General features: G+C 73.0%; 44 protein-coding genes and 1 pseudogene. 27 read left to right on the forward strand and 18 right to left on the reverse strand.

Going from position 1 to position 50,788, the window contains the following annotated elements; all coding sequences use genetic code 11:
* Positions 1-217 precede the first annotated feature (217 nt).
* From AB0J69_RS26945 to AB0J69_RS26980, 8 genes are all read left to right on the forward strand, one after another.
* Positions 218-1,282, forward strand: a complete 1,065-nt coding sequence (locus AB0J69_RS26945; protein ID WP_364122551.1) for an LLM class flavin-dependent oxidoreductase — start codon at positions 218-220, stop codon at positions 1,280-1,282.
* Positions 1,283-1,380: 98 nt separating this feature from the next.
* Positions 1,381-1,635: an NAD(P)-binding domain-containing protein gene (locus AB0J69_RS26950; RefSeq protein ID WP_364122553.1), complete on the forward strand. Its 255-nt coding sequence runs from the start codon at positions 1,381-1,383 to the stop codon at positions 1,633-1,635.
* 128 nt (positions 1,636-1,763) lie between these two features.
* A complete protein-coding gene (locus tag AB0J69_RS26955; protein WP_364122555.1) occupies positions 1,764-2,462 on the forward strand; it encodes an SDR family oxidoreductase in 699 nt (232 codons plus the stop codon).
* Between the two features lie 364 nt (positions 2,463-2,826).
* Entirely contained in the window at positions 2,827-3,456 is a 630-nt protein-coding gene (locus tag AB0J69_RS26960; RefSeq protein WP_364122557.1) for an isochorismatase family cysteine hydrolase, read from the forward strand.
* A 133-nt stretch (positions 3,457-3,589) separates the two neighbouring features.
* A complete protein-coding gene (locus tag AB0J69_RS26965) occupies positions 3,590-4,207 on the forward strand; it encodes a VOC family protein (RefSeq protein ID WP_364122559.1) in 618 nt (205 codons plus the stop codon).
* A 52-nt stretch (positions 4,208-4,259) separates the two neighbouring features.
* A complete protein-coding gene (locus AB0J69_RS26970) occupies positions 4,260-5,066 on the forward strand; it encodes an MBL fold metallo-hydrolase (RefSeq protein ID WP_364122561.1) in 807 nt (268 codons plus the stop codon).
* Positions 5,067-5,269: 203 nt separating this feature from the next.
* Entirely contained in the window at positions 5,270-8,998 is a 3,729-nt protein-coding gene (locus tag AB0J69_RS26975; protein ID WP_364122563.1) for a S8 family serine peptidase, read from the forward strand.
* Between the two features lie 282 nt (positions 8,999-9,280).
* Positions 9,281-10,693 (forward strand): HAMP domain-containing sensor histidine kinase, encoded by a 1,413-nt coding sequence (locus AB0J69_RS26980; RefSeq protein ID WP_364122565.1) that lies wholly within the window; start codon positions 9,281-9,283, stop codon positions 10,691-10,693.
* Positions 10,694-10,730: 37 nt separating this feature from the next.
* On the opposite strand, the gene AB0J69_RS26985 is transcribed toward AB0J69_RS26980, so the two are convergent.
* Complete coding sequence (locus AB0J69_RS26985; protein ID WP_364122567.1) at positions 10,731-11,300, reverse strand: TetR/AcrR family transcriptional regulator; 570 nt, start codon at positions 11,298-11,300, stop codon at positions 10,731-10,733.
* A gap of 106 nt (positions 11,301-11,406) precedes the next feature.
* On the opposite strand from AB0J69_RS26985, the gene AB0J69_RS26990 reads away from it, so the two are divergent.
* The 3 genes and pseudogenes from AB0J69_RS26990 (at position 11,407) to AB0J69_RS27000 (ending at position 13,249) form a co-directional block, all read left to right on the forward strand.
* Complete coding sequence (locus AB0J69_RS26990) at positions 11,407-12,273, forward strand: NmrA/HSCARG family protein (protein WP_364122569.1); 867 nt, start codon at positions 11,407-11,409, stop codon at positions 12,271-12,273.
* Positions 12,274-12,434: 161 nt separating this feature from the next.
* Positions 12,435-12,548: pseudogene (locus AB0J69_RS26995) on the forward strand (hypothetical protein); the annotation flags it as partial.
* 569 nt (positions 12,549-13,117) lie between these two features.
* A complete protein-coding gene (locus AB0J69_RS27000) occupies positions 13,118-13,249 on the forward strand; it encodes a hypothetical protein (RefSeq protein WP_364122638.1) in 132 nt (43 codons plus the stop codon).
* 84 nt (positions 13,250-13,333) lie between these two features.
* Here AB0J69_RS27000 and AB0J69_RS27005 read toward each other — a convergent pair whose 3' ends face one another.
* Complete coding sequence (locus AB0J69_RS27005; RefSeq protein ID WP_364122571.1) at positions 13,334-13,678, reverse strand: peptidase inhibitor family I36 protein; 345 nt, start codon at positions 13,676-13,678, stop codon at positions 13,334-13,336.
* A gap of 313 nt (positions 13,679-13,991) precedes the next feature.
* Between AB0J69_RS27005 and map the strand changes: the two genes are divergently transcribed.
* Complete coding sequence (map, locus tag AB0J69_RS27010) at positions 13,992-14,855, forward strand: type I methionyl aminopeptidase (protein ID WP_364122573.1); 864 nt, start codon at positions 13,992-13,994, stop codon at positions 14,853-14,855.
* Between the two features lie 567 nt (positions 14,856-15,422).
* On the opposite strand, the gene AB0J69_RS27015 is transcribed toward map, so the two are convergent.
* The gene (locus AB0J69_RS27015) at positions 15,423-16,235 is read right to left on the reverse strand and encodes an N-acetylmuramoyl-L-alanine amidase (protein ID WP_364122575.1); all 813 of its coding nucleotides are present in this window, start codon (positions 16,233-16,235) and stop codon (positions 15,423-15,425) included.
* Positions 16,236-16,451: 216 nt separating this feature from the next.
* Between AB0J69_RS27015 and AB0J69_RS27020 the strand changes: the two genes are divergently transcribed.
* Positions 16,452-16,901 carry a hypothetical protein gene (locus AB0J69_RS27020; protein WP_364122577.1) on the forward strand — a complete coding sequence of 150 codons (450 nt, stop codon included), beginning with the start codon at positions 16,452-16,454 and terminating at the stop codon, positions 16,899-16,901.
* A gap of 27 nt (positions 16,902-16,928) precedes the next feature.
* Here AB0J69_RS27020 and AB0J69_RS27025 read toward each other — a convergent pair whose 3' ends face one another.
* From AB0J69_RS27025 to AB0J69_RS27035, 3 genes are all read right to left on the reverse strand, one after another.
* On the reverse strand, positions 16,929-17,285 hold the full coding sequence (locus AB0J69_RS27025; protein ID WP_364122579.1) for an ArsR family transcriptional regulator: 357 nt from the start codon (positions 17,283-17,285) through the stop codon (positions 16,929-16,931).
* Between the two features lie 95 nt (positions 17,286-17,380).
* Entirely contained in the window at positions 17,381-18,427 is a 1,047-nt protein-coding gene (locus AB0J69_RS27030) for an NlpC/P60 family protein (protein WP_364122581.1), read from the reverse strand.
* A gap of 98 nt (positions 18,428-18,525) precedes the next feature.
* Positions 18,526-19,815, reverse strand: a complete 1,290-nt coding sequence (locus AB0J69_RS27035) for a cytochrome P450 (protein ID WP_364122583.1) — start codon at positions 19,813-19,815, stop codon at positions 18,526-18,528.
* Positions 19,816-19,924: 109 nt separating this feature from the next.
* Between AB0J69_RS27035 and AB0J69_RS27040 the strand changes: the two genes are divergently transcribed.
* Entirely contained in the window at positions 19,925-20,578 is a 654-nt protein-coding gene (locus AB0J69_RS27040) for a TetR/AcrR family transcriptional regulator (protein ID WP_364122585.1), read from the forward strand.
* 30 nt (positions 20,579-20,608) lie between these two features.
* Positions 20,609-23,086: a beta-galactosidase gene (locus AB0J69_RS27045; protein ID WP_364122587.1), complete on the forward strand. Its 2,478-nt coding sequence runs from the start codon at positions 20,609-20,611 to the stop codon at positions 23,084-23,086.
* Here AB0J69_RS27045 and AB0J69_RS27050 read toward each other — a convergent pair.
* Positions 23,002-23,796, reverse strand: a complete 795-nt coding sequence (locus tag AB0J69_RS27050; RefSeq protein WP_364122589.1) for a FadR/GntR family transcriptional regulator — start codon at positions 23,794-23,796, stop codon at positions 23,002-23,004. The two genes, AB0J69_RS27045 and AB0J69_RS27050, sit on opposite strands and share 85 nt — an antisense overlap.
* Before the next feature lie 140 nt (positions 23,797-23,936).
* On the opposite strand from AB0J69_RS27050, the gene AB0J69_RS27055 reads away from it, so the two are divergent.
* Positions 23,937-24,713, forward strand: coding sequence for an SDR family oxidoreductase (locus tag AB0J69_RS27055; protein WP_364122591.1), 777 nt, complete (start codon positions 23,937-23,939; stop codon positions 24,711-24,713).
* Between the two features lie 15 nt (positions 24,714-24,728).
* Positions 24,729-25,874 carry a galactonate dehydratase gene (dgoD, locus tag AB0J69_RS27060; protein WP_364122593.1) on the forward strand — a complete coding sequence of 382 codons (1,146 nt, stop codon included), beginning with the start codon at positions 24,729-24,731 and terminating at the stop codon, positions 25,872-25,874.
* A 16-nt stretch (positions 25,875-25,890) separates the two neighbouring features.
* Here the strand turns inward: dgoD and AB0J69_RS27065 are convergent, their stop codons facing one another.
* A complete protein-coding gene (locus tag AB0J69_RS27065) occupies positions 25,891-26,970 on the reverse strand; it encodes a LacI family DNA-binding transcriptional regulator (RefSeq protein ID WP_364122595.1) in 1,080 nt (359 codons plus the stop codon).
* A gap of 427 nt (positions 26,971-27,397) precedes the next feature.
* On the opposite strand from AB0J69_RS27065, the gene AB0J69_RS27070 reads away from it, so the two are divergent.
* The 4 genes from AB0J69_RS27070 to AB0J69_RS27085 are packed head-to-tail and all read left to right on the forward strand — an operon-like array spanning position 27,398 to position 32,429.
* The gene (locus AB0J69_RS27070; RefSeq protein ID WP_364122640.1) at positions 27,398-28,216 is read left to right on the forward strand and encodes a sugar ABC transporter permease; all 819 of its coding nucleotides are present in this window, start codon (positions 27,398-27,400) and stop codon (positions 28,214-28,216) included.
* Entirely contained in the window at positions 28,206-29,057 is an 852-nt protein-coding gene (locus AB0J69_RS27075) for a carbohydrate ABC transporter permease (RefSeq protein WP_364122597.1), read from the forward strand. Before AB0J69_RS27070 ends, AB0J69_RS27075 begins: the two co-directional genes overlap by 11 nt.
* A gap of 37 nt (positions 29,058-29,094) precedes the next feature.
* Complete coding sequence (locus AB0J69_RS27080; protein ID WP_364122599.1) at positions 29,095-30,381, forward strand: extracellular solute-binding protein; 1,287 nt, start codon at positions 29,095-29,097, stop codon at positions 30,379-30,381.
* Positions 30,378-32,429, forward strand: a complete 2,052-nt coding sequence (locus tag AB0J69_RS27085) for a hypothetical protein (RefSeq protein ID WP_364122601.1) — start codon at positions 30,378-30,380, stop codon at positions 32,427-32,429. The genes AB0J69_RS27080 and AB0J69_RS27085 overlap by 4 nt, the downstream gene beginning before the upstream one ends.
* Here AB0J69_RS27085 and AB0J69_RS27090 read toward each other — a convergent pair.
* The 6 genes from AB0J69_RS27090 to AB0J69_RS27115 form a co-directional block, all read right to left on the reverse strand.
* On the reverse strand, positions 32,426-33,817 hold the full coding sequence (locus AB0J69_RS27090; protein ID WP_364122603.1) for a hypothetical protein: 1,392 nt from the start codon (positions 33,815-33,817) through the stop codon (positions 32,426-32,428). The two genes, AB0J69_RS27085 and AB0J69_RS27090, sit on opposite strands and share 4 nt — an antisense overlap.
* On the reverse strand, positions 33,814-34,560 hold the full coding sequence (locus AB0J69_RS27095; protein WP_364122605.1) for an alpha/beta hydrolase: 747 nt from the start codon (positions 34,558-34,560) through the stop codon (positions 33,814-33,816). Before AB0J69_RS27095 ends, AB0J69_RS27090 begins: the two co-directional genes overlap by 4 nt.
* 59 nt (positions 34,561-34,619) lie before the next feature.
* Entirely contained in the window at positions 34,620-35,516 is an 897-nt protein-coding gene (locus tag AB0J69_RS27100; RefSeq protein ID WP_364122607.1) for an aldo/keto reductase, read from the reverse strand.
* A gap of 85 nt (positions 35,517-35,601) precedes the next feature.
* Positions 35,602-36,846, reverse strand: coding sequence for a PP2C family protein-serine/threonine phosphatase (locus AB0J69_RS27105; RefSeq protein ID WP_364122609.1), 1,245 nt, complete (start codon positions 36,844-36,846; stop codon positions 35,602-35,604).
* Between the two features lie 251 nt (positions 36,847-37,097).
* Positions 37,098-38,054 (reverse strand): nitronate monooxygenase, encoded by a 957-nt coding sequence (locus AB0J69_RS27110; protein WP_364122611.1) that lies wholly within the window; start codon positions 38,052-38,054, stop codon positions 37,098-37,100.
* Between the two features lie 236 nt (positions 38,055-38,290).
* Complete coding sequence (locus AB0J69_RS27115) at positions 38,291-39,484, reverse strand: aminotransferase class I/II-fold pyridoxal phosphate-dependent enzyme (RefSeq protein WP_364122613.1); 1,194 nt, start codon at positions 39,482-39,484, stop codon at positions 38,291-38,293.
* Between the two features lie 204 nt (positions 39,485-39,688).
* Between AB0J69_RS27115 and AB0J69_RS27120 the strand changes: the two genes are divergently transcribed.
* From AB0J69_RS27120 to AB0J69_RS27135, 4 genes are read left to right on the forward strand one after another with little or no spacing between them, the layout of a single operon-like run.
* Complete coding sequence (locus AB0J69_RS27120; protein ID WP_364122615.1) at positions 39,689-39,937, forward strand: acyl carrier protein; 249 nt, start codon at positions 39,689-39,691, stop codon at positions 39,935-39,937.
* Entirely contained in the window at positions 39,937-41,157 is a 1,221-nt protein-coding gene (locus AB0J69_RS27125; RefSeq protein ID WP_364122617.1) for a beta-ketoacyl-[acyl-carrier-protein] synthase family protein, read from the forward strand. The genes AB0J69_RS27120 and AB0J69_RS27125 overlap by 1 nt, the downstream gene beginning before the upstream one ends.
* Positions 41,123-42,289 carry a hypothetical protein gene (locus tag AB0J69_RS27130; protein WP_364122619.1) on the forward strand — a complete coding sequence of 389 codons (1,167 nt, stop codon included), beginning with the start codon at positions 41,123-41,125 and terminating at the stop codon, positions 42,287-42,289. The genes AB0J69_RS27125 and AB0J69_RS27130 overlap by 35 nt, the downstream gene beginning before the upstream one ends.
* Positions 42,286-43,416, forward strand: coding sequence for an NAD(P)-dependent oxidoreductase (locus tag AB0J69_RS27135; protein ID WP_364122621.1), 1,131 nt, complete (start codon positions 42,286-42,288; stop codon positions 43,414-43,416). Before AB0J69_RS27130 ends, AB0J69_RS27135 begins: the two co-directional genes overlap by 4 nt.
* Here AB0J69_RS27135 and AB0J69_RS27140 read toward each other — a convergent pair.
* On the reverse strand, positions 43,358-44,215 hold the full coding sequence (locus AB0J69_RS27140) for a phosphatase PAP2 family protein (protein WP_364122623.1): 858 nt from the start codon (positions 44,213-44,215) through the stop codon (positions 43,358-43,360). The two genes, AB0J69_RS27135 and AB0J69_RS27140, sit on opposite strands and share 59 nt — an antisense overlap.
* A 223-nt stretch (positions 44,216-44,438) precedes the next feature.
* Between AB0J69_RS27140 and AB0J69_RS27145 the strand changes: the two genes are divergently transcribed.
* Positions 44,439-45,911 (forward strand): wax ester/triacylglycerol synthase domain-containing protein, encoded by a 1,473-nt coding sequence (locus AB0J69_RS27145; RefSeq protein ID WP_364122625.1) that lies wholly within the window; start codon positions 44,439-44,441, stop codon positions 45,909-45,911.
* Here the strand turns inward: AB0J69_RS27145 and AB0J69_RS27150 are convergent.
* The 3 genes from AB0J69_RS27150 to AB0J69_RS27160 all read right to left on the reverse strand — a co-directional run bounded on the left by AB0J69_RS27150 (position 45,880) and on the right by AB0J69_RS27160 (position 50,043).
* Positions 45,880-47,889, reverse strand: coding sequence for an MMPL family transporter (locus AB0J69_RS27150; protein WP_364122626.1), 2,010 nt, complete (start codon positions 47,887-47,889; stop codon positions 45,880-45,882). The two genes, AB0J69_RS27145 and AB0J69_RS27150, sit on opposite strands and share 32 nt — an antisense overlap.
* Positions 47,890-48,079: 190 nt before the next feature.
* Entirely contained in the window at positions 48,080-48,883 is an 804-nt protein-coding gene (locus tag AB0J69_RS27155) for an SAM-dependent methyltransferase (protein WP_364122628.1), read from the reverse strand.
* 170 nt (positions 48,884-49,053) lie between these two features.
* Positions 49,054-50,043: an endonuclease/exonuclease/phosphatase family protein gene (locus tag AB0J69_RS27160; RefSeq protein WP_364122630.1), complete on the reverse strand. Its 990-nt coding sequence runs from the start codon at positions 50,041-50,043 to the stop codon at positions 49,054-49,056.
* 428 nt (positions 50,044-50,471) lie between these two features.
* On the opposite strand from AB0J69_RS27160, the gene AB0J69_RS27165 reads away from it, so the two are divergent.
* The coding region (locus tag AB0J69_RS27165; protein WP_364122632.1) for a hypothetical protein at positions 50,472-50,788 on the forward strand (317 nt) is incomplete at its 3' end.

The raw sequence follows: 50,788 nt of genomic DNA on the forward strand, positions 1-50,788 counted from the left end.
CCCACCCCCACCCGCCCGTCCGGGGGCGGCCGCGGCCGCCGGCCCCCGCCCCCGCCCCCCGCGGGCCGCTGCCCCCCCAGCGGGCGGGGCACTCCCCCCACACACACCCCGGCCGGCACGGCACCACCGCCCGCGGAGATCCGGTGCACCCGGCATCCCACCGCGACGCCCGCGCTGGGCGTCGATCACCTTGGAACACCACAGAGCAGGAGGAACCGTGAGCGTCGGCAGGGTCGAACACCCACATTTCGAGCTGGGGCTCAACTCGTTCGGCGAGGTCGCGACGGACGGCGGGCGCGTGCTCAGCGACGCCGAGACCCTGCGCCTGATCGTGGAGGAGGCCCGGCTGGCCGAGGCGGTGGGGCTGGACGTGTTCAGCGTGGGCGAGCACTACCGAGAGGGGCACAACGACTCCGCCACCCCGGTGCTCCTCGCCGCGATCGCCACCGCCACGGAGCGCATCAGGCTCGGCACGTCGGTGACCGTGCTGAGCACGAACGACCCGGTCCGGCTGTACCAGGAGTTCTCCACCCTCGACGCGGTGTCCGGCGGCCGCGCTCAGATCGTGCTCGGCCGCGCCTCCGCGACGGAGTCGTTCCCGCTGTTCGGCTATGACCTGGCCGACTACGAGCGGCTGTTCGAGGAGAAGCTCGATCTGTTCCTGCGGCTCGAACGGGAGGAGGAGGTGACCTGGTCGGGGACGGTCAGGACCCCCCTCACCCGGCAGCGGCTGCACCCGCGCATGCGCCCGGGCGGCATCCCCACCTGGATCGGCGTGGGCGGCAGCCCCGACTCGGTGATGCGCGCCGCCCGCCACGGCCTGCCCCTCATGATGGCCATCATCGGCGGACAGCCCCTGCGCTTCGCGAGGAACGTCGCGCTCTACCTCAAGGCGCTCGAGCGCTTCGGCCATCCCGAGCTGCCGATCGGACAGCACTCGCTCGGCCTCGTCGCCGACACCGACGAGGAGGCCGTCGAGACCTGGTGGTCGTCCTGGCAGCCGGTCGTCGCGGCGCTCGCGGCCGAGCGCGGCTTCTACGCGCCAAGCCGGGAGCGGTACGAGGCCGAGCTAGAGCACGGCGCCCTCTTCGTCGGATCGCCGGAGACGGTCGCCCGCAAGATCGTCCGGATGGTCCGCGACCTCCACCTGAGCCGCTTCGACCTCAAGTACGACATCATGCACCTTCCTCGCGACGCCCGTGCCCGCACGATCGAGCTGCTCGGCCGCGAGGTCGCCCCGCGCGTACGCGAGCTGCTCGCCGCGGACACGGTCGGCTCCTGACGCCCGATCCCGCACGACACCTCGAACAAGGCACCCAGATGAGCGGCTTCACCTCCGGGCAGGACGATGACGCCACCCGACAGCGACCTGGAGCGACCATGAAACCCGGCGACGTTCGCACCATCGGCATCCTCGGCGCCGGCAAGGTCGGCACCGTCCTGGCCCGCCTCGCGGTCGCGGCCGGCTACCACGTCCTGATCGCGGGCTCCGGCGAGGCGGTTCGGCGCGAACGTCGGCGCAGCCGAGCTGCGCGCCATGCTCGACCGCTTCCCCGAGTCGTCGCGCGGGCGCGAGGTGCTTCGCGCGCGGCGGGGAACGTCCTCGTGCGGTGGGGCGTTGGCATCCGAGCCTGAGTTGAAAATATAAACTCAGGCGTTAGGATGGCGCCTCAGAAGCGTCGATGCCGTTCGGAACGGCCCGGGGAAGCCCAAGCCGGCCCGCACGGCATGCGGGCATGACAAGCGCACGATGAGGAAGAACCATGCGAATCAAGGGATCGGTCGCCCTGGTCACGGGCGGAAACCGCGGAATCGGCCGCGCGTTCGCCCGCGCGCTCATCGACCACGGTGCGGCGAAGGTCTACGTCGGCGTCCGCGACCCGGCGAGCGTGCCGGATGCCGACGTCGTTCCCGTGCGCCTGGACGTCACCGACGAGGAGAGCGTCGCGGCTGCCGCGGCTGCCGCGGGCGACGTCTCCATCGTGATCAACAACGCGGGGATCGGCGGTGCGAGCACCAAGCTGATGGAGGGCGCCTTCGACGGCGCGCGCCAGGCGATGGAGGTCAACTATTTCGGCACCTGGGCGGTGTCCCGCGCATTCGCTCCCATCCTGGCCAGGAACGGGGGCGGAGCCCTGGTCAACATGCTCTCGGTGGCGTCCTGGGTCGGTCAGCCGCAGTTCGCCGGGTATGCCGCTTCGAAGGCCGCGCAGTGGTCGCTGACGGACGCCCTGCGCAAGGCGCTGGGCGAGCAGGGAACCCTGGTGGTCGGGGTGCATGCGGGTTTCGTGGACACGGATCTCAGCGCCTGGACCGATGCCCCGAAGATCAGCGCCGGCACCGTGGCCGAGCTGACCATGGACGCCCTGATCCATGACCAGTTCGAGGTTCTGGCCGACGAGCAGAGCCGGAGCGTCAAGGCCGCACTGTCGGACCCGGTCGGCCGGCCGTCCGGTCCCTGATCCGTCGCCTCGGCCGGCCGTCCGGTCCCTGATCCGTCGCCTCGGCCCGCCGCACCGACCAGGGCGCTGAGGGTGAGCATCGCCTCGGCCCGTGAGGCCGGCCCGCGGATTCTGATCGCTCTTTCGCGTGGCCCGCTCCACCGTCGCCGAGCCCTCGGCGAGCGCGGCGGGCCGCGGCCTGGTGAGGCCGGCCTCCGCGGGTCGCCGCCAGCGGCGCAGTGGAATCACCGGGCAACCGGATGGCCGTGAGCATCGTCCACATCTGCGCAAAGTGGTATTTGACCAGGGCTTTCTTGATTCCGCGGATGATGAGAATGATCCTTGGGCTGGATGTTTCTGTCGCCCAGAGCGAGGAGCAGGAGCCATGCCCCAGGCGTACGACCCACGCCACACGGCCGTGCTGCTGGTCGACCCCTACAACGACTTCCTGTCCGAGGGCGGCAAGATCTGGCCGCGCGTGGCGTCCGTGGCGCAGCAGGTCGGACTGCTGGACCACCTGCGCTCCGTGATCGCTTCCGCCCGGGAGGCAGGCGTACGGGTGATGATCGTTCCGCACCGTCGCTGGGAGCCGGGCGACTACGAGACATGGGATCACCCCAACCCCACCCAGCGCGCCATCATGGAGCGGCACAGCTTCGCCCGCGGAACCTGGGGCGGGGAGTTCCACCCCGACTTCCAGCCGCAGCCCGGCGACGTCGTGGCCCGGGAGCACTGGGCACAGAGCGGGTTCGCCAACACCGACCTCGACTTCCAGCTCAAGCAGCACGGCATCACCCATGTCGTGCTCGTCGGCCTGCTGGCGAACACCTGCATCGAGTCCACCGGCCGATTCGCCATGGAACTCGGCTACCACGTCACGCTGGTGCGCGACGCCACCGCGGCGTTCCTCCCCGAGATGATGCACGCCGCCCACGAGCTGAACGGCCCCACCTTCGCCCACGCCATCACCACCACCGGGGAGCTCACCGCCGCATTCGCGGGGGCGCACGCATGAAGCCGGCGCTCCACCGGCTTCCGCGACGCATGCTGACCTTGGGTGACCAGGGAGTTTTCCTTGGATCACCCGGGGGCAGACTGCACGAATCCCGTCGTCCCGGCGTTGGGCACGAGCGCAGGAGGCGCAGGTCATGGACATGAAACTCGAAGTCGTCGTGGTGCCGGTCGCGGACGTCGACCGGGCCAAGGACTTCTACACGGCGCTGGGCTGGCGACTCGACGCCGACCTCGCCACCGGCGGGGACTTCCGGGTGGTGCAGGTGACCCCGCCCGGCTCGCCGGCGTCGGTCATCTTCGGCACGTCGGTGACGTCCCAGGCGCCGGGCTCGGCGCAGGGCCTGCACCTGATCGTCGACGACATCGCCGCCGCCCACGACGAGCTCGAGCGGCTCGGCGCCGGACCCAGCGAGGTCTTCCACGACGCCGGCGGCGTCTTCCACCACGCCGGGACCGACGCCCGGGTGCCCGGCCCGGATCCGCAGCGCAGTAGCTACGGCTCGTTCCTGTCGTTCAGCGATCCGGACGGCAACGGCTGGGTCCTGCAGGAGGTCACCACCCGGCTCCCGGGACGGGTGGACCCGTCGGCCACCACGTACGCCTCCGCCTCGGACCTGGCGAACGCGCTGCGCCGTGCCGCGGCCGCGCACGGCGAGCACGAGGCCCGCACCGGCGCCGAAGACCCCGACTGGCCGGACTGGTACGCCGACTACCTGGTACGCGAGCAGGCCGGGGGAGAGCTCCCGTCGTGAGCGCGCGTGCCCACCGTGCCGTCACCGGCCCGCGACCGTTCGAGCTGATCGGATGACCACGACCAGGCTGTCCCGGCAGGAATGTGCGATCACCGTCCTGGGCGGGCCGACGGCTGTCATCGACATCGGGGGCCTGCGCATCGTCAGCGACCCGACCTTCGACGAGGCCGGGCCGCATGGATACCTGACGAAAACGGCGGGTCCCGCCGTCGCCGAGGACGCCCTGGGCGCGATCGACCTGGTACTGGTCAGCCACGACGGCCACCCGGACAACTTCGACGAGCGGGGACGCGTGTTCGCCAGAACCGCCCCGCTGGTCATCACCGGCCCGCTCTCCGCGGCGCGACTCGGTCCCCCCGCGATCGGCCTCGCCGGCTGGAACAGCTACCAGGTGCTCCGCGGCGACGGCGCGGGCCATCTCACCGTCCAGGCGGTCCCCGCCGTCCACGGCCCCGAAGACGGCGATCGCGATGCCGACGGCAACGTCAACTGCGAGGTCACCGGGTTCGTCCTGTCCGGCGCGGGACTCCCCACGATCTACATCAGCGGCGACAACGCCTCCATCCGTACCGTGGCGGAGATTTCCCGCCGCCTGCCGGACATCGACGTAGCCCTGCTCCACGCCGGAGCGGCCCGCGTACCCGCGAAGTTCGGCGGGCGCCCCCTGACGTTCGACAGCCGGCGGGCCGCGGCCGCCGCTGCCGTCCTGGACCCGGATCTGGTGATTCCGGCCCACTACGACGGCTGGGCCCACTTCTCCGAGGGACTGGCCGACCTGGAACTGGCCTTCCACGAAGCCGGCCTGTCCGCGCTTCTGCGGGCGGCACCGCACGGCACCTGGACACCTTTGCACCGCTGACGCCGCTGACGCCGCTGACGCCGCTGACGCCGCTGACGCCGCTGACGCCGCTGACGCCGCTGACGCGTCACCCGATCACCCGGCAAGATCGCTATCTGTTGCGTATGTGATACGGCTTTGGGATTTACAGCGCCTGGTCAAGATCGCTTTCGCTTCCCTAAAATTTCCTCCGGTTCTATCCCTTCCGTACCATAGAGGCACATTTGTCACTCTCATCCCGGCACAAGCACGTGCTGGCAGCATCGATCATCATCCTGGCCGCGTTCGCGGCCGTTCCGCCCGCCGGCGCCGCCTCGACCGCCACCCCGGCGTTATCCCCCTCCACCGCCGCCGCTCCCGCGCGTACGGTCACCCTGATCACCGGTGACAAGGTGACCGTCACGACCGCGCCGGACGGTGGCGTGACCCGCACGGTGCTGAACCCGGACGGGCGCCCCGTGGACGCCGTCACGCACGCGGAAGGTGGCGAGACGTACGTCTACCCCCGGTCCGCCCTGAAGTACCTGGCGGCCGGTCTGCTGGACCGGGACCTGTTCAACGTCACCCGGCTGCTGGCCGACGGATACGACGACGCGCGGCGTGACCGCCTTCCGCTCATCGTCGCCTACACCGACGCCGCCGCCCGCGCCCGGACCTCGGCCCTGCCCCAGGGCGCCCGGCAGGTGCGCGCCCTGTCCAGCATCCAGGGCGCCGCCGTGGACGCCGACCGCTCGGCCGGGTTCTGGGCCGCGCTCACGAAGGACGCCCGCGTCCCCGACGCCTCCGGCCGCACGAGCGCCGAGCCGGCGCTCTCGGGCGGCATCGCCAAGGTCTGGCTCGACGGCAAGGTACGGGCGGAGCTCGCCGAGAGCACCGCCCAGATCGGCGCGCCCCAGGTGTGGGCGGGCGGCAACACCGGCGAAGGGGTGGACGTCGCCGTCCTGGACTCGGGCGTCGACACCGCTCACCCCGACCTGGCCGGACGCGTGGCGCGGGCCGAGACCTTCGTCCCCGACCAGACGGTCGAGGACGGCCAGGGGCACGGCACCCATGTCGCCTCCACCATCGCCGGCACCGGCGCCGCCTCCGGAGGCAAGGAGCTCGGCGTCGCCCCGGGCGCCCGTCTGCACGTCGGCAAGGTTCTGGACAACGCCGGCGAGGGCCAGGAGTCCTGGGTGCTGGCCGGCATGGAATGGGCCGCCCGCACCGAGCGCGCCAAGATCATCAGCATGAGCCTCGGTGCCGGACCCACCAACGGCACGGACCCGCTCAGCACGGCCGTCAACCAGCTCAGCGCCGAAACGGGCGCCCTGTTCGTGATCGCCGCCGGCAACTCCGGCCCCACCGGCTTCACGGTCGGCGCGCCCGCCGCGGCCGACGCGGCCCTCGCCGTCGGCGCGGTGGACGGCGCGGACCGCCTGGCCGACTTCTCCAGCCGGGGCCCGCGCGCGGGCGACCGCGGACTCAAGCCGGAAATCACCGCTCCCGGCGTCGACATCCTCGCGGCGCGCTCGCAGTACGCCGCGGAGGGCGAAGGCCACTACCAGACGATGAGCGGCACCTCCATGGCCACGCCGCACGTCGCGGGCGCGGCGGCACTGCTGGCGGCACGGCATCCGGACTGGACGGGCGGCCAGTTGAAGGACGCCCTCGTCAGCACCGCCAAGCCCACCCCTGGCTACACCGCCGCCGAGGCCGGCAGCGGGCGCCTGGACATCGCCGCCACCAGCGCGGCCACGGTCTTCGCGACAGCGAGCGCGTTCGCGGGCTACCACGCCTACCCCATCGAACCGGGCGCCACGAGTACGAAGGACGTGACCTACACCAACATCGGGGACACTCCGGTCACCTTCGATCTCACCACCCGCGTGACGGGCGCGCCGCAGGACGCGTTCACGCTGTCGCAGCGGCAGATCACCGTCCCGGCGCACGGCACGGCCACCGTACGCGTCACGGCGCACTACGACGAGGTGCCGGCCGACACCACGGTCACCGGTACGGTCGAGGCCACGGACGCCTCCGGCACACCGCGGGCCCGCACCCTCATCGGCGCCGCGGAGGAGGGGGCACGTCATGTCCTCACCCTCACCGCCAAGGACCGCGCCGGCCGGCCGCTGGGCGGCGAGCTCATCCTGACGGGCAAGAAGTTCTTCGCCCCGCTCTACCTGGACGAGTCCGGCACCGGCAGCGTGCGCATCCCCGAAGGCACCTACACCACCTGGCTGGACGCCGACGTGGAGGGCGCGCACGGTCCCCACTCACGCGGCTTCGGCCTGCTCACGGTGACCGACATCCCACTCGACCGGGATCGCACCGTCGTCATCGACGCGCGCAAGGCACGGCGCCTGACCGCGGTCACCCCCAAGCCCAGCTCCCTGGACGGCATGCGGGTCGACGTCTACCGGGGCGTCGCCGACGACGACTACACCGCCAGCAGCCGATGGCCGGACGCGTCGTACGACAGCGTCTGGACGCTGCCGACGGGCGGCAAGGTGGGCGTGGGCGAGTTCGAGGTCGGCGGGCACTGGCGGTTGAACCAGCCGGCCCTGACCGTCTCCACCTCGGATCACGTCTTCGACGACGCGCTGGTGCACCGCGGCGCGGCCCCGCTGCCCAAGGGCCGCCACACACTCGAGGCGATCTTCGCCGGCGACGGGGACGCCGCCGCCTACCCGGCCAAGGGTGCCGCGGGCAAGGCCGTGGTCGTCCGGAACAACGGCACGGTCGGCCGCGAGGAGCAGGCCGCCGCGGCGGCGGCAGCGGGAGCGAAACTGCTGCTGGTCGTCAACGACGGACCCGGCCGCATCACCCCCTGGAACGACCCGCTCTACGGAGCGCCCAACCTGGCGCCGCTGGCGGTGGCCTCGCTGGGCCTCGACGAGGGCGAGCAGCTGATCGCGCAGATCCAGCGCGGGCGGCGCACGCTGCTCGACGTGACGTCGAACCCGACCACCGAGTACGTCTACGACCTGGTCCACTATTTCGAGGACGCCGTGCCCGCGGACCCGACGTACCGGCCCAGGGCCAAGGACCTGGCCCGGGTGGACGTCTCGTTCCGTAACTACCGGCAGTCCAGGGTGATCGAGGCCCGCCACGACTACTGGCGTTTCGGGTACACCTCCGCCACGAACCTGGCCGGTTCGGAGGCGCCGGCCATCGGCGAGCGCACCGACTGGGTCACGGCCGGCGTGCGCTGGCACGAGAGGGCGGCGATCAGCCGCGAGGTCGGCCAGCAGAGCGATCGTCCCGTGACGTACCGGGCGGGCACCAGCACGGACCTGCACTGGTTCGGCCCCGTCCACCGGCCGCGCTCGGAGCCCGGGACGTCGCCGCTGCGCCTGGACGACACCCTGCAGGTGGTCCTGCCCGGCTGGGGCGACTCGGGAGCCGGCCACATCGGGGACACCTTCCTCAACAGCATGGTGTCCAACTCGCTGAAGCTGTACCAGGGTGACGGCCTGCTCGGCGAGGCGCCCTACGACCAGCTGGTCGTCGGCGGCCTGCGGCCGGAACGGCTGCCGTACCGCCTGGTGTCGGAGAACTCCCGCGGCACCTGGGCGAACCCCTACTCCACCGCCACCCGCACCGAGTGGGGCTTCACCTCCGAGGCGGGTGCCTCCGGCGCGGTGGAGCGGCTGCCGCTGATCCAGCTCGACTACGCCGTGGACACCGACGTGGCCGGCAAGGCGCGCCGCCGCGCCGACCTCACCGTCGTCCCGTCCCACCTCGACGGCGTGGCGGGGGCGGGCGACCTCCGCACCCTCACCCTGGAGGTCTCCTACGACGACGGGACGACCTGGCACCAGGCCCGCCTCGACCGGGGCAGGGACGGCTGGCGGACCCGCCTCGACGCCCCCGCCGGAGCCTCGTTCGTCACGCTCCGCACCGCCGCCGGCGACACCCGGGGCAACACCGTCACCCAGACCATCACCCGAGCGTTCGGTCTGAAGTGACGCCGTCGGCGGGAGGGCCGCCGTCCGGCCCTCCCGCCGACATCCCCGTCCACGCCATCGCCTGATGAGCTCCATCACTGCCCACGCACACGGTCACAGTAGGACAAGCATTCGCATACATCACGGAGACTGCGGATACCGTCACAGTGTGGTCCGCCGGGTCCCCTGACGAGCCGATGCCGCCGCTCCGGAGAGGCGCCTTCGTCCGTCCAGGCGGGGGCCGCCGCAACCGCCGCTTTCGAGCAACCGTGCGCGCGCGGAGGGCAGTGGGAGAGGGGGCGCATGTCACCGATGGTCAACCGGCGGCGCTGGCCGTACCCGCAGTCCATCCGCGTGCGCTTCGCCCTCGCGGTCGGAGCACTGTTCCTCGCGCTCCTCAGCGCGGTCGGCGCGCTGGCCGTCTACGGCATCCGCCACAGGATCGCGGCTGACCTCGCCGAAGGCGTCCACATGGCCATCGTCGACTGGGTCAGCAGGATGCGGCCCGGTCACATCCCGCCGCCCAGGCCGAGCGCGCGCGTCCGGTATCTCCAGCTTGTCAACTCCCGGGGGCAGGTGGTGGTGGCCAACGCCGCCGCAGCCGGAAAGGCCCCGCTGAGCACGCTCATGCCCGCCCCCGGTGATGGCATGCACGACTTCACGGTGTGTCCGCCGTGGGACGACGGCACGTGCCTTCTGGTCACGGCCTTGCGACTTGAGGGCCAGATGCCCGATGTGCCCTTGAGGGGCGAGCCCCACTACATCTACGCCGGTACGGTGGAGCCTCCCGCCCTGGCCAGGCGCTACCTGGAGGCCGGCTTCGGGGTCGCGGCCCTGGTCGCCTCCCTGACGGCCGCCTTGGGCACGTACATCGTGGTGGGCCGGACCCTGCGTCCGGTGCAGGCGATCAGCACGAAGATGCGCGAGGCCACGGCGACCGACCTGACCATGCGCGTCCCGGCGCCGCTCCACAATGACGAGATCGCCGAGTTCGCCCGCGCCTCCAACGCCTATCTCGATCGGCTGGAGAAGGCGGTGAACGCATACCTCCGCTTCGCCGCCCTGGCCTCCCACGAGCTGAGGTCCCCGGTCACCGCGCTGCGTACCCGGGTGGAGGAGGCGCTCATGTATCCCGGCGACGTGGACGCGCACGCGGCCCTCCAGCACACGCTGCGCAGCACGGAACGCCTCGAGGCGATCATCGACGACCTGCTGGCCTACACCCGGGTCCAGAACGCCCGTCCTGAGGCGTACCAACCGCTCGACCTGGCCGCCCTGGTCGAGGACGAGGTGGCCGGCCTGCCCCGCGACGGCATCCCGGTCCGGCTGCGGGCGACATGCCGCCCGACCGTACGGGGTTCGTCCGTGCAGCTGGGCCGCGTGCTGACCAATCTTCTGGCGAACGCGTGCCGGCACGCCCGCACCCACATCGACGTCACTGTCGAGCAGGTGGACCGTCAGGCCGTGGTGACGGTGCAGGACGACGGCGCGGGCATCGCCACCGAAGATCGCGAGCGCATCTTCGACCCCTTCGTCCGGCTGCCGGAGAGCCAGCGCCTCGATCCGGGCGGCAGCGGGCTCGGGCTGGCCATCAGCCGGGAGACCTGCCAGGCGCACGGCGGATCCCTCACCGTCGAGGACTGCCCCGCCGGCGCGCGGTTCGCGCTCCGCCTACCGGTGGCAGAACCGGCCGCCGAGCGTGGAGCCGCTGCTTAGGGCCACGTCCTGCCGATCGGCGCGGACCCGCATGGGGCTACCCGTGCGCCGCCAGTCCGTACATCGCCGTGGAGAGCAGGCGCTCCATCAGGTCCGACGGCCCTCCTGGCTGCTGCGCCGCCCAAGCCAGGCCGATGGCGAGCGCAATCACCTCATAGACCGTGAGGTCGGGGCGCACCTGCCCGGCCTCCTGCGCGCGCTCCAGCAGCCGGGCGCCGGAGGCTCGCATGGCGGCGCACGAGACGTACAGCTCGGAGCTCTCGTCGGCCAGCGCCGTCATGATCGATTGCGGTAGTCCCTGATAGGTGCGCGTGCTGGCGGCCAGGTCGTTCAGCCACGTCAGCAGCGCCTCGTGCGGCGTGTGCGACGGCGAGGCGAGCAGCTGCTCGGCGCGCTCGCGCAACGTGTCGAAGTTGCTGTCGAGGATGGCCTCAAGGAGAGCCTCGCGCGTGGGGAAGTGCCGGTAGAGCGTGCCGATCCCGACCCCCGCTCGCCGGGCGATCTCGCGCAACGACGCGTCGGTTCCGTCGGTGGCGAACGCGTCGCGGGCCGAGGCCAGCAGTCGTTCTCTGTTGCGTCGTACGTCGGCCCGGGATGTGCCGGCCACGTGCTCTCCTTCGATGATTTGACCGACGGAGCAGTGCTCCGTATTGTTCCACGACAGTGGCGGAGCGGTGCTCCGCGCTGCTGACCAGCGTACCCATGGAGCAGACATGATCACGGCAAATCGCCCCATCCTCGTCACGGGAGCGACCGGGCAGCAGGGCGGCGCCACCGCACGGCGCCTGCTCGCCGACGGCCGGCACGTACGGGCCCTGGTCCGGCACCCAGGCGCCGCGGCGGCGGCGCGTCTCGCCCGCGCCGGCGCCGAGCTGATCGTCGGGGACATGGACGACCGGGACAGCATCGACGCCGCCGTCCGCGGCGCGTACGGCGTGTTCAGCGTCCAGCCCGCCTTCGTCGCACCCGGCTACGCCGAGAACGAGCTGCGACGCGGGCTGAACGTCGTCGACGCCGCGATGGCCGCGGGCGTCCGGCACCTCGTCTACGCGTCCGTGGCCAGTGCCGACCGGGCCACCGGCATTCCCCACTGGGAGATCAAGTGGGAGATCGAGCAGTACATCCGAGCGCATGGCGTACCGGCCACGGTGCTGCGCCCGGTGACGTTCATGGAGAACTTCGCCGACCCGACGTACGGCGTCCACGGTGCGGCCTCCCTCATCCGGACGTTCCCGGCCGACGTGACGGTCCAGCTCATCGCCCTCGAGGACATCGGCGCGTTCGCCGCGCTGGCCTTCGCCGACCCCGACCGGTTCCTGGGCCGGGTGCTGGAACTGGCCGGCGACGAACTGGCGCCGCACGTGATCGCCTCGGCGATCGGCCGGGCGACCGGACATGACGTGGCCCTGCCGGCGCCGCCTCCCGCCGGGCCGGGAGGGACGACGTCGTTCTGCGACTGGCAGGCCGACATCCCCGCGCTGCGGAAGCTCCACCCGGGTCTGCTGGACTTCGGCGGCTGGCTGTCAGGAGCAGGAAAGCCGCTGCTGGACGAGCACTTCCAGGGCCACGGCCACCGCTGACGAGTCGGCCCGCCGGGCCGGGCGTACGGCCGAACGACCATACGAGAAAGAGAGTCACTGACATGCGCGCGATCGTCACCGCTCACCCCGGTTCGGACGACGAGGTGGAAGTGGTGGATCTGCCCGATCCGCAGCCGGCGGCCGGGCAGATCCGGATCAGGATGGCCGGAGCCGCGATCAACGCGGCCGATCTTCACATCATCGACGCCTCGCGCGGTGCGGCCGGCGGAGACGGTCCCACACCGCGCGGCGGTCTGGGGCTGGACGTGGCGGGCGTCGTCGACATGGTGGGGCCCGGCGTCCACGACCTCGCCCTCGGCACGCCGGTCGCGGCACTCCACTTCCCGCACGCTCCGCACGCCACCGCGGGAACGGCCGCCGAGTACGTGATCGTCCCAGCCGCCGACGCGGCGCCGGTCCCGGACGGGGTCGAGCTGCTGGACGCGGCCACCGTTCCGCTCAACTCGCTGACCGCCGCGCAGCTCCTCGCCCTGCTCGGCCCGTCCCGGGGCCGGCGGCTGCTGGTCACCGGCGCCGCCGGCGGGGTCGGCGGTTACGCGGTCGCGCTCGCCGCGCGCGCCGGCTGGAGAGTCACCGGGCTCGCCCGCGCGACGGATGAGGACTTCTTGACCAGGGCCGGAGCGGCGGAGGCGATCACCACCCTCGACCGGGCGACCGGCTTCGACGCGGTGCTGGACACCGCCCTGCTGAACGAGGCGGCGCTGCGGCCGGTCCGCGACCACGGCGCGTACGTGGGGTCTTCCCCGGCCTCGAACCCGCGTCCGTACGCGGCATCACCGTCACCTCGGCGGTGGTGGTCCCCGACGGCACCCTCCTGGGGGAGATGCTGGCGCTGGCCGCGCAGGGAATCCTGGAACCGCGCCGGGCGGACACGGTGCCCCTGGACAAGGCCGCGCACGCGTACCGCGCCTTCCGCGCCGGCGAACACCGCGGCCGATGGGTCCTCACGGGCTGATACGGGGAACGCTGTCAGGCGGGTCGGCACCTCATGCGAACCGAGCCGGCCACGTCCCTTCCTTCCCGTGATCTCACCCAGGCGTCAGCAGGCCCGCACGGAGTTGTAGGCGATCTCGGGATTGAGCCCCTCCTTGTGGCCTGGGGGGACAGTTGCGTTGTGCACCTCGTAGTTGGGAGACGCGTACAGGCAGAACGAACGGCCCGTCCGATTCCACGCCGAGCGGGCGTCCTTGACGCCGAAGGGTTCCAGGTTCGGCGCGCCGGACCGGAACCAGGCGATGGTGCCGTTCCCGTCGAACTCGCTGAACAGGCACAAATGGCCGTTCGGGCATCTGTCGAAGCCGTCGGCGGCGCGTGCCGGTCCGGCGAGCGGGAGCGGCGCGAGGGCGAGAGCGAGGGCGAGCATGAAGGTACGAATCCTGGGCACGTGAACACTCCGTGAATCTGAGTCGTCGCTGTCAGTAGCCATCATGCGATCGCGAGCAGTGGTGCGCCATCGATTTAACCGGGCACGGCCCCAGCTGTGGATCTTGCGGCCATGTGGGCCGGTGTTCACGGGGGGCCGGGGGCGGGCGCATCGGCGGCGGCGAGGCGGCTTCCAGTCGGAGGTCGTTGCCGCGCCGGGTGGCTACCGACGGTTGGCGGGGGTCATGCTCCAGGGATCGGGTTTGGTATTATTATACCGGAAGATGTTAGGGTGCCGGTATAATAATACCAGCACCCTGTGACGTGAGGTAATCATGATTGAACTGAAGACGCCTGCGGAGATCCAACGCATGCATGTGGCCGGGCGTTTCGTCGCCGAGGTGCTCTCCGAGGTCGGCCGGCTCGCCGACGTGGGCGTCAACCTCCTGGACCTGGAGCGCCACGTACGCGGCATGATCAAACGGCGCGGGGCGGAGTCGTGCTACTGGGACTACGCGCCGTCCTTCGGACACGGCCCCTTCCGCAACGTCATCTGCCTGTCGGTCAACGACGCCGTCCTGCACGGCCTGCCCCACGACTACACGCTGCGTGACGGCGACGTACTCAGCGCGGACCTCGCGGTCAGCGTCGACGGCTGGGTGGCCGACTCGGCGCGCACGGTCGTCGTCGGGACCGCCGCCGAGGAGGACCTGCGGATCGTCCGCGCCACCGAGGAAGCGTTGGAGGCGGCGATCGAGGTGGCACGTCCGGGCAACCGCCTGGGTGACATCTCGGCGGCCATCTGGGCGGTGGCCCACGACTACGGTTACCCGGTCAACACCGAGTTCGGCGGCCACGGCATCGGCCGCACCATGCACGAGGGGCCCCACGTTCCGAACAGGGGCCGGGCCGGGCGTGGCCTCACGCTCCGGCCGGGCCTGACCCTCGCGATCGAACCCTGGTTCGCCCGCACGACCGACCGCATCGTCTACGACGCCGACGGCTGGACGATCCGGTCGGCGGACGGCTCGCGCACGGCCCACTCCGAGCACACGGTAGCCATCACCGAGGACGCTCCCTTGGTGCTCACCCGGCGTGAATCGGAGACCCCGGCAACGCGGGCCGATTCCGCCGGCCGGCTCTCCGCAAAGGACGCCCAAGTCGCCCCGCACCCATCCTCGGCTGCCTCGTCACGCTGATTGCGCTCGTCTGAAGCGCCGACATCACACGAGCTGGTCGACGGTTTCGAGCCGGCGAGGCCACGTGCCCGGCCCCGGTCGCAACCGGCTCAGTCCGGACATCCCCGCCGCGGGCCGTGCTCGCTCACCGGTCGACGCGAGCCCTTCTTCCCGCGGAGGCCGCTCCGCACTGGCGTGTCGGAGCGGCCGGTAACCACGGAGAACAGTCCAGCCGCACGCTGAACCCGTCGCACGATCCGCACCTACCCCGGCTGACTCGCTCAAACGCCCTGGTAAACCGCCTTTGAGCAAGGCATTATCGCGCTGCGGCCACCCGCAGGTCGATGACGCGCTGCTGACACCGGCCGTCGCCGTCGCCTGCCGCCCGCTGATCGCCGTCCCCCGCTCCGTTCCCCAGGCTCCCGATCCTCGGCGACGACCGGGCCTGATCGCCGACGTCCGGGAGCGTCGAGCGCGTGGCCATGGCCCTGGCGGCGCGCCCCGACGGCCGCCCGGTCGCCGCGCAGGTGGACGGCGTGACCGGGGCCGCGCGATGACGCTGGACACCAGGGATGCCCAGGCGGCGGGCTACACGCGCAGCAGCGGAGCCCACGTCTTCGGTCCGACGAGCCCGTCCTCGCCGATGCCCTCGGCCCGCTGGAACCCGCGGACGAGCTCGATCAGGCCGGTGTCGCAGCGGGTGGACTTGAGCCAGCCCTCCAGACCGTCCTCGATGCTCGCGTACGCGGCGGGAGGCACGTGACCCCGAGCGAACAGGCAGCCTCTGACGGTCTTGACGTCGTAGTTGTCGTCACCGAGCCGGATCAGCGGCAGTTCTTTCACGATCTCCTCCGTCCAGGATGGTCCCGGCGCCGGCGCGCCGGTGATGAGGGCGGCGACCGCCGCCCGGAAGTCGTTCATGTCGATGGAGTGGGGGTCGGGCTTGGCGGTGTTGACCTCCCGGTGCGCCTTCACGCGCGAGGCGGGCAGCCCGAACTCGCGGCACAGCTCCGCGCACAGCCGCCGGTACGCCTCCAGCTGCGCCTGCGGCCAGGGCTGGGAGCCGTTGTTCTCGGCCTCGATGCCGATCGAGCTGGAGTTGTCGTGTCGCGGCGAGGTCGAGGGGGCGTTGTGCCAGCAGCGCCCGGCGGCGATGACGTAGATGCGGCCGGACCGGCCGAGCCCGAACTGCGACAGCGGCCCGTCGAGCCCGGGCCGGCCGCCGCGCACCACGGCGAGCGACGGGTAGTCGCCGCCGCCCGCCGGGCCCGCGGTGTGGTGGCAGACAATGCCCTGCACCTCGGGCTGGGGACCGTGGCCGCGCGTCCTCCAGCCGGCCACCTCCGTCACCGGGTGGCCGGTGCGGCGGGCGACGTCGGCGAGCTGGGTCAAGTAGGGCATCGAAGACCTCCGTCATGCGTCTCGATGAGTCTCACAACCTTCGATTGACGACGAGTAGTCACGCTATGGCTTTGGGTGATCACCGCTGGGTGGGCGGATGACCGCGTCTTTGCCTCCGGGCGGACGCTTACAGATCATTAGCATGCCGTACCCGAGCGCGATGGGAAGAATCGGGAACCCCATCGGCTCGCGACGGTCCCCGGGAGACACTGGGATATGGCAGCTTTCGCCCGCGCGACCGCCTGGCTGGCGGGATTCGTCCTCGGCCTGCCGCTCCTGGGCCTGGCCCTCATGGTGATCGTCCTGGGCTGGCGGCGGGGGTGGGTGTTCTCGTTCTGGTTCCTGGTGCTGATGGTGCTGGCCTTCGTCGTGGCCCTGATCCCGCTCGCCGTGCTCCGCGTGCCGACGCACTGGGTCCGCGCCCTGATCGCGGCGGTGATCGTGTACGGGATCGCGCTCGTCTTCCCGCTCACCCACGCCATGGCGAGCTACCCGATCCACGTGCTGAGGTGCGGCGGCCTGCCCCTCGTCGCCACGGACTTCGCCGCCGCCAGGAGCTACCGGCTGCCCGGTGACGACTACTACAGCGTGACGCCGCTGGACTCGGTGATCTTCTGCACCGAGGCGGAGGCCCAGGCCGAGCGCTACCACCGCGCCCCGATATAGCCGGTGCCGGCCGCTGCCGGCGCCGCCCTAGCGGGCTTGGGCGACCTGGCCGCTTTCGCGGACACAGGAGTCGATGACGGCTCGCAGGAGGCCGGGGAAGCGGGCGTCGAGGTCGTCGGGGCGCAGGCTGTTCATCTTGGTGGTGCCCTGGTAGTGCTGGCTGATGACGCAGGCTTCGCGGAGCACGTTGAAGTGGTGGGTGGCGGTCGAGCGGGAGACGGGCAGGTCGAAGGTGCCGCAGCTGAGGTCGTGGCCCGCGATGGCGAGCTGGGCGATCACCGAGCGGCGAACGGGGTCGGCGACCGCTTCGAGGAGCTGCTGGAGGGTGACCTCGGAGACGGAGGGGTTGTCCACGGTGCGCGGGGTGCTCTTCGGTCGGGCCACGTGGTCTCCTCCTCCGCGATCAGGGCCGGCACGCCATACTACGACGGGCGTCGAAGGAGCGGGCGCGTCGACCGACCAAGGGCGCGCGGCACCGACTAGGGGCGCACCGCGCCGATGAGGCGGTTGCGCCAGTAGTCGTCGAGGTCGACCACCTTGACGACGTCCCCGGTCTGCGGCGCGTGGACCATCTTGCCGTCGCCCGCGTACATTCCCATGTGCCCCAGCCCCCGGCTGAACAGCAGGTCGCCGGGCTGCGCCTGGTCCAGGGGCACGCGCCGGTCGGCGCCCCAGCTCCACTGCGTGTAGGTGGTGCGGGGCAGCTGTACGCCCGCCGCGCGCCAGGCGGACTGCGCCAGGCCCGAGCAGTCGTAGGAGCTCGGCCCCGTGGCGCCGTACCGGTACGGCTTGCCGACCTGGGCGAAGGCGAACTGCAGGGCCTCGCGGGCGTTGCCGGAGGCCGGGCCGGTGTAGGTCAGGCCGGTGCTGCGGGGGTTGCCGGTCCGGAACGCGCCCAGCCGGCGCAGCAGCTTCGTCTGCGCGCTGACGAGCTTGTCGACCTTCGCCTGCTCCCGGCGTACCTTGTCGCGCGCGTCGTCGGCCTCGGCCAGCGCGGTTCTGGCCGCGTCGCGCCGGTCGCGCAGGTCCTTGGTCGCCGCCTCGAAGGCCCGCAGCTTCGCCGCCCTGTCCTGGGCGATCTGCTCCAGGGAGGCCATGCCGCTGAGGATCTCCTCCGGGGTGCCCTTCATGACGAACCGCTGCCAGTGCAGCCCGGAGCCGAACTGGTATTCCTGGACCGCCACCGTGACGAGCTCCGTGCGCAGGGCGTCGGCCTGCGCCGCCTTGCCGGCGAGCTCGGCGTCGAGCGTCTCGTACTTCTTCCTGGCCTTCTTGTACGTCTCCGTCGCCTGGTTGAAGCGCTCGACCAGCTGGTCGGCCTGCTCGTTCAGCTTCACCAGCCTGGCCCTGGCCTGGGCGGGCGACGGGTCGGCCAGGGCGGCGCCCGGCATGGCGGCCAGGGTCAGCGTCGCGGCCAGCGCCACGGCCGCCGCCGCTCGCACGAGCCCCGTCACGGAGCCCGTAACGGGCCCCGCCACGAACCTCGCCGCCGACACCGCTGCCGACACCGCCAACGACACCGTCACTCCGCCGCCTCCTCCGCGTCGTCTCATGGGGAGATACGCGGGCCGCCCGGGTGGTGTTCAGCCGGAGTATGCGCGGACGGTATGGAACCGCTTGAGCTTCAGGAGCGGAACGTGCAGGGCAGGCGCTTGTAGCCGTTGATGAAGCTGGACAGGAGCCGGTCCGGCTCGCCCGCCCTGATGTCCGGCACCCGGGTGAACAGCTCCCGGAACATCACCGCGATCTCCCGCCTGGCCAGGTTCGCCCCCAGGCAGAAGTGCGGGCCGGGACCGCCGAAGCCCACGTGCGGGTTGGGGGAGCGGGTGATGTCGAACGCGTCGGGGTCGGTGAAGACGCTCTCGTCGCGGTTGGCTGAGGCGTACCAGAGGGTGACCTTGTCGCCGGCCTTGAACAGGTGGCCGTTCAGGTCGTGGTCGCGGGTGAGGTTGCGGCGCATGAAGATGACCGGGGAGCTGTGCCGGACGATCTCCTCGATGGCGCCGCCGATACGGGTGTCGAAGTCGGACAGCAGCAGCTCACGCTGCTCGGGGTGGTCGGTGAACAGCTTCAGGCCGTGGGCGATCGCGGTGCGGGTGGTCTCGTTCCCGGCCACCACGAGCAGCAGGAAGAACGCCGCGAACTCGCGCGGGCTCAACCGTTCCCCGTCGATGTTGGCGTTGACCAGGGCGGAGGTCAGGTCGCCGGTCGGGGCGGCGCGGCGCTGCCTGCCGAGCTCGGCGGCCAGCCGGTGCAGTTGCCAGCCCGCCAGGGCCACCGTCCCCAGCAGGCGGGCCGCGCGCAACCGGCCGACCTTCGCCCTGGCGCCGGTGTAGTCGACGGGGGAGCCGACGTACTCGGGGTCGGTGTAGCCGACGACGATGTTGGTCAGCCGCACCACGCGGGCGTGCTCGCGGGGCGGGATGCCGAGCATGTCGCAGATCACCTCGACCGGCAGCCGCATCGCCACCCGGGCCACGAAGTCGCCGGGGCCGGCCGCGATCAGCTCGTCCACGATGCGCGCGGCCCGGCGGGCGATGTCGTCCTCCGCCTTGGCCAGCGTCTTCGGCGTGAACGCCCGGGACACGATGCGGCGGATCTTGGCGTGCCGCGGGTCGTCCATGTCGATCATGGAGTTGAAGTAGCCGTCCATCCAGCGGGGCAGGTCGGTCGGGCTGGTGGCGCTCGGCTCGCTGCTGAAGATCTCGGGGTGGCGGCTGGCCTCCAGGACGTCGGCGTGGCGGACGAGGGCCCAGGCCCCGGGGTCCTGGCGCAGGAAGGGGACCTTGGGCAGGCGGAAGTGCCGCGGACCGGGCTCGGCGCGCAACATCGCGAACGCCCGCGCCCGCTCGGCCGCCGGCCGCTCCCAGAACCGCAGGTCGCTCAGATCGATGTCGGCCGGAGAGAGGTCCACAGGCTGCTGATCCGTGGCCACGATCCACCGCCTCTGCAACAGGTGTATTTGGTGTTAACCATCACCAGATTTGCCCGGACCCGTCAAGGGCTACGGCAGAATCGGGGCTGTGACGCCTCACCGCCCTCCCGTGCGCCCGTACCGAGGCGTGCCCGCCGAGCAGCGCCGCGCCGGGCGGCGGGCCGCGCTGCTGGCGGCCGGCCTCGACCTGCTGGGCACCCAGGGCTGGGCCGCCGCGACCGTCCGGGGAGTGAGCGCGCGGGCGGGGCTGAACGACCGCTACTTCTACGAGAGCTTCGCCGACCTGGACGCCCTGCTGCTGGCCGTCGTCGACGACCAGGCCGGGCAGGCCACCGACATGATCCAGGCGGTGGCCGACGGCGCCCCGCGCCGCCTGCGCGCCCGCACCACGGCCGTGGTGACCGCGATCGTCGACTTCCTGGCCGCCGACCCGCGCCGGGCCCGCATCCTCGCGTACGAGTTCCCGGCCAGCCCGCTGCTGCAGCAGCGCCGCCGGCGGATCACCGGGGTGCTGGCGGGCATCTTCACCGCGCAGGTCCACGAACTCCTCGACGAGGTGCCGCTCAGCGAGACCGATCTCGCCATGACCGCGCTGACCATCGTGAGCGGCCTGTGGGAGCTGCTGTCGGCGTGGTTCAGGGGCGAGGTGGACACCGATCGCGACCATCTCATCGACTACGTCGTCGCCCTGCTGCTGACCACCACGGACCTCGCGCCCGCCCTGGATCACCGGCTGCGTTAGCAGTATCTGTCAGTAGTACTGTACGAACTCGTGGCGCGATGGCAGACCAAGGCTCCGGCGGTACGGCGGGTCACCGTGCCGCGCGAGACACCCCCGCCCCTCCAGGGACATCTCCGGCTCGGCGACCCCCCGGACGAGCCCGGCGCGATCACCGTGAACTCGCGCCACCTCACCCGCGGCGGCCGCCCGTGGTTCCCGGTCACGGGGGAGTTCCACTACGGCCGCTACCCGGCCGCGGAGTGGCGGGAGGAGCTGCTCAAAATACGCGCCGGCGGCGTGACGGCGGTCGCCGCGTACGTCTTCTGGAACCTGCACGAGGAGCGCCGCGGCGTCTTCGACTGGAGCGGCGACCGTGACCTGCGGCGCTTCGCGATGATCTGCTTCGAGCTGGGCCTCGACCTGGTCGTGCGGATCGGCCCCTGGGCGCACGGGGAGTCGCGCAACGGCGGCTTCCCCGACTGGCTGCTCGCCGCCGGCTGCGTGCCGCGCACCGACGACCCCCGCTACCTCGCGCTCGTCCGGCCGTTCTTCGAGCAGATCGGGGCCCGGCTCCGCGGGCTTACCCGGGCGCACGGCGGGCCCGTGGTGGCCGTACAGGTGGAGAACGAGCTGCACGACCAGCCCGGCCACCTGCTCACCCTCAAGCGCCTGGCCAAGGAGGCCGGCATCGATGCGCCGCTGTGGACGGCCACCGGCTGGGGGCACGCCGTGCTGCCGCCGGACGAGCTGATCCCGCTGTTCGGCGGCTATCCGGAGGCCGCCTGGGACACCGCGCACGACGGCTGGCCGCGGCAGAGCCGGGCGCACTACTTCTTCGGCCCCGGGCGGGACGACGACTCGATCGGCGCCGACCTGCGTACCACCGAGGTGGCCGCCACGGACGAAACCCAGCTGGCGCGCTACCCGTTCGCCACCTGCGAGCTGGGCGGCGGCATGTACACCTCCTACCACCGACGCCCCATCGTGGCGGCCGCCGACATCGCCGCCCTGGCCCTGGTCAAGCTGGGGAGCGGGTCGGTGTGGCAGGGCTACTACATGTACCACGGGGCGTCCCAGAAGGTCGGCGCGCTGTCCACGCTGCAGGAGTCGCACGCCACCGGCTACCCCAACGACTGCCCGGTGATCGGCTACGACTTCCAGGCGCCGCTCGGCGAGTTCGGCCAGTTCCGCGAGTCCTACCGCCACCTTCGGCTGCAGCACCTGTGGCTGGGCTGCGACGGGCCCGATCTGGCCACGATGACGCTGACGATGCCGCCGGGCGCGCCCGAGGACACCGCCGACCGGGACGCCCTGCGCTGGGCCGTGCGGTCCGACGGGTGTTCGGGGTTCCTGTTCGTCAACAACCACCAGCCCGTCGAGACGCTGCCGGCCCATGAGGGTGTCCGGTTCGCGGTCGAGCTGGACGGGCGCGAGCTCGTCGTCCCGCGCGAGCCGGTGACGGTGCTGCCGGGGGCGTTCTTCGCCTGGCCGCTCGCCCGGCGGGTCGGGCGGAGCGTGCTGCTGACCGCCACGGCACAGCCCGTGTGCGTGATCGGGGCGGGTGCGGCAGCGCCCGAGGCCGCCCGGACCGCGGGGGAGCCCGTGCACGTCTTCACGCAGACGGCGGGCATCCCGGTGGAGCTCGTCTTCGACGCCGCCACCGTCGCCGGTATCGAGGGCCCCGCGACGGTGACGCGGGACGGGGGAGAGGTCGTGGTGAGCGGGTTGCGGCCGGGGCCGGGCTGCCTGCTCCGGGTGACCGATGCGGGCGGCGGGACGGCGGGCGTGCTCGTGCTGGATCACGACAGCGCCCTCACGGCGACGCGCGGCCGGCTCTGGGGGGCCGACCGGCTCGTCCTGAGCGACCGGCCCGCCGTGATCGACGGCGACCGTCTCGTGGTGTACGGCGGCGCGGGCGAGACGGCGCGCGCCGTCCGTTCCCGAAGCGCGGGATCCAGGACACTGGGGGAGGCCCGGGACAGGGTGCTGGTCTTTCCCGCGCCGGAGCTCGCCGGCGAGGCCGACGGCGTGTTCGGGGTCCTGCCGGTGCCCGGGCCCGTGGGCGGGGGAGGCCGGGTCGTGACGGTCGAGGCCGTCAAAGAGGCGGGGCCGGCCCGGCGGCCGGTGGTCGACGCGGCCTCCGGCCGGGCCTCGGCGCCTGTTGACGCCGACTTCGACGACGCGGCCGTCTACCACCTCACCGTCCCCCCGGAGGCCCTGGAAGGGGACGACGAGGTGCTGCTGCGCCTTGACTGGGTCGGCGACGTGGGCCGCGCCTACATCGGCGGGCGCCTGGTGGCCGACCAGTTCTGGTACGGCCCGCCCTGGGAGATCGGCCTGCGCCGGTTCCGTACGGAGCTGCTGGAGCACGGGCTGGAGCTGAGGCTGCTGCCGCTGCGCGAGGACGCCCCCGTCTACCTGTCCCCGCAGGCCCGCCCGCCCGCCTACCCGGGCGGCAGCGTGCTGGAGCTGCGCGGGGCCACGCTGGTCCCGCTGTCCCGCACCGTGGTCGGGGCCGGCGCCGGCTGACCCCGGTCGCCGTGGACCTGCTTGGCCAGGTCGACGTCCGCGATCGAGCGCTCGACCAGCACCCGCATCGCGGTCTCGGCCGCCTTCGGCCGCTGCCTGCGCACCGCCAGCAGCACCTCGGCGTGCTTGTCGGTGGACTCGCCGCCGAGCGTGGTGTGCACGAACTGGTCGCGCAGCCGCAGCCCGGCCTCGATGGCGGTGGCCATCTGCGCCATCAGCTCGTTGTGCGCCGCGCGCAGCAGGGCGTGGTGGAAGGCGAGGTCGGCCGCCACGTGGTCGCCCGCGGACCGGCCGTCGGCGGCCCGCATGGCGGCCAGCGCGTCCTCCAGGGCGGCCAGGTCCCGGTCCGTACGCCGCAGCGCCGCCATCCGCGCCACCGCCGGCTCCACGGTCAGGCGCACCTCGCCCAGCTCGTCGAGGAACCGCTCGTCCACCCGGGCGGCGAAGCGCCAGCGCAGCACGTCGGCGTCGAGCAGGGCCCACTGTTCGCGCGGCGCGACGAACGTCCCCCGCCGCGGCCGGGCGCCCACCAGCCCCTTGGCGGCCAGCACGCGCAGCGCCTCGCGCACCGCGGTCCTGCTCACCCCGAACCGCTCCTGCAGCGCGGCCACGTCGAGGTCCTCGTCAGGGGCGAGGTCTCCGTTGACGATGGCCGTGCCGAGGCTGCCGACCACCCGGTTGTGGGCCCCGCCCCCGCCGATGTCCGCCATGCCGGAATCATGCCATGCCCGCACCCTGGCCACCGTTCCCGTAGATCGTTCAGGCTCCCCGAATAAAGCATACTGAAGCCGAAAGTAATAGTATTAATTACTGCGTCCCGCAGTCCCCGCGCAGATCCTGAGGAGTCCTGTTGTCCAACCCGACCATGAGCGGCCGCTTCGAGGGCCGGGTGGCCCTGGTCACCGGCGCCGCCTCGGGCATCGGCGCCGCCACCGCGCGCCGCCTGGCCGCCGAGGGGGCCCGCGTGCTGCTGGCCGACATCGCCGACGGGCCGGGCGAGCACCTGGCCGCCGAGCTCTCCGGCGCCGGGGGAGAGGCCGTCTTCGCGCACTGCGACGTCGCCTCGGCCCGCGACTGGGCCGCGCTCCTGGACGAGGTGCGGGGCCGCTTCGGCCGCCTGGACGTGCTGCACGCCAACGGCCCCGGCCGCGTCGTGCCCGCCCGGCCGGTGCACGAGATGCCGGAGGCCGACTGGGACCTGCAGATCGACGTCGCGCTCAAGGCCGCCTACCTGGCCGCGCGCACGTTCTGCCCGCTGCTCGCCGAGACCTCGGGCGCGCTCGTCGTCACCTCGTCGGTGCACGCGCAGACCGGCGTCCCGGGCTGCGCCCCGTACGCGGCGGCCAAGGGCGGGCTGCAGTCGCTGACCCGGCAGCTCGCCGTCGAGTACGCCCCCGCCGTGCGCGTCAACGCGGTCGTCCCCGGCCCGATCATGAGCCCTGCCTGGGACGGCATCGACCAGGACGGCCGCGAGGCGACGATCAGGGAGACCCCGGCCGGACGGTTCGGCACCCCGGACGAGGTGGCCGCCGCCGTGGCGTTCCTGGCCGCGCCCGAAGCCTCGTTCATCACCGGCGCCTGCCTCAACGTGGACGGCGGCTGGAGCGTTTCCACCACCTCCTCCTAGGGAAGGCGAACCCGAATGAAGATCGTGTCCATGGACACCTTTCTGGTCCCGCCGCGCTGGCTCTTCCTCCGGGTGCGCACCGACGAGGGCGTCACCGGCTGGGGCGAGCCGGTCGTCGAAGGGCGGGCCGAGACCGTCCAGGCGGCCGTCGCCGAGCTCAGCGACTATCTGATCGGCGAGGACCCGCTGCGCATCGAGGACCACTGGCAGGTCCTGACCAAGGGCGGCTTCTACCGGGGCGGGCCGGTGCTGTCCAGCGCGGTCGCCGGGATCGACCAGGCGTTGTGGGACATCGCGGGCAAGGCCGCCGGGCTGCCCGTGCACCAGCTGCTGGGCGGGCCGGTGCGCGAGCGGGTCCGCATGTACGCGTGGATCGGCGGCGACCGGCCGGCCGAGGTCGCGGACCTGGCGGCGGCGCAGATCGAGGCCGGGTTCACCGCCGTCAAGATGAACGGCTCGGGCGAGCTGACCGCCGTCGACACCCCGGCCCGCACCCACGAGGTGGTCTCCAGGGTGGCGGCCGTGCGGGAGGCCATCGGCGAGCACAACGACGTGGTGGTCGACTTCCACGGGCGCATGTCCACCGCGATGGCGCGGCGGCTGCTGCCGCTGCTGGAGCCGTACCTGCCGCTGTTCGTGGAGGAGGCGGTGCTGCCCGAGCACTCCCGGAACCTCGCCGCGCTTGCCGCGGCCACGTCGATCCCGCTGGCCACGGGGGAGCGGCTGTACTCGCGCTGGGACTTCCGCGACGTGCTGCCCAGCGGCATCGCGGTGGCCCAGCCGGACGTGAGCCACGCCGGCGGGATCTCGGAGGTCCGCCGGATCGCCGCGATGGCCGAGGCGTACGACGTCGCGATGGCCCCGCACTGCCCGCTCGGCCCCATCTCGCTGGCCGCCAGCCTGCAGCTCGCCTTCGCCATCCCGAACTTCCTCATCCAGGAGCAGAGCGTCGGCATCCACTACAACCAGGGCAACGACGTCCTCGACTACCTCGTCGACCCGGGGCCGCTCACCTTCGGCGGCGGCTACGCGCAGCGCACCACCCGGCCGGGGCTGGGCATCGTGATCGACGAGCGGGCCGTGGAGCGGGCGGCCGAGCGCGGCCACCGCTGGCGGGGCCCGATCTGGCGCCACCCGGACGGCTCCTTCGCCGAGTGGTGACCCGCCGCCGGAGGGATCAGGACGGCGCGGGCCCGGTGCTGTCGCGGACGAGCAGCCGGGGCCGGTAGCGCACGTCGTAGCCGCCGCTCTCGCCGTTCATCAGCGCCCAGAGCCGCTCGCACGCCTGCCGGCCCAGCTCGCTCTTCGGGATCGACACCGTGGTCAGCGGCGGGGTGGTGTAGCGGGCGAACGGGATGTCGTCGAACCCGGTGACGGACACCTCGCCGGGCACCCGTACGTCCAGCTCGTGCAGGCCGGTCAGCACGCCCGAGGCCACCATGTCGTTGAAGCCCACCACCGCGCTGGCCCCGCACTCCACCACCGCGGGCGCGGCGGCGTGGCCGTGGTCGAACATCGACCCGCACGGCAGCACGGTCAGGTCGAGGCCGGGCGCGGCGCGCAGCGCGGCGAGCCGCTCGGCGTTGCCCGCGCTGCCCGCCGGGCCGGCGAGATAGGCCACGCGGCGGTGGCCGAGGCCGGTGAGGTGGGCCACGATCTCCCCGATGCCCGCGGCGTTGTCGATCGACAGTGACGGCGCGCCCAGATCGGGGATCTCCCGGTAGACCAGCACGAACGGCGCCAGCCTGTCGCTGAGCGCGCGTAGCCGCCCGCCCGGAGCGCGGGGCGAGGCCAGCACGAGCCCGTCGGAGTTGCGCCGCGCCTCCAGCGCGAGGATCACCTCCTCCTCCGGGTCCTCGTCGGACTCGGCCACCAGCAGCTGGCGGCCCGCCTGGCCGGCGGCCTGGCTGAGCCCGCGCAGCACGCCCTGGAAGAGCGGGTTGGCCAGGTCGGGGACGACGAGAGCGACCGTGCCGGTACGGCCGAGCGCGAGCCGGCGGGCGGCCACGCTCGGCTCGTAGTCCAGCTCCTCGGCCGCGGCCCGCACCCGGGCGGCCAGCTCCGGGTTCACGGTCGGCGAGCCGTTCATGACCCGCGACACCGTGGCCCGCGAGACCCCGGCAGCCTCGGCGACCCGGCTGATCGTGGCCGGGCCGGCCGGTCGCGGCCCGCGCCGTCCGCCCGGGCGGACGGGAGCAACCGGCGTCTCCTCCCTGGCCGACCCGTCCTGGTCACCGTCTCCGGCGCTCGCCCTCATCCGCTCTCCCCGCACGCTCGGGCCCGTTTGCCGCATGCATTAAATCGCCGGACGCCCCCGGACGGGCACCGACGTCGAGATACCGGTTTCTCACCTTGCATTACAACCGGTTGCCACGAGGCACGCAAGACCTGTTCACCCAGTTCAGTGCCTCGCTAACCGAGCGTTGACACCCGATGTGGGCGATGTTAGAAACTGGTTACTCACAAGACATCACGGCTTGTGCCCCTGCTTATCCCGGTCGCGTGCGGCTCAGCGCGACTGCGAAGGGTGCTAGATGAGCAAACGTTTGGATCCCCCCGAAACCACCGTCACCCCGCTCACACCCCCACACCCGCCGCCCGTCGACCTCTCGCCGGCACCGCGACCGAGCGGCCCGCCCAAGGACCGCGTCGGCTACCTCTTCCTCACGCCGTGGTTCATCGGCATGGCCCTGTTCACCGTGGGTCCGATCCTGGCCTCCCTCTACCTCTCGTTCACCGAGTACAGCCTGCTCAAGCCGCCCGAATGGCTCGGGCTCGGCAACTACCGCCAGATGCTGGACGACCCGCGGCTGCACAAGTCGCTGCTGGTCACGTTCGTCTACGTGTTCGTGTCGGTGCCCATCCAGCTCGTCCTGGCGCTGGCGCTGGCACTCCTGCTCAACCGCGGCGTACGCGGCCTGAGCTTCTACCGGTCGGTCTACTACCTGCCGTCGCTCCTGGCCGGAAGCGTGTCCATCGCCATCCTGTGGCGGCAGATCTTCGGCAAGGACGGCCTGGTCAACCAGCTCCTGGCCATGGTGGGAGTGGAGGGCGTGAGCTGGGTGGCCCACCCGGACTTCGCGCTGGGCACGCTGGTCCTGCTCAACGCGTGGACGTTCGGGGCGCCCATGGTCATCTTTCTGGCCGGCCTGCGCCAGATCCCCGCCTCCTACTACGAGGCGGCCCAGGTGGACGGTGCCGGGACGGTGTCGCGGTTCTTCCACATCACGCTGCCCATGCTGACCCCGATCATCTTCTTCAACCTGGTCCTGCAGCTCATCGGCGCCTTCCAGAGCTTCACGCAGGCGTTCGTGATCAGCGGCGGCCGGGGCGGGCCGTCGGACGCCACCCTGCTCTACACCCTCTACCTGTACGAGCGCGGCTTCGGCTCGTTCGACATGGGCTACGCCTCCGCGATGGCGTGGGTCCTGCTGGCCCTCATCGCCGTGCTGACCGGGATCAACTTCCTCTTCGCCAAGCGGTGGGTGTTCTATGGCAACTGAGCTCAGGGCCCCCGGCGGCCGGTCGCGCCGCCTGTCGAAGCACGCGCTGCTCATCGGCTTCGGCCTGGTGATGCTCTATCCGCTGCTGTGGATGGTGTCCAGCTCGGTCAAGCCCACCGAGACCATCTTCCGCGACCCGTCGATCTGGCCCAGCCGGCTCGACCTGGGCAACTACGTCGAAGGCTGGACGGCGCTCGACCATCCCTTCCACTACTACCTGCTGAACTCCGCGATGATCGCGATCCTGGCCGTGGCGGGCAACCTGCTGTCGTGCTCGCTGGCCGCGTACGCGTTCGCGCGGCTGGAGTTCCGGGGCAGGAAGATCTTCTTCGCCATGATGCTGGCGACGCTGATGCTGCCCATCCACGTGCTCATCGTCCCCCAGTACGTGCTGTTCTCCCAGCTCGACTGGATCAACACCAACCTGCCGCTGGTCGTGCCGAAGTTCCTGGCGCACGACGCGTTCTTCATCTTCCTCATGGTGCAGTTCATCCGCGGCCTGCCGAAGGAGCTGGACGAGGCGGCCCGCATCGACGGCTGCGGTCACTTCAGGATCTACTGGCGGATCATCATGCCGCTGTCGGTGCCGGCGCTGGCCACCTCGGCGCTGTTCACCTTCATCTGGACCTGGAACGACTTCTTCAGCCAGCTCATCTTCCTGACCGATCCCGAGCTGTGGACCATGCCGGTGGCGCTGCGCTCGTTCATGGACGGCCAGGGCGAGACGGCCTGGGGCCAGCTCTTCGCCATGTCGATCGTGGGGCTGGCGCCGATCTTCGGGTTCTTCCTCGCCGGACAGCGCTACCTGACGCAGGGCATCTCCACGACCGGCTTTCGCTGATCTGCGATTAAAACGTTCTCATAGATGGAGAAGGGCCATGTCGACAAGATCCAGTGGCCTGGCGGCGCTCTGCCTGGCCGGCGTGCTGCTGGCGGCCTCCGCCTGCGGCGGCGGCTCGTCCGGCGGGGGAGACGGCACCGTCGAGCTGCGCTTCGGCTGGTGGGGCAACAACGACCGGGCGGCCGCCACGCAGCGCGTCATCGACGCCTTCCAGGCCAAGAACCCCGGCATCAAGGTCAAGGGCTCGTTCACCGACTTCAACTCCTACTTCGACCGCCTGGCCACCGAGGTGGCCGGCGGGCGCGCGCCCGACGTCATCACGCTCGGCGGCGCCTACCCCCGCGAGTACGGCGACCGCGGCGCCCTGCTCGACCTGGCCAAGGTCGGGCTGAAGACCGACAGGATCGGCGCGGCGGCCCTGGACAACGGCAAGTTCGGCGGCGTCCAGTACGGCGTGCCCACCGGCGTGAACGCCATCGCCGTGGTCGTCAACGAGGCCGTGTTCGACAAGGCCGGGGTGCCGCTGCCCGAGGAGGACACCTGGACCTGGGACGACTTCAAGCGCATCGCCAAGGAGCTGTCCGGGAAGGTGCCCGAGGGCACGTTCGCGCTGGCCGACCCGACCAGGACCGACACGCTGGACGTGTACTCGCGCCAGCGCGGCGAGGCCCTCTACACCGCTGACGGCAAGGTCGGCATCAGCGACAGCACCCTGGTGGACTGGTGGACCATGACGCTGGAGCTGCAGAGCGCCGGGGCGACCCCGCCGGCCTCGCAGACCGCCGAGCTGATCACCCAGCCCGCGCCCGAGCAGTCGCTGATGGGCCGGGGCCAGGCCGCGATGCAGTTCGACTGGAGCAACCAGCTCAGCGCCCTGAGCAAGGCTGCCGGGCAGCCGCTGCGGCTGATGCGGGTGCCGGGTGAAAGTGGCGCCGCCCAGCCCGGCATGTGGCTGCAGGCCTCGCAGATCTACAGCATCAACGCCAAGTCCGAGCACCCGCAGGAGGCGGCCAAGTTCGTGGACTTCCTGGTCAACAGCCCCGAGGCGGGGAAGATCATCCTGGCCGACCGGGGCATCCCGGCCAACTCCGACGTCCGCACGGCCATCCAGGGCGTGCTCGGCGAGCCGGAGAAGGCGCAGGCCGCGTTCATCGACGCGCTCACGCCGAAGGCCGGGCCGCCGCTGGTGATCGGGCCGGCCGGGTCCACCGACACGCCCAAGATCCTGGACCGGGTCAACGCCGAGGTGCTGTTCGGCCGCGAGCAGCCCGCCGCCGCGGCGGCGGACTTCATCCAGCAGGTCGGGACGGCGATCAAGCAGTGATCGACCGCCGCGAGCTGGCCGGGCGGCACGCCGTCGAGGTGACCGGGATCCTGCCCGAGTCGCCGCTGTCGGTGGGCAACGGGGGGCTCTGCTTCACGGTGGACGTCACCGGGCTGCAGACCTTCCCGGCCTCCTACCCGGTCGAGGACCGCTCCGGCACCGGGCCGGGGACGCTGCTGGCCACCATGGCGTCATGGGGCTGGCACAGCGTCCCCGGCTCGTACGGGCTGGCCGAGACCATGCGCACCTACCGGACGCCGCACGGGCCGGTGCCGTACGTGGACATGCGCGGCGACCTGAGCGGCTCCGCCGAGGCGCCCGCGTCGGCCGCCGAGTCGTGGCTGCGCGCCAACCCGCACCGGCTGGACCTGGGGCGGATCGGGCTGGCCCGGCCCGGCGCCGCCCCGCTGTCGCCCGCCGACCTGAGCGGCGCCCGCCAGCGGCTCGACCTGTGGACCGGCACGCTGACCAGCCGCTTCCGGTTGCGCGGCACGCCCTACCGGGTCGTCACCGCCTGCCACCCCGAGCGGGACGTCCTGGCCGTGCGGATCGAGTCGCCCGGCCTGACCGAGGCGGGGGTGCGGCTGGCGTTCCCGTACGGGTCGCAGGCGTGGGGGAACGCGGCCGACTGGTCGCGGCCGGAGGCGCACACGTCCGAGCTGCGGGCTTCGGCGGGCGGGTTCACGGTGGCGCGGGTGCTGGACGGGACCGCGTACGACGTGGCGGTGGCCGTGACCGGCGGGGGCGAGGTGGCGCGGTGCGGGGCGCACGAGTTCCTCATCACCTTCCGCGAGCCGGTCGCCGAGCTGGTGATCGGGTTCGACGCGCGCGGGGCCGGGCACCTGCCGGGGTTCGGGGAGGTGATGGCGGCGTCCGGACGGCACTGGGCCCGGTTCTGGAGCACGGGCGGCGCGGTCGACCTGTCCGGCAGCCGCGACGAGCGGGCCCCGGAGCTGGAGCGGCGGATCGTGCTGTCGCAGTACCTCACGGCGATCCACTGCGCCGGGTCCACCCCGCCGGCCGAGACCGGGCTGATGGCCAACAGCTGGCGCGGCCGCTTCCACCTGGAGATGCACTGGTGGCACGCGGCCCACTTTCCGCTCTGGGGACGGCCGGGGCTGCTGGAGCGCAGCCTCGGCTGGTACGCCGCCATCCTGCCCCGCGCCCGCGAGACCGCCGCCGCGCAGGGCTGCCCCGGGGCGCGCTGGCCCAAGCAGGTGGGCCCGGACGGGCGGGAGAGCCCGAGCCCGATCGGGCCGTTCCTGCTCTGGCAGCAGCCGCACCCGATCTTCCTGGCCGAGCTGGTCCGCCGCGCCGTCGGCACCCGGCGGGCGCTGGCCCGGTACGCGGACCTCGTGCTCGACACGGCCGCGTTCATGGCGGCGTTCGCGGTCGAGGGGCCCGGCGGGTACGGGCTGGGGCCGCCGCTGGTGCCGGCCCAGGAGTCGTACGCGGACGTGCGGGCGAGCGCGGCCAACCCGACGTTCGAGCTGGCGTACTGGGCGTGGGCCCTGGAGGTGGCGCAGCGCTGGCGGCGCCTGATGGGGCTGGGCCCCAACCCGCACTGGGCCGAGGTGGCCGCCGGGATGGCCGCCCCCCGCGTGCGCGGCGGGGTGTACGCGGCGATGGACGCGCCGCCGTACACCGTGCGCGACGACCACCCCTCCATGCTGTACGCGCTCGGCTTCGTCCCCCAGACCCGCCTCATCGACGCCGGCACGATGCGCGCCACGCTCGCCGACGTGCTGGCCACCTGGGACTGGGAGACGACGTGGGGCTGGGACCACCCGGCGATCGCCATGACCGCCACCAGGCTGGGCGATCCGGCCACCGCCGTGGAGGCGCTGCTGCGGCCCGTGGCCAAGAACGCGTACCTGCCGAACGGCCACAACCGGCAGAGCGCCACCCTGCCCGTCTACCTGCCGGGCAACGGCGGCCTGCTGGCGGCGGTCGCGCTCATGGCCAGGGGCTGGGACGGCGGCCCGCCCTCACCCGGTTTCCCCGCCTCCTGGGCGGTCCGGCACGAGGGGCTGCTCCGCCTGCCCTAGCCGGCGTGCCACTCCAGCTCCTCCCGCTTGGCCAGGAACTCCTCGGCCACCGGCCACTCCAGCGGCAGCGGCAGCGGGTACGTCGTGCGGATCCGCGCCAGCTCCCGGTGCGCCCGCACGAGCCCGGCGAAGTCACGCGGGTACGCGTCGGTGTCGGCCCCGGTGAACACGCCGAGCTTGCGCCCCCGCGCCAGCAGCGCGCGCCAGTCGTCGATCCCCGCCAGCCCGACCGAGTCCACGCCGTGCGAGAACAGGATGAGCCTGATCTCGTCGAACGGGTCCGCGTCGTCGAGGTAGGACATCGCGTGCGCGTGCGACTGGCCGGTGTTGAACACCATCCAGTACGGCACCGACCCGCTGCGCAGCGTCCACCACGGCTCCAGCAGCAGGAAGCACTCCACCAGCAGCCGGTCGCCGGGCAGCCCGCGGCGCTGGTACCAGCTCCGGTACAGGTCCGCCACGACCGGGCTCAGGGCCTCGGGCTCGCCGAACCGCATGCGGACCAGCCGCCACCGGTTCCGCTCCGCCAGCTCCGTCAGGTCGCCGAGCAGCTCCGGCTGGAACCCCCACTCCGCCTCTGGGTGCTCGCCGTCCGCCTCGGGGTAGTCCCACGCGGACCGCCCGGCGCCGTACCGGGCCAGGTAGCGGGCCACGCGCGGGCCGCCGTGCTCGTACTCCTCGCGGGTCGCGCCGCCGAGCGCGCCGTGCTGGAAGAGGTGGCGCGGGCCCACCTCCGTGGCCGGCCAGCGCAGCCCGCAGTCCACCACCACCAGCGTCGCGCCGGGCGGCAGCGACTCCTCCAGGAACCGCCGGTACGCCTCGGCCAGGCGCCGCCATTTCACCCGGAAGTACGTCATGCCCGCGATCATCAGGCGATCCTGGTTGGCGTCGTGCATGTGGTGCAGCACCAGGTCGGGGTTCGCGTCCAGCAGCGCCCGCCCGGCGCCCCGGGTCACCCGCAGGTCGCCGCGCGGGTCGTCGGGGCGGACGCCGCGGCGGCGTACCGGCAGCAGCAGCGTCTGCGGCAGCCACGGCGCGCGCAGCGCCGCGGCCAGGTGGACCAGGGCGCCGTTGGACGAGCCGACGAAGGCGACCGGGTACGGGCGGCGCGGGTAGTGCCCGGCCACCCACCCCGCCAGCTCCTCGGAGCGGATCTCCGGGACGCGGCGCATCGGCACGGCCTCGGCCCAGCCGCTCACGGCGTATGCCCGCTCCTTGGCCTTGCGCGGCAGCCGCCCCGCCCCGCCGAGCAGCGCGGCCGCCACCGGCTCCAGCGCCGCCGGGCCCTGGCCGAGCAGCGGCACGTCCTTGTCGTGCAGGAACCGCGACAGCGCCCGCAACATGCCGGTCGCCGAGTCGAACGACGCCACCGCCTTGCCCGGCCTCACGCGGCCACCTCCTCCAGGAACGCCGCGACCTCGCGGGCCAGCCCCCGGGGATCGCGGTACGGGACCATGTGCGGGAGGCCGTCCATGACGACCAGCCGCCCCCTGGGCAGCAGCCGCGTGACCTCCTCGGCCCACGCCTGGCTCACCATCCGGTCCTTGCCGCCCCGCACCACCAGGACGGGCTCGGCGACGTGCGGCAGCTTGTCCTCGATCCGGTCGCGCATCGAGGTGCCGAAGCTGGCCAGCACCCGGCGCGGTCCGGCGTCGACGTAGTCGGCGACGTTCAGCGGCGCCATGCGCGGGCTCTCGCGTACCGAGTTGCGCAGCCACTGGCCCACGACCCGGACGGGCGTGCGCGCGTACGGGTCGACGGTCGGGCCCGTCAGCACCAGCGCGCCGGCCAGGCCCGGGTGGCGGGCCGCCAGGTCCACGACGACCTGGCAGCCGAAGGACCCGCCGAGCAGGCACGGCCGCTCCAGCCCGGTCACGGCCAGCCAGTCGGCCACCGCGTCGGCGAGCGTCTCCAGGGTGAGGGGCTCTGCGGGCTTCTCGCTGCGGCCGAACCCGGGCAGGTCGAGACTCCAGGCGTCGTGCGTGGCGCCCAGCACGCGGACGAACGGCAGCAGCTCCCGGCTGGACACCCCCGCGCCGTGCACGCACACGACCGCCGGGCCCGGGCCGTGGCCGCGCCAGCTCATGACCCTCATGCCCAGCGCGGTGTGGACTCGCTGTTCGAGCGGCACGCCTCTCCTCTCTCAGGGGGCTGCCCACCTACCCGAACCGTGATCGCGCGAACGTCCGCTCAGTCCACCGGCGACGGAGGCGGCGTCCCGAGCGCCGCCAGCTCGGCCCAGAACCCGTCCGGGATCACCGTGTCCACCAGGTCGCCCAGCTCCTCCAGCCGCCGCACCGAGGTGATCCCGACCACCGTGGAGTGGATGCGCGGCTCGGCCAGGGAGAAGTGCAGGGCGGCCGCCGCCAGGCCGATCCGCCACCGCTCGCACAGCTCCCGCACCCGCTCGACGTGCCGGCCGAACTCCGCCGAGATCGGCCGGTAGCCGTAGGTGCCGGCGTGGCGCGGCGAGCCGGACAGGATGCCGCCGCCGAAGGGCGCGGCGTTGAAGACCGTCATGTCCCGGTCCGTGGCGAGCCGCAGGATGTCCTCCGCGCGCCGGTCCACCAGGGTGTAGCGGTTGTGGGTGAGGACCGCGTCGAACGCGTCCGTACGGATGTAGTCCTGCACCATGGTGCCCCACCCGCCGGCCGCGATGCCGATCGCGCCGACGAGCCCCTGCTCGCGCAGCGAAACCAGGGCCGGCACCGCGCCGCCGGGCCCCATCGCCTCCCGAACCGTGATCGTCATCGGGTCGTGCAGGTGGTAGACCGGCAGGGTCTCGACGCCGAGCCGGGAGATCGTCTCCTCGAAGGAGCGCATCACCCGGTCACCGTCGAACACCCCCGTGTCCGGGTCCCGGTCCGCCTTGGAGAAGATCGTCACCCCCTGCGCCTTGCCGGGTGCCTTCCCGAGCGCCTGCCCGATCAGCGTCTCGCTGCGGCCCTCCGCGTACTCGTTGGAGGTGTCGAGCTGCCGGAACCGGCCGGACAGCAGCGCGTCCGCCAGCTCGTCGTCGCCGGGCCGGCGGCCCAGCCCCGACGTGCCGAGGGTCACCGCCCGCAAGGGGCCTTCCGCTCCGGGCACCCGACGCCCCTGCTGCTCCGGCAACTGTCCGCCTCTCACCGCGATCGTCGACTTTCGCGGCACGATCATCGCACGTGCCGGGACGTCACAGGGTGAGCTGGTAGCGGCGCCGGGTCTGCCACTCCACCGTCAGCACGGTCGCGTCGTCCTGGAGCCGGCCGCGCTGGTGCTCCAGGATGGCCTGGATCAGCCGCCGCAGCGTCTCCGGTGCCGACATCCCGTCCGCCTCGCGCCGGATGACGAAGTCGATGAACCGCTCCAGCCCGAACAGCTCGCCGCCGGGGCTCTGCGCCTCGATCATGCCGTCGGTGTAGAACAGCAGCCGGTCGCCGGGCTGGAGCTGGTAGCGGAGCATGCCCGTGGACACGTCCAGGCCGAAGCCCATCGGCGGGTCGGGGACGCTGTCGAGGGTCGCGACCAGCCGGCCCTCCCGGATCAGCAGCGGCGGGTGGTGCCCCCGGTTGACCCAGGTCAGCAGTCCGCTGCGCACGTCCAGCTCGGCCAGGATGCCCGTGGCGAACCGGCCGGTGAACTCCGCCTTGATCGCCGCGTCGATGGCCTCGCCGGTCGCGCACAGGTCCATCCCGTGCCGGCGGCAGTTCCGGCCGGCGCCCATGGCGACGGACGCGGTCAGCCCGGCGGAGGTGTCGTGCCCCATGGCGTCGAAGACGGACAGGAAGAGGGTGTGGCCGTCGAGGGCGTAGTCGAAGGCGTCGCCCCCCATCTCGTACGCGGGCTCCAGGGCGGCGCTGATCACCACGTCGTCGTTGGCGAACGTGCCCGGAGGCAGCAGGTTCCACAGCACCTCGGCCGACAGGGTCAGGGGGCGGGCGCGTACCAGCCGGGCGTGGGAGTCGCTGTGCGGCCGCTTGCTGATCACCAACAGCGCCACCAGTGACGCGAGATCCTTGGCCCGCTGCTCGAGCAGCGCCCCGTCCCGGGACGCCGCCTCCTGATGAACGGTCAGGCCGAGCACGCCGACCCGCTCCGTGCCGTCCAGCAGCGGCAGCCACAACCGCCGCGCCACTCCTTCGGGGTCGCCGACGGCGCGGGTGCGGACGATCTCGACCACGCGGAAGGCGCGACCCGGCATGGTGCCGTCGATCCGGATGGTGTCGAGCGGCCCGCCGTCCGCGCCGTGCTGGCCCGGCAGCGGCACGAGGAGCAGTTGCTGCAGGTCGGTCACGTAGATCGCGAGGTCGGAGAAGCCGACCAGCCGCGCGTGCTCGGCCGCCCGGAGCGGCAGGTCCTCCATCGCGGCCAGGTGCATGGTCTGCAGCAGACCGCTGAGGGCGCGTTCACCCGCGTCCCGCACGTCGTCACCGCTCACGGTTTCACCTCCACACTGCCCCTTACCCACTGCACCGCCCACCGGCCCGCGCACGGGCGGATAGGGGTGCCGGCATGGTGCGGCGCAAGGGGGCGTATCGCGGCTGGTGGCGGGGGAGCACGTCTACCGGTGGCAGGTCCGCCACGTGCACCGGCCGCGCCAGGTTCCGATGGACTGCCGGGAGATCGTGACGTTCCGCCGCGACCTCTCGCCCGGCTCCCCGAAACGCCCGGCAGCTCGATGACGGGGGACTAGGGACGACCGAAGCGGCCCAGGAGCGTGGCGGCGGTGGCGAAGGCGGCGACCACGTCGGCGGCCGTGCGCTGCCGCTCCACCAGGCCCACCGCCTGGCCCGCGTAGACGTAGGCGGTGTCGAAGTCACCCTCCACGCGGGCCGACTCCAGCTCGGCCCGCGCCGCCTCGTCCGCGGCCAGCTCCTCCTCGTGCCCGTTCCACCGGTCGAAGAACGCGTTGCGCAGCGCGCGCCCGCCGAACTCCGGAGGCCAGGCCAGGTGCTGCGCGACGTCGAAGACCCGCCCGTACGCCGTGCCCGTCTCCCCGGTGGCCAGCACCCGCTCCCGGCCCGCCTCGGACAGCATCGTCTCGGCGCACCCCAGGAACGCCGTCCCGGCCCAGCCGCCCTCCGCCCCGGCGGCCAGCACGGCGGCCAGACCGCGGGCCGTGGCGATGCCGCCCGCGGCCAGCACCGGCACGCTCACCGCGTCCAGCACGCCCTGCAGCAGCGGCAGCGTGGCCACCTCGTTGCGGCCGTGCCCGCCGCCCTCCGCGCCACGGGCCACCACCACGTCCGCCCCGGCCCGCTCGGCCGCCCGCGCCTCCTCGGTGGTGCCCGCCTGGACGGCCACGACGATCCCGGCCCGCCGCAGCGGCTCCACGTAGCCGGCGAAGTCGCCGAAGCTCACCGACGCCAGCGCGGGCCGCGCCTCCAGCACCGCGTCGAGCTGGCCGGGGTTGTCGCGCAGCGCCCAGGCCATCAGCCCGATGCCGTACGGGCGCCCGCCCGCGGCGGCGACGGCGGCCTGCTGGGAGATCCACGAGGCCGGCGCCTTCGGGGGCACCCCGATCACGCCCAGCCCGCCCGTCGCGGACACCGCCGCGGCCAGCCGCCCGTCACCCACCCCCGCCATCGGCGCCCCGACCAACGGCACGTCCACTCCGAAACGGTCGGTCAGCCAGGTCCGCACCATCGTCCTCCCATTCGTCCGCGACAGGTACCGTCGCCTGCCGCTCCGCGGGGCCAGGCTAATGGAAGCGCCCGCCCAGCCGGCAGCCGGACCCGCACACCCCTTCGGGGACCGGATCACGCGCTGCCGGCGGGCTCGACCAGAGCCTCGGCCCGGCCGCCACGGCGCCGATGCCGCACGGGCGCTCGTTCGCCGAAGCCCGGCCGGCCCTGCCGGAGGGCGGGTCGGGACGCGTGCGGTCAGTGCCGGGTGAGCGTGCCCAGCCGGCCGGCGACGGCGGCCACCGCGCCCAGCACCCGGTCCACCTGCGCGCCGGTGTGGGCGGCGGTGACGCTCAGCCGGATCAGCGCCTTGCCCTCGGGCACGCCCGGCGGCAGCATGACGTTGCCGAAGACCCCCTCGTCCAGCAGCCCGGCCCAGAACCGGCCGCACTCCAGGGCGTCTCCCACCTGCAGCGACACGGTGGGGGTGCCGCCCGGCGGGATGGCGAAACCGAGCGCGACCAGGCCCGAGCGCAGGCGTTCGGCGGCGGTCAGGGCCGCCTGGCGGCGCTCGGGCTCCGTACGGATGATGTGGAGGGCGGCCAGCGCCGCCGCGGTGCAGGCCGGCGGCAGCGAGGCCGAGAACAGCGCGGCCCGCGCGCTGTGCCGCAGATAGTCGATGACGGGCCGGGGCCCGGCGACGGCTCCGCCGAGCGTGCCGAAGCACTTGGAGAAGGTGACCGTCTGCACGTCCACGGCCGGCTGCAGGCCGTAGTGCTCGGCGGCGCCCCGGCCGCCGGCGCCCAGCAGGCCCGCGTCGTGCGCGCTGTCGATGACGACCCGGGCTCCGTGCCGGGCCGCGAGCTTGGCGATGCCCGGCAGGTCGCACAGGTCGCCGCCGACCGAGAACATGCCCTCGGTGAGCACGAGCACCCCGTCGTCCGGGCCGACGGTTTCCAGCAGCGCGCCGAGCTGGGCCATGTCGTTGTGCCGGAAGCGCCGCAGCCGCGCCTGGCCGAGCCGCGCGGCGTCGAGGAGCGAGGCGTGGATGTGCCGGTCGGCCAGCAGCACGTCGCGCGGCCCGAACAACGCGCCGAGGGACAGGTTGGCCTGGTAGCCGGTGGAGACCACCATCGCCGCCTCGTGGCCGAGGAACTCCGCCAGCTCCTGCTCCAGGCGCTGGTGCAGGACCAGCGTGCCGTTGAGCACCCGCGAGCCGGAGTTGCCCGCGCCGAACCGGCGCAGCGCGTCCGCGCCGGCTTCCTTCAGCCGCGGATCGTCCGACAGCGCCAGGTAGTCGTTGGAGCCGGCCATCAGCACGCGGCGGCCGCCCACCACCACCTCCCCGCCGCCCGGCCGCTCCTCGACCGGCAGGTAGAAGGGGTAGACGCCCGGCGCGACCAGCCCCGCTATCTCCTGCGGGACCCGGCATTTGCTGAACGGGTCCGGCACGGCCCGGCATTCACTTTCCGGCTCTGTCCGAAGCATTCCGGCGACTCACTCCGCATCGGGTGATCGTAGCTGACAGTGACTGTCGGTAATAGTATAGTAATCGCCGCTGGTCTGGACCGAGCATGAGCGCGCCCGGCGGCGCGCGGCGCTCACGCCCCAGCTCAGCCCCGATGCACGACAGCGACAGCCGACAAGGACGTACGCATGACCGAGGAACAGATCTTCCACCAGCTCCGCGCCATCTGCGCCAAGATCCTCTCGGTGGATCCGGCGCTCATCACCCCGGAGACGGACCTGCGCGAGGAGCTGGAGGCCGACAGCCTCGACATGGCCGAGCTGGCCGCGGCGAGCGAGGACCGCTTCCAGCTCGTCGTCGACCTCGACACCGCCAAGCAGGCGCGCACCCTGGCCGACGTGACAGCCCTGGTCCACGCCGGGGCCCAGGCCGGCTGATGCGCGGGCGGATCCGCGTCGCCGTCACCGGCCTGGGCGTGCGCACCCCGGCCGGCAACGATCTCCGGACGTTCTGGAGCACCCTGGTCGCCGGGCGCTCCACCGCGCGTACGATCACCTCCTTCGACCCCGCCGGCCTGCCGGTCGACTTCGCCTGCCAGGTGCCCGACTTCGACACCTCCCCCTACGTCACGGGCAAGCAGGCGCGCCGGATGGACCGCGCGACGCTGCTGGCCGTGTGCGCGGCCGACGACGCGCTGGCCGACGCCGGTGAGCCGGCGGTCCTGCCCGAGCGGCGCGCGGTCGTGACCGGCACCGCGCTGGGCGGCAACGAGACCACCGAGGCCGCCCTGCTCGGCGGCGACGGCCAGCCGGGCGCGCTCTACATCCCGAGGAAGATGCCCAACGCGTCGGCCGCGTTCGTCAGCATGCGCCACCAGATCCTGGGCCCCAGCCTGACCGTCTCGACGGCCTGCGCCTCCGGCGGCCACACGATCGGGGAGGGGCTGCGCCTGCTCAGGGACGGGTCGGCCGACCTGGTGGTGGCCGGGGGCACCGAGGCGTGCGTCTCACCGGCCGTCCTGCTCGCCTTCCACCGCTGCGGCGCGCTGTCGCAGCGGGTGACCGAGCCGGAGCGGGCCTCGCGGCCCTTCGACGCCGCCCGCGACGGCTTCGTGCTGGCCGAGGGCGCCGCGTTCGTCGTGCTCGAACGCCTCGAGGACGCCGTACGCCGGGGCGCCCGCGTCTACGCCGAGCTGGCCGGCTACGGCCGCACCTCCGACGCACACCACCTGACCTCGCCCGATCCCAAGGGCGACGGGGCCGAACGGTGCGTCCGCCAGGCGCTGGCCGACGCGGGCGTGGAGCCGGGGGAGGTGGCGCACGTGAACGCCCACGGCAGTGGCACCCCGCTCAACGACGTCACCGAGGCCCAGGTGATCGCCCGGCTGTTCGGCCCCGGCCAGGTGCCGGTCACCTCGACCAAGAGCGTGGTCGGCCACGCGATCGGCGCCGCGGGGGCGATCGAGGCCGTGGCGGGCGTGCTGACGCTGCACGAGCGTCTGATCCACCCCACCATCAACCTCGACGTGCAGGATCCCGAGTGCGAGATCGACGTGGTACGCCGGCCGCGCCCGCTCGCGCCCGGTGCCGTCGTGTCCAACTCGTTCGCCTTCGGGGGCCACAATGCGAGCCTCGTCTTCGTCCCGTCCGGCACCTAGCGGGCGGGCCCCGGCGGCCGAACCGGTCCGGGGGCGCCGCCGGCTGCGGGAGTTCGTCGAGCTGCCGTACACGCTGCACGGCCGCGACCCCTGCTTCGTGCCCCCGCTGCGGGGCGACTGCCGGCGGCTGCTGGACCGGCGGCGCAACCCCTTCTTCGCCTACGGCGACGTCGAGCTGTTCACCGTACGCCGGGGCGGGCGGGTGGCAGGGCGGGTGGCCGCCGTGGACAACCCGCGCCACAACGACGTCCACGGGGCGCGCGACGGCTTCTTCGGCCAGTTCGCCTGCGTAGACGACCCCTCGGTCGCGCGCGAGCTGCTGGACGCCGCCGGCCGGTGGCTGCGCGGGCGCGGGCTGCGGACCATGCTGGGGCCGGTCAACTTCACCACGAACGAGGAGTGCGGGGTGCTCGTCGACGGGTTCGACACGCCGCCGAGCGTGATGATGCCGTACAACCCCGCCTACTATCCGGGGCTGCTGGAGTCGTGCGGGCTGGCCAAGGCGAAGGACCTGTGGGCGTGGGAGGGGGGCAACGCGGCGCCGGGGGAGCGGCTGGCCCGGATCGCGCGGCACGCCGAGCGGGGCCACCAGCTCACCGTACGATCCCTCGACCCGGGCGACTTCCACGCCGACATGATGCGGGTCAAGCACGTCTTCGACCGCGCGTGGCAGGGCAACTGGGGCTTCACCCCGATGACGGAAGCCGAGTTCACCGCCGTCGCGGGCCGGCTGCGCGCGGTCATGGAACCCGGGCTCGTCCAGCTCGCCGAGGTCGCGGGCGAGCCGGTCGCGGTCGCCCTCGCGCTGCCCGACCTCAACCAGGCCCTGCCCGCCGCCCGGGGCCGCCTGACCCGCTTCGGCCTGCCGATCGGGCTGGTCCGCCTGTCCCTGGCCGCGCGCCGGATCGACCGGGTCCGGGGCGTCCTGTTCGGTGTCGTCCCGCACCTGTCCGGCCGCGGCATCGAGACCGCCCTCTTCATCCGGGGGCAGGAGGCGGTCAGGGCGGGCGGGTACGACGGCGGGATGGAGCACGGGTGGACGCTGGAGGACAACTCGGCCGTGAACCGGTACCTGGAGAGCGCCGGCTGCACCCACAGCAAGACGTACCGCATCTACGGCCGCGACCTGTGACGCCCGCGCAGCCGCGGGAGCCGCTGGGTGCGGGCTCGCGGCAGGAGGATGCGCGGGGGGCGGGCTCGCGGCAGGGGGACGCGCGCGGGACGGGCTCGCGGCAGGAGGATGCGCGCGGGGCGGGCTCGCGGCACGGCCTGTCGCGGCAGGACCCGTCGGCGGCGTGGGCGGGCGGGCGGCGTTACCTGGTCACCGGGGCCACCGGCTTCGTCGGAGGGCGGCTGACGCGGATGATCCTGGCGCGCGGCGGCCGGGTCACCGCGCTCGCCCGCCCGTCCCCGCGCGCGCGGGCGCTGCGCGAGCTGGGCGTCGAGGTGGTCCACGGAGACCTGGCCACCGGCCGGGGCATCCCGGAGGCGCTGGAGGGAGCCGACCGGGTGATCCACCTGGCCGCCGCGCTCAGGGCGCGCACCGCCGCCGAGTTCTGGGCGCTCAACCGCGACGGCGTAGCCCACCTGGTACGCGCACTCGCCGCCAGACCCCGCCCCCCGCGCCTGGTGCTCTGCTCCTCCCTGGCCGCCGGCCCGGCGATCTCCCTGTACGGGGCCAGCAAGCGGGCGGGCGAGCAGGTCGCCAGGGAGCACGCCCACCAGGTGCCCTCGGTCATCCTGCGCCCCGCCATCGTCTACGGCCCGGGGGAGGCCGCGCTGCTGCCTGCCCTCCTGCCCATGGTCCGGCTCGGCGTGGTCGTCAAGGCTGGCTACGGCCCCCGCCGCTACGGCATGGTCTACGTCGACGACCTGTGCACCGCGCTGCTCGCCGCCGCCGACCACGGCCCCGCCCTGCATCCGGACGATCCACGGCGGGGCACGTACCCGATCAGCGACGGCCACGCCTATCACTGGGCCGACATCTGCCGCGCCCTCGCCCGCGCGGCCGGCTGCCGCGACCCCCTGCTGCTGCCGCTGCCGGTGCCGGTCGTGAGGGCCGTGGCCGCCCTGGCCGAGCTGGCCGCGGGGACCGTCCCGCCCCTCAACCGGGACAAGGCCCGCGAGATGCGCCGCGCCGACTGGACCTGCGCGCCGGACGACGCCGTACGCGAGCTGGGCTTCGCCCCCGCCACCACGCTCAGGCAGGGATTCGAGGCCGCTCTGGCTGCTCTGGCCGCACCGCGTACCGCTTCGTGACGGCGTGCGCGACCAGCGCCACCGCCAGGCCGGCGATGACGTCGGAGAAGTAGTGGTACCAGTCGTACACGACGGCGACCGTCAGCCCGGCGGTCAGCACGCACAGGAGGAGGCGGACGTTCGCTGGGACGAACCGGCGCAGGCACAACAGGGTGATCCAGGCGCCCGCCACGTGCGGCGACGGGAAGCAGGCGCCGGGCGGGTCGAAGGCCGCCATGATGTGGTTCTGCAGGGCGGTGATCGCGTATCCGGAGGGCCGGTGGGCGGCGTACAGCTCCGGCGCCGCCAGGGCCGGTCCGGCCAGCGGGACGAGGACGAACCCGGCGTAGCAGGTCAGCAGCGCGGTGAGCGCGGCGAACAGGTAGCGCTCGGCCAGCTGCCGGCGGCCTCGCGCGTAGAGGATCACCGGGAGCAGGAAGCAGGCGTAGTAGGAGAAATAGCAGAAGGTCAGCAGCTCCGTCAGCGGTGGGTTGGCCAGGACGCTGATCGCGGCGTTCGGCGAGATCCCGAACGCCGCCTGCTCCCAGGCCTGCACGGCGTCGTCGACGAAGCGGCCGTGCAGGACGGGGGCGGTGCGGGCGGCGGCGGAGTACGCGAACGGGAGCACGAGGAGCGGCCCGGCGAACCGGATGCGCGACACCGCCCTGACGCCCGGCAGGCGGCGCTCCGCGTGGGCGAGGCCGATCAGGAACAGGGCGGCGAGTGCGTATCCCGCGAGCAGGGCCGGGCCGCCGGCCAGGCGGTCCAGGGAAACGGCCGCGATGAGCCCCATGAGCCCGAAATAGCCCAACAACAGCACTTCAACCGGTCGAATTTCCACAATTAGCCCCCCGGCTTCCGGTGATTTTCGCTGGGGGTCAAATATATCGGCGGCTCGCCGGACGGAAATTGCTTTACTCGGTGTACGCCGGAAGATAACCTGGCCGACCGTGAATGGCGAATTCGCCGCCGGTGCGATACCCCTGACTTTCGGCGACCATTATGTGATCCGGCTCGGCGCGGGTGCGGCGCACGATTCCCGCATGCACTACGGCATCGCCGTACGGCGTCCGGGGCCCCCGCCGGATCCCGCGCAGCTGTGCGCGGACGTCGCCGAGAAGGTGCGCGTGCGGGCACCGGCGCTGGCCTACCGGCTGGCCGGGCGGGGACGGCGGGCGCGCTGGGAGCCGGATCCCGCGTTCGATCCCGCCCACCACGTCGAGTTCCATCGGCTGCCCCCCGGGATCGGCGTCCACCAGGCGGTGATGGACGCCCTGCGGGTCCGGCCGCTCAGCCCGGACCGTCCGCTGTGGAGCCTGATGGTGCTGCACGGGGACGACGAGGGGGCCGGACACGTGCTCTGCTACCGGGCGCATCACGTCTTCCAGGACGGCATGGGCATCGCCGGCGCCACCCGTGTCCTGCTGGGGACGGAGACGTTGCCGCCGCCCGAGGCGGGCGGGACGTACTGGAGGTCGCCGGGACCGGCCCGTCGCGGACTGGCCGACCTGGGCCGGCTGGGGGCCGCCTCGCCCCGCTGGTTCACCGCCCGCCCCGGCGGCGGTCAGGACCTCCAGCTGCAGGTGACCAGCCTGGACAGCGCCCCGTTCCACGACATCGCCCGTGCCACCGGCGCCAGCCTCGCCCAGATCGGCATCGCCCTCGTCGCCGGCGCCTTGCGCGCCTGGAACCCCACCGCCTGGCCCCCCGACCTCCGGCCGGACGTCGGCCCCCGTGGCGGGCTGTATGGGATGCGGGGCGGGGAGGGGCGCGACCGCGCGTCGGATGGTGGCGAGCCCGGCCGCGCGCAGAACCCGCACGATGGTGCCGGGCTGCGGGGCGAGGGTGACGGTGGCGCGTGGAGCGAGGGCGCCGGAACGCCGGGCGGAGGTGCCGGTGGCGGCTCGTGGAGCGATGGTGTCGGGAGGCGGGGCGGGGGCGACAGCGGCGGTGTATGGGGCGCCGGTCGCGGGGGGCGCGGCAGGAGTGACGGTGGCGGGCGCTGGCGGAAGGGGCGGGGGCGGGAGTTGGTGGTGGCGCTGCCGGTCGGGTTGTGCGGGCATCGGCAGCACACCGCGCTGGGCAACCACACCGGGCTCCTGCCCATCGCCATGCCCTGCGACGAGCCCTCGACGATGGCCCGGCTGGAGCGGGTGACCGAGCAGACGACGCTCAGGCGGATCGGGCACGCCCGGCAGGCCGCCCGCCGGCTCTACGGCCTGCCCGCCGCAGTGGCCGTGCCGATGTTGCGGTTGCTGTCGCCGCTGTTCAGGAAGGACGAGCCCAGGAGGCTCAGCGTGACCGCGATCCCGCTGCCCAAGGAGCTCGCGGCCCGGGGCGAGGTGTTCGCGGTGCCCGGCCTGGCGCCCGGCCTGGCCGGGATGGTGGTGATCATGCCAGTCGGCGACACGGTGTCGTTCTCGGCGGTGTTCGATCCCCGGGTGTCGAGGTCCGGGGAGCTGCTCGGGCTCCTGGGGCAGGAGCTCAAGGAGCTGCACGCGCTGGCCACCAGATGAGCCGCCCCATGTGGTGGGCGAGGGCCGGCACCAGGAACGACCGTACGACGACGGTGTCGATGACCACCCCGATCGCCACCAGCAGCCCGAGCTGCACGACCGGCACCAGCGGCAGCACGGTCAGCACGAAGAACGCCGCCGCCAGCACGACCCCTGCGGCCGTGATCACCCCGCCGGTCGCCCGCAGCGCGTGCAGGGTGGCCTCGCGGGTGTCCAGCCGGAGGGACTCCTCCCGCACCCGGGCCATCAGGAAGATGTTGTAGTCGATGCCGAAGGCGATGAGGAAGACGAACGCGTACAGGGCGAAGGACGCGTCCATGACGGGATAGCCCAGGAACTGGGTGAACAACGCCGAGCAGAGCCCCAGCGTGGCCGCGAACGACAGCACCACCGTGCCGATCAGCAGCAGCGGCGCCACCAGCGAGCGCAGCAGGACGATCAGGATCAGCCCCACGACGAGCAGGATCAGCGGCACCACGAGGAAGGCGTCGTCGAGGGCGGCGGTCCTGATGTCTAGGAGCTCGCTGGTGAACCCGCCGAGCAGGGCCGCCCCACCGGCGACGGCGCGTACGGACGTGCGCAGGTCTTCCACCAGCCGCCGGGCCTCCGGCGTGTTCGGCTCAGCGGCCAGCACCACGTCGAAGGTGCGCCACGGCGCGGGCGGCCCCCGGCGCACCGACACGACCCCCTCCGCCTGGCGCACCGCCCGCCCCACCGCGGCGCTCTGGTCCTGCCGGGCCAGGACCACCACGGGGGCGCTGGCCGGGTAGTGGCGGCGCAGCGCGTCGTAGCCGGCCACGGAGTCGGTGCGCATGGTGAACAGGGCGGACGGCGGGATGCCGGAGGCGTCGAGCGTGGTCAGCCCCATGCACAGCATGGTCAGCAGCAGCGCCGAGCCCGCCCAGGCGAGCCGGGGGCGCTGGCCGACGAAGCCCGCGACCCCCTGCCACAGCCCGTCGCGGGGCGCCTGGCCGGGACGCGGCGTGTTCGGCCAGAAGGCCCGCCGCCCGCCCAGGAGCATGAGCGCGGGCAGCAGGGTCACCATCACCACCATCGTGATCACGATGCCGACGGCGGCCGCCGCGCCGATCGAGCGCAGCGCGTGCGTGTCGGCCACCACGAGGCAGCCGACGCCGCCCGCCACCGTCAGCGCCGAGGCCACGACCGTGCGGATGCCTCCGGACAGCGCCTCCTTCAGCGCCGCCCCCGGATCGGCCGTCACGCGCAGCCGCTCGCGGAAGCGGGCGACGAGCAGGAGCGCGTAGTCCGTGGCCACCCCGAACACCAGCACGGTGAAGATCTCGGGCGTGGCCGCGCGCAGCGTCATCAGCCCGGCCCGCGCCAGCGCGTAGACCGCCGCCGCCGAGGCGAGGTAGGCCACCACCACGGCGAGCATGGGGATCACCCACAGGACGGGGCTGCGGTAGACGGCGAGCAGGACCAGGAACACCACGGCCACGCTCAGCGCCAGGAGCGTGCCGTCGACGCGGCGGAAGGAGTCGACGTAGTCGGCGGCCGCCCCGCCGGCGCCGCTCACGTGGCTGACCAGCCCCGGCGGGCTGCCCTCCGCGGCGATCTGGCGCAGCCGCTCGACCAGGGGGCTGACGAGCACGCCCGGCTTGCCGGACAGCAGCACGGTCACCTGGAGCGCGCGCCCGTCGGCGCTGGGGACCGGCGCGGACGCGGTGCCGAGCACGTCGGGAACGGTGGCGAACTGCCGCAGGTCGTGCCGGGCCGCCGCGAGGTCGCCCGCCTGGAGCGGCCCGGGCCGCTCGTAGATCACGAGGGCGGGCACCACCCGGCCGGACTGCTTGGCCAGCAGGTCGAGCACGCGGGCCGACTCGGCGTCCCTGGCCAGCATGGAGGTGCCGCTGGTGATCCGGACGTCGTCGAGGGGGCCGCTCGCGAGAACGGCCGCCACGGCGATGGCCACCCAGGCGAACACCACGCCGCCCGCGATTTTCCGCGCAACCGCCATTCGCAACAAACCCGACAATTCCCCGCCCACCTTCCGGCCTTGAAAGTGAAGATGCCGGCCGGCACATAGACCCTAAATTCCCGCTCCCGGTTAAACAACTTCATGCAGGAGTCTTATATCTGGGTCATGGGTGGATCAAATGGGAAAATGCGCGTTTATGCGTTCGGGGAAATCCGGTGGAGTGCGGTCGTCAGAGTTTCCGGCCCACCGCGCCGTACGCCCCCGCCTCCTCCGCCGCCCGGGTCACCGGCTCGTCCGGACGCCAGTCGAACACCGGCACCAGGCCGGGCTCCTCCAGCTCGTACCCCTCGAAGAACCGCATGACCTGCTCCGCGGTGCGCGGGGTGAAGGCCAGGGCGTCGCTGTTGTACGCGTCGGCGCTGGCCCCCACCTGCTTGGGCGCGAAGTCGGCGGTGACGTGCGAGACGGCCAGGTAGCTGCCGGGCGCCAGGGCGGAGGTGAACCGGCCGACCAGGCCGAAGGGGTCCTCGTGGTCCTTGATGAACATCAGCGTGCCCACGATGATCAGCCCGACCGGCCGGTCGAGGTCGAGGGTGCCGCGCAGGTCGGGGTGGCCCAGGATGGAGTCCGGGTCGCGCAGGTCGGCCTCGATGTACGCGGTGCGCCCCTCGGGGTTGCTCCGCAGCAGCGCGCGGGCGTGGATCATCACGATGGGGTCGTTGTCGACGTACACCACCCGCGCGGCCGGGTTCGCGGCCTGGGCGACCTCGTGCGTGTTGCCCTGGGTGGGGATGCCGGTCCCGAGATCGAGGAACTGGGTGACACCCTGGGTGGCGAGATGGCGCACGGCCCGGCCGAGGAAGGCCCGGTTGTCCTGCGCCCCCTGCACGACGCCGGGCGCGGCCTGCGCCGTCGCCTCCGCCACGGCTCGGTCGGCGGCGAAGTTGTCCTTGCCCCCGAGCCAGTAGTCGTAGACGCGCGCGGAATGGGGGACCGACGTGTCGATCCGCGGGTGGGGATGCGCCTCGGTCATGCGGGACCTCCGGAGACAAGGGTGGGGGACGATCATATGGCGTGAAAAGATCACCCGTACCGGCCCTTCTCATTTCCCGTACCAGACCGGCGCCTCGGTCGCGGTGGACGGCGGCGCCGCCGCCGGCCGGAAGACGATTGCTCCTCCCGCAGGCTCCTGAGCGGCCCCCGTCACTTCACCCGCAGGTCGGCGAAGAGGGCGCGGTGGTCGGAACCCGGCACGTCGAACACCTGCACGTCCACCGCCCCGGCCCGCGCGTCCGTCAGCACGTGGTCGATGGTCACCAGCGGCGGCAGCGCGCGGCCCTGCGGCCAGGTGGGGTTCAGGCCCTGACCGGTGGAGGCCGCGGCGTCGGTGTAGCCGGTGTCCAGCAGCCGCCGGAACACCGCGTGGTCGAGGGTCGCGTTGAAGTCGCCCGCCAGGATCCGGGGCGGTCCCGAGGCGGGCGCGGGCGGCAGGGCGGCGACCCCGGCCGCCCACTCCGGCACCGTCGAGGGCACCGGCGCGACCGGGTGCACGACCACCACCTCCACGGCCGAGCCGCCGGGCAGCGACACCTCGGCCACCGGCATGTGGTGCCCGACCGGCTGGAACAGGCCGGTCCGCTCGCGCAGGGGATGGCGGGCGTACAGGCCGCTGCCCTCCGGGCCGCGGAAGTCGGCCCGGCCGATCCGGTACGGCAGCAGCGCCTCCAGCCCGGCCGCCGCCAGCCGGTCGCGGGCGGAGTACGTCAGCTCCTGGATGCTCAGGACGTCCACGTTCAGCCGGCGTACCAGGTCGACGATCACCGTCGCGTCCCCGCGCCCGCCGTTCAGGTTGGCGGTCAGCACCCGCAGCGGACGGCCCCCGGCCGGGACCTCGCCCCCGCCGACCGCCCGCGGCATCACGAGCCAGGCGAGGCAGGCGCACACCGCGACCATGACCGCGATCGCGGCCCGGCTCCGCGCGGCGACCGCGATCCCCAGCCCGGCCAGTGCCGCGAGCGCGAAGTAAGGGGTGAAGGAGACCATCGGCACCAGGAAGGCCCCGGCCTCCAGCCCACCGGCCCGCACGGCCGTCCCCGCCGCGAACAGCACGGCCAGCCCCGTGGCCACCCGTACCCGCCACACCCGGCGGGGCCGCACCCGCCGCTCCGTCTCCACGTCATCTCGCACCAACACAGCCGCCCACGGTAAGCGGCCATTCTTAACGCCACATGAGGATCGGCGCCCGCGCCCGTCGATTCGCGGAGGTGAGCCGAGGTGAGCGGAGGTGAGCGGAGGTGAGCGGAGGTGAGCGGAGGCGACACGTGTCGGCCGGGGCCGGCTTCATGAGACCGGCCGACTTCATGAGACCGGCTGGCCTACGAGACGGGCCGACTCCTGCGACGGGGCGACCGGTGCGACGGGCCGGCCCGTGCGACGGGCGGTTTCCTGCGACCGGCTGGTTCTGCGTGCCGGGCGGCCTCGCGCATCGGGCCGGCTCTGAGTGCCACGTCGCGCCTTCCGGCGTCTCACGCGACCGGCGCGGCCTTTCACGCGGATCGTCGCTGGTACAGAAGCCCCATAAGGTGAGGTGAGGGGGCGGGGCGATACGGCTCGGGGGTGCGATGTCGTTCAAGGACGAGCAGATGGCGAGGCTGGCCGCGTCCGGGTGGGCGGGCTGTGCGTCGGTGGCCGAGGCGGTGGCCGGGGCCGGGCTGCCGGCGGTGACACCCGGTTACCTCGCCACGGCCTTCCCCGGCGACGCCTGGGACGCCGCCGAGCGCGCGGTGTCGGCGCTGCGGGAGCACTTCGCCGGGGCTCGATTCGCGGACGAGACGACGTACGGGATCCTGCTGGTGCCCGACCCCGGCAGGCTGGACACCCGGCGGCCGATGCCGCCGGCCGTGCGGGCGGGCCAGCTCGGCGCGCCGAGCGCCGACGT

The organism is Nonomuraea sp. NPDC049709 (assembly GCF_040674815.1).
In the GTDB taxonomy this organism is placed as follows: domain Bacteria; phylum Actinomycetota; class Actinomycetes; order Streptosporangiales; family Streptosporangiaceae; genus Nonomuraea.

Bases quoted from the DNA above. Each gene is read 5' to 3' on its own strand.
- AB0J69_RS27050 (WP_364122589.1), bottom strand. From the start codon at position 23,796: ATGGCGGACATCGGCGGGGGCGGGGCCCACAACCGGGTGGTCGGCAGC.
- AB0J69_RS26990 (WP_364122569.1), top strand. From the start codon at position 11,407: ATGATCACGGCAAATCGCCCCATCCTCGTCACGGGAGCGACCGGGCAG.
- AB0J69_RS26970 (WP_364122561.1), top strand. From the start codon at position 4,260: ATGACCACGACCAGGCTGTCCCGGCAGGAATGTGCGATCACCGTCCTG.
- AB0J69_RS26965 (WP_364122559.1), top strand. From the start codon at position 3,590: ATGGACATGAAACTCGAAGTCGTCGTGGTGCCGGTCGCGGACGTCGAC.
- map (WP_364122573.1), top strand. From the start codon at position 13,992: ATGATTGAACTGAAGACGCCTGCGGAGATCCAACGCATGCATGTGGCC.
- AB0J69_RS27080 (WP_364122599.1), top strand. From the start codon at position 29,095: ATGTCGACAAGATCCAGTGGCCTGGCGGCGCTCTGCCTGGCCGGCGTG.
- AB0J69_RS26960 (WP_364122557.1), top strand. From the start codon at position 2,827: ATGCCCCAGGCGTACGACCCACGCCACACGGCCGTGCTGCTGGTCGAC.
- AB0J69_RS26950 (WP_364122553.1), top strand. From the start codon at position 1,381: ATGAAACCCGGCGACGTTCGCACCATCGGCATCCTCGGCGCCGGCAAG.
- AB0J69_RS27130 (WP_364122619.1), top strand. From the start codon at position 41,123: ATGCGAGCCTCGTCTTCGTCCCGTCCGGCACCTAGCGGGCGGGCCCCG.
- AB0J69_RS26955 (WP_364122555.1), top strand. From the start codon at position 1,764: ATGCGAATCAAGGGATCGGTCGCCCTGGTCACGGGCGGAAACCGCGGA.
- AB0J69_RS27075 (WP_364122597.1), top strand. From the start codon at position 28,206: ATGGCAACTGAGCTCAGGGCCCCCGGCGGCCGGTCGCGCCGCCTGTCG.
- AB0J69_RS27065 (WP_364122595.1), bottom strand. From the start codon at position 26,970: ATGAGGGCGAGCGCCGGAGACGGTGACCAGGACGGGTCGGCCAGGGAG.
- AB0J69_RS27125 (WP_364122617.1), top strand. From the start codon at position 39,937: ATGCGCGGGCGGATCCGCGTCGCCGTCACCGGCCTGGGCGTGCGCACC.
- AB0J69_RS27150 (WP_364122626.1), bottom strand. From the start codon at position 47,889: ATGGCGGTTGCGCGGAAAATCGCGGGCGGCGTGGTGTTCGCCTGGGTG.
- AB0J69_RS27145 (WP_364122625.1), top strand. From the start codon at position 44,439: ATGCACTACGGCATCGCCGTACGGCGTCCGGGGCCCCCGCCGGATCCC.
- AB0J69_RS27070 (WP_364122640.1), top strand. From the start codon at position 27,398: ATGGCCCTGTTCACCGTGGGTCCGATCCTGGCCTCCCTCTACCTCTCG.
- AB0J69_RS27020 (WP_364122577.1), top strand. From the start codon at position 16,452: ATGGCAGCTTTCGCCCGCGCGACCGCCTGGCTGGCGGGATTCGTCCTC.
- AB0J69_RS27015 (WP_364122575.1), bottom strand. From the start codon at position 16,235: ATGCCCTACTTGACCCAGCTCGCCGACGTCGCCCGCCGCACCGGCCAC.
- AB0J69_RS27155 (WP_364122628.1), bottom strand. From the start codon at position 48,883: ATGACCGAGGCGCATCCCCACCCGCGGATCGACACGTCGGTCCCCCAT.
- AB0J69_RS27120 (WP_364122615.1), top strand. From the start codon at position 39,689: ATGACCGAGGAACAGATCTTCCACCAGCTCCGCGCCATCTGCGCCAAG.
- AB0J69_RS26980 (WP_364122565.1), top strand. From the start codon at position 9,281: ATGTCACCGATGGTCAACCGGCGGCGCTGGCCGTACCCGCAGTCCATC.
- AB0J69_RS27000 (WP_364122638.1), top strand. From the start codon at position 13,118: ATGCTGGCGCTGGCCGCGCAGGGAATCCTGGAACCGCGCCGGGCGGAC.
- dgoD (WP_364122593.1), top strand. From the start codon at position 24,729: ATGAAGATCGTGTCCATGGACACCTTTCTGGTCCCGCCGCGCTGGCTC.
- AB0J69_RS27110 (WP_364122611.1), bottom strand. From the start codon at position 38,054: ATGGTGCGGACCTGGCTGACCGACCGTTTCGGAGTGGACGTGCCGTTG.